General features: G+C 63.0%; 47 protein-coding genes, 1 other RNA gene and 2 pseudogenes. 26 read left to right on the top strand and 24 right to left on the bottom strand.

What is annotated here, in order from left to right; translation table 11 throughout:
• On the top strand, positions 1 to 2,944 hold a 2,944-nt coding region (locus GPA21_RS03505; protein ID WP_168986827.1), incomplete at its 5' end, for a hybrid sensor histidine kinase/response regulator.
• 33 nt (positions 2,945 to 2,977) lie between these two features.
• On the opposite strand, the gene GPA21_RS03500 is transcribed toward GPA21_RS03505, so the two are convergent.
• Positions 2,978 to 4,417, bottom strand: coding sequence for a cryptochrome/photolyase family protein (locus GPA21_RS03500; RefSeq protein ID WP_168986826.1), 1,440 nt, complete (start codon positions 4,415 to 4,417; stop codon positions 2,978 to 2,980).
• Positions 4,418 to 4,568: 151 nt separating this feature from the next.
• Between GPA21_RS03500 and GPA21_RS03495 the strand changes: the two genes are divergently transcribed.
• From GPA21_RS03495 to GPA21_RS03475, 5 genes are read left to right on the top strand one after another with little or no spacing between them, the layout of a single operon-like run.
• Entirely contained in the window at positions 4,569 to 5,135 is a 567-nt protein-coding gene (locus tag GPA21_RS03495) for a YqgE/AlgH family protein (protein ID WP_168986825.1), read from the top strand.
• Positions 5,128 to 5,598 (top strand): Holliday junction resolvase RuvX, encoded by a 471-nt coding sequence (ruvX, locus tag GPA21_RS03490; protein WP_168986824.1) that lies wholly within the window; start codon positions 5,128 to 5,130, stop codon positions 5,596 to 5,598. The genes GPA21_RS03495 and ruvX overlap by 8 nt, the downstream gene beginning before the upstream one ends.
• Positions 5,595 to 6,095 (top strand): bifunctional pyr operon transcriptional regulator/uracil phosphoribosyltransferase PyrR, encoded by a 501-nt coding sequence (gene pyrR / locus GPA21_RS03485; RefSeq protein WP_168986823.1) that lies wholly within the window; start codon positions 5,595 to 5,597, stop codon positions 6,093 to 6,095. Before ruvX ends, pyrR begins: the two co-directional genes overlap by 4 nt.
• Positions 6,088 to 7,044 (top strand): aspartate carbamoyltransferase catalytic subunit, encoded by a 957-nt coding sequence (locus tag GPA21_RS03480; RefSeq protein WP_168986822.1) that lies wholly within the window; start codon positions 6,088 to 6,090, stop codon positions 7,042 to 7,044. Before pyrR ends, GPA21_RS03480 begins: the two co-directional genes overlap by 8 nt.
• A gap of 23 nt (positions 7,045 to 7,067) precedes the next feature.
• Positions 7,068 to 8,360: a dihydroorotase gene (locus GPA21_RS03475; protein WP_168986821.1), complete on the top strand. Its 1,293-nt coding sequence runs from the start codon at positions 7,068 to 7,070 to the stop codon at positions 8,358 to 8,360.
• 14 nt (positions 8,361 to 8,374) lie between these two features.
• Here GPA21_RS03475 and GPA21_RS03470 read toward each other — a convergent pair whose 3' ends face one another.
• From GPA21_RS03470 to GPA21_RS03450, 5 genes are all read right to left on the bottom strand, one after another.
• On the bottom strand, positions 8,375 to 10,042 hold the full coding sequence (locus tag GPA21_RS03470; protein WP_168986820.1) for an acetate--CoA ligase: 1,668 nt from the start codon (positions 10,040 to 10,042) through the stop codon (positions 8,375 to 8,377).
• Positions 10,043 to 10,141: 99 nt separating this feature from the next.
• Positions 10,142 to 10,450 carry a DUF167 domain-containing protein gene (locus GPA21_RS03465; RefSeq protein WP_168986819.1) on the bottom strand — a complete coding sequence of 103 codons (309 nt, stop codon included), beginning with the start codon at positions 10,448 to 10,450 and terminating at the stop codon, positions 10,142 to 10,144.
• Complete coding sequence (locus GPA21_RS03460) at positions 10,450 to 11,034, bottom strand: YggT family protein (protein WP_168986818.1); 585 nt, start codon at positions 11,032 to 11,034, stop codon at positions 10,450 to 10,452. Before GPA21_RS03460 ends, GPA21_RS03465 begins: the two co-directional genes overlap by 1 nt.
• Before the next feature lie 20 nt (positions 11,035 to 11,054).
• Positions 11,055 to 11,867, bottom strand: a complete 813-nt coding sequence (gene proC / locus GPA21_RS03455; protein ID WP_168986831.1) for a pyrroline-5-carboxylate reductase — start codon at positions 11,865 to 11,867, stop codon at positions 11,055 to 11,057.
• Between the two features lie 5 nt (positions 11,868 to 11,872).
• The gene (locus GPA21_RS03450; RefSeq protein ID WP_168986817.1) at positions 11,873 to 12,577 is read right to left on the bottom strand and encodes a YggS family pyridoxal phosphate-dependent enzyme; all 705 of its coding nucleotides are present in this window, start codon (positions 12,575 to 12,577) and stop codon (positions 11,873 to 11,875) included.
• 102 nt (positions 12,578 to 12,679) lie between these two features.
• Here GPA21_RS03450 and GPA21_RS03445 point away from each other — a divergent pair, with 102 nt between their 5' ends.
• Entirely contained in the window at positions 12,680 to 13,723 is a 1,044-nt protein-coding gene (locus GPA21_RS03445) for a type IV pilus twitching motility protein PilT (RefSeq protein ID WP_168986816.1), read from the top strand.
• 89 nt (positions 13,724 to 13,812) lie between these two features.
• Complete coding sequence (locus tag GPA21_RS03440) at positions 13,813 to 14,946, top strand: PilT/PilU family type 4a pilus ATPase (RefSeq protein ID WP_168986815.1); 1,134 nt, start codon at positions 13,813 to 13,815, stop codon at positions 14,944 to 14,946.
• 41 nt (positions 14,947 to 14,987) lie between these two features.
• Here GPA21_RS03440 and GPA21_RS03435 read toward each other — a convergent pair whose 3' ends face one another.
• Genes GPA21_RS03435 through GPA21_RS03425 form a run of 3 tightly spaced genes read right to left on the bottom strand, consistent with a single transcriptional unit; the run spans position 14,988 to position 17,468 of the window.
• Positions 14,988 to 16,148 carry a THUMP domain-containing class I SAM-dependent RNA methyltransferase gene (locus GPA21_RS03435; RefSeq protein WP_168986814.1) on the bottom strand — a complete coding sequence of 387 codons (1,161 nt, stop codon included), beginning with the start codon at positions 16,146 to 16,148 and terminating at the stop codon, positions 14,988 to 14,990.
• A 16-nt stretch (positions 16,149 to 16,164) separates the two neighbouring features.
• On the bottom strand, positions 16,165 to 16,575 hold the full coding sequence (locus tag GPA21_RS03430; protein ID WP_168986813.1) for a CopD family protein: 411 nt from the start codon (positions 16,573 to 16,575) through the stop codon (positions 16,165 to 16,167).
• Positions 16,569 to 17,468 (bottom strand): NAD(P)H-binding protein, encoded by a 900-nt coding sequence (locus GPA21_RS03425; protein ID WP_168986812.1) that lies wholly within the window; start codon positions 17,466 to 17,468, stop codon positions 16,569 to 16,571. Before GPA21_RS03425 ends, GPA21_RS03430 begins: the two co-directional genes overlap by 7 nt.
• A 21-nt stretch (positions 17,469 to 17,489) precedes the next feature.
• Between GPA21_RS03425 and GPA21_RS03420 the strand changes: the two genes are divergently transcribed.
• From GPA21_RS03420 to GPA21_RS03405, 4 genes are all read left to right on the top strand, one after another.
• Entirely contained in the window at positions 17,490 to 18,503 is a 1,014-nt protein-coding gene (locus GPA21_RS03420; protein WP_168986811.1) for a CDP-6-deoxy-delta-3,4-glucoseen reductase, read from the top strand.
• A gap of 13 nt (positions 18,504 to 18,516) precedes the next feature.
• The gene (locus GPA21_RS03415; RefSeq protein ID WP_168986810.1) at positions 18,517 to 19,653 is read left to right on the top strand and encodes an EAL and HDOD domain-containing protein; all 1,137 of its coding nucleotides are present in this window, start codon (positions 18,517 to 18,519) and stop codon (positions 19,651 to 19,653) included.
• A gap of 175 nt (positions 19,654 to 19,828) precedes the next feature.
• Positions 19,829 to 21,808, top strand: coding sequence for a sensor histidine kinase (locus GPA21_RS03410; protein ID WP_168986809.1), 1,980 nt, complete (start codon positions 19,829 to 19,831; stop codon positions 21,806 to 21,808).
• A gap of 50 nt (positions 21,809 to 21,858) precedes the next feature.
• The gene (locus GPA21_RS03405) at positions 21,859 to 24,024 is read left to right on the top strand and encodes an EAL domain-containing response regulator (protein WP_168986808.1); all 2,166 of its coding nucleotides are present in this window, start codon (positions 21,859 to 21,861) and stop codon (positions 24,022 to 24,024) included.
• Positions 24,025 to 24,117: 93 nt separating this feature from the next.
• Here the strand turns inward: GPA21_RS03405 and GPA21_RS03400 are convergent, their stop codons facing one another.
• The 6 genes from GPA21_RS03400 to GPA21_RS03375 form a co-directional block, all read right to left on the bottom strand.
• Positions 24,118 to 24,426: a c-type cytochrome gene (locus GPA21_RS03400; RefSeq protein WP_168986807.1), complete on the bottom strand. Its 309-nt coding sequence runs from the start codon at positions 24,424 to 24,426 to the stop codon at positions 24,118 to 24,120.
• Positions 24,427 to 24,583: 157 nt separating this feature from the next.
• Complete coding sequence (queF, locus tag GPA21_RS03395) at positions 24,584 to 25,438, bottom strand: NADPH-dependent 7-cyano-7-deazaguanine reductase QueF (protein WP_168986806.1); 855 nt, start codon at positions 25,436 to 25,438, stop codon at positions 24,584 to 24,586.
• Positions 25,439 to 25,483: 45 nt separating this feature from the next.
• Positions 25,484 to 26,083 (bottom strand): DUF3299 domain-containing protein, encoded by a 600-nt coding sequence (locus GPA21_RS03390; protein WP_168986805.1) that lies wholly within the window; start codon positions 26,081 to 26,083, stop codon positions 25,484 to 25,486.
• Between the two features lies 1 nt (position 26,084).
• Positions 26,085 to 27,347 carry an ABC transporter permease gene (locus GPA21_RS03385; protein WP_168986804.1) on the bottom strand — a complete coding sequence of 421 codons (1,263 nt, stop codon included), beginning with the start codon at positions 27,345 to 27,347 and terminating at the stop codon, positions 26,085 to 26,087.
• A complete protein-coding gene (locus GPA21_RS03380; protein ID WP_168986803.1) occupies positions 27,344 to 28,066 on the bottom strand; it encodes an ABC transporter ATP-binding protein in 723 nt (240 codons plus the stop codon). The genes GPA21_RS03385 and GPA21_RS03380 overlap by 4 nt, the downstream gene beginning before the upstream one ends.
• On the bottom strand, positions 28,066 to 28,701 hold the full coding sequence (locus tag GPA21_RS03375; protein WP_246261735.1) for a DUF2796 domain-containing protein: 636 nt from the start codon (positions 28,699 to 28,701) through the stop codon (positions 28,066 to 28,068). The genes GPA21_RS03380 and GPA21_RS03375 overlap by 1 nt, the downstream gene beginning before the upstream one ends.
• Before the next feature lie 162 nt (positions 28,702 to 28,863).
• On the opposite strand from GPA21_RS03375, the gene GPA21_RS03370 reads away from it, so the two are divergent.
• The 4 genes and pseudogenes from GPA21_RS03370 to GPA21_RS03355 all read left to right on the top strand — a co-directional run bounded on the left by GPA21_RS03370 (position 28,864) and on the right by GPA21_RS03355 (position 31,646).
• Positions 28,864 to 29,049, top strand: coding sequence for a hypothetical protein (locus GPA21_RS03370; protein ID WP_168986801.1), 186 nt, complete (start codon positions 28,864 to 28,866; stop codon positions 29,047 to 29,049).
• A gap of 95 nt (positions 29,050 to 29,144) precedes the next feature.
• Positions 29,145 to 29,819: pseudogene (locus GPA21_RS03365) on the top strand (metal ABC transporter ATP-binding protein); the annotation flags it as partial.
• Entirely contained in the window at positions 29,819 to 30,685 is an 867-nt protein-coding gene (locus GPA21_RS03360) for a metal ABC transporter permease (protein WP_168986799.1), read from the top strand. The pseudogene GPA21_RS03365 and the gene GPA21_RS03360, both read left to right, overlap by 1 nt.
• 7 nt (positions 30,686 to 30,692) lie before the next feature.
• Positions 30,693 to 31,646: a metal ABC transporter substrate-binding protein gene (locus GPA21_RS03355; protein WP_339379790.1), complete on the top strand. Its 954-nt coding sequence runs from the start codon at positions 30,693 to 30,695 to the stop codon at positions 31,644 to 31,646.
• On the opposite strand, the gene rhtB is transcribed toward GPA21_RS03355, so the two are convergent.
• The 6 genes from rhtB to ilvD form a co-directional block, all read right to left on the bottom strand.
• Complete coding sequence (gene rhtB, locus GPA21_RS03350) at positions 31,635 to 32,252, bottom strand: homoserine/homoserine lactone efflux protein (protein ID WP_168986798.1); 618 nt, start codon at positions 32,250 to 32,252, stop codon at positions 31,635 to 31,637. The two genes, GPA21_RS03355 and rhtB, sit on opposite strands and share 12 nt — an antisense overlap.
• A gap of 19 nt (positions 32,253 to 32,271) precedes the next feature.
• Positions 32,272 to 33,078: a sulfite exporter TauE/SafE family protein gene (locus tag GPA21_RS03345; RefSeq protein ID WP_168986797.1), complete on the bottom strand. Its 807-nt coding sequence runs from the start codon at positions 33,076 to 33,078 to the stop codon at positions 32,272 to 32,274.
• 77 nt (positions 33,079 to 33,155) lie between these two features.
• A non-coding RNA gene (gene ssrS, locus GPA21_RS03340) (6S RNA) lies at positions 33,156 to 33,338 on the bottom strand.
• Positions 33,339 to 33,366: 28 nt separating this feature from the next.
• Positions 33,367 to 33,669, bottom strand: a complete 303-nt coding sequence (locus tag GPA21_RS03335; protein WP_168986796.1) for a cell division protein ZapA — start codon at positions 33,667 to 33,669, stop codon at positions 33,367 to 33,369.
• 1 nt (position 33,670) lies between these two features.
• Positions 33,671 to 33,865, bottom strand: a complete 195-nt coding sequence (locus tag GPA21_RS03330) for a hypothetical protein (protein ID WP_168986795.1) — start codon at positions 33,863 to 33,865, stop codon at positions 33,671 to 33,673.
• A gap of 87 nt (positions 33,866 to 33,952) precedes the next feature.
• Entirely contained in the window at positions 33,953 to 35,803 is a 1,851-nt protein-coding gene (gene ilvD, locus GPA21_RS03325; protein ID WP_168986794.1) for a dihydroxy-acid dehydratase, read from the bottom strand.
• Positions 35,804 to 35,953: 150 nt separating this feature from the next.
• Between ilvD and GPA21_RS03320 the strand changes: the two genes are divergently transcribed.
• Entirely contained in the window at positions 35,954 to 36,631 is a 678-nt protein-coding gene (locus tag GPA21_RS03320) for a YceH family protein (protein ID WP_168986793.1), read from the top strand.
• Between the two features lie 17 nt (positions 36,632 to 36,648).
• A complete protein-coding gene (gene lgt, locus GPA21_RS03315) occupies positions 36,649 to 37,452 on the top strand; it encodes a prolipoprotein diacylglyceryl transferase (RefSeq protein WP_168986792.1) in 804 nt (267 codons plus the stop codon).
• A gap of 19 nt (positions 37,453 to 37,471) precedes the next feature.
• Here lgt and GPA21_RS03310 read toward each other — a convergent pair whose 3' ends face one another.
• The 3 genes from GPA21_RS03310 to GPA21_RS03300 all read right to left on the bottom strand — a co-directional run bounded on the left by GPA21_RS03310 (position 37,472) and on the right by GPA21_RS03300 (position 39,677).
• A complete protein-coding gene (locus tag GPA21_RS03310) occupies positions 37,472 to 37,867 on the bottom strand; it encodes a response regulator transcription factor (protein ID WP_168986791.1) in 396 nt (131 codons plus the stop codon).
• 86 nt (positions 37,868 to 37,953) lie between these two features.
• Positions 37,954 to 38,607 (bottom strand): response regulator, encoded by a 654-nt coding sequence (locus GPA21_RS03305; RefSeq protein ID WP_168986790.1) that lies wholly within the window; start codon positions 38,605 to 38,607, stop codon positions 37,954 to 37,956.
• A complete protein-coding gene (locus GPA21_RS03300; protein ID WP_168986789.1) occupies positions 38,604 to 39,677 on the bottom strand; it encodes a sensor histidine kinase in 1,074 nt (357 codons plus the stop codon). Before GPA21_RS03300 ends, GPA21_RS03305 begins: the two co-directional genes overlap by 4 nt.
• A 182-nt stretch (positions 39,678 to 39,859) precedes the next feature.
• On the opposite strand from GPA21_RS03300, the gene GPA21_RS03295 reads away from it, so the two are divergent.
• The 8 genes and pseudogenes from GPA21_RS03295 to GPA21_RS20595 form a co-directional block, all read left to right on the top strand.
• Positions 39,860 to 41,239: a malonyl-CoA decarboxylase gene (locus GPA21_RS03295; protein ID WP_211163401.1), complete on the top strand. Its 1,380-nt coding sequence runs from the start codon at positions 39,860 to 39,862 to the stop codon at positions 41,237 to 41,239.
• A 264-nt stretch (positions 41,240 to 41,503) separates the two neighbouring features.
• Complete coding sequence (locus GPA21_RS20810; protein WP_246261733.1) at positions 41,504 to 42,337, top strand: HAMP domain-containing protein; 834 nt, start codon at positions 41,504 to 41,506, stop codon at positions 42,335 to 42,337.
• A 132-nt stretch (positions 42,338 to 42,469) separates the two neighbouring features.
• Positions 42,470 to 43,846 (top strand): putative bifunctional diguanylate cyclase/phosphodiesterase, encoded by a 1,377-nt coding sequence (locus GPA21_RS20805; protein ID WP_246261731.1) that lies wholly within the window; start codon positions 42,470 to 42,472, stop codon positions 43,844 to 43,846.
• Positions 43,843 to 45,027 carry a hypothetical protein gene (locus GPA21_RS03285; RefSeq protein ID WP_168986788.1) on the top strand — a complete coding sequence of 395 codons (1,185 nt, stop codon included), beginning with the start codon at positions 43,843 to 43,845 and terminating at the stop codon, positions 45,025 to 45,027. Before GPA21_RS20805 ends, GPA21_RS03285 begins: the two co-directional genes overlap by 4 nt.
• Positions 45,028 to 45,035: 8 nt before the next feature.
• The gene (locus GPA21_RS03280; protein ID WP_168986787.1) at positions 45,036 to 45,464 is read left to right on the top strand and encodes a hypothetical protein; all 429 of its coding nucleotides are present in this window, start codon (positions 45,036 to 45,038) and stop codon (positions 45,462 to 45,464) included.
• Between the two features lie 141 nt (positions 45,465 to 45,605).
• On the top strand, positions 45,606 to 45,809 hold the full coding sequence (locus GPA21_RS03275) for a hemin uptake protein HemP (protein ID WP_246261729.1): 204 nt from the start codon (positions 45,606 to 45,608) through the stop codon (positions 45,807 to 45,809).
• 10 nt (positions 45,810 to 45,819) lie between these two features.
• Positions 45,820 to 46,071, top strand: a complete 252-nt coding sequence (locus GPA21_RS03270) for a (2Fe-2S)-binding protein (RefSeq protein ID WP_168986786.1) — start codon at positions 45,820 to 45,822, stop codon at positions 46,069 to 46,071.
• 226 nt (positions 46,072 to 46,297) lie between these two features.
• Positions 46,298 to 46,758 (top strand): annotated as a pseudogene (locus GPA21_RS20595) (hypothetical protein); the annotation flags it as partial.

Genomic DNA, 46,758 nt, shown 5'->3' with positions numbered 1-46,758 from the left:
GCTCGACGGGCTCCGCGAGGACAACGTACCCACACCAGCGCCAACATCCGAAGAAGGTCTCGCAGCCGAGGCCGTCGCGCCCGAGGAGCCCTCGCCCGCACCAGGATCGGCAGCGCCGCTGCCCGCCACGACCACCCAGTCCTTGCGCATTGGCGATATCGAACTGTCCAGCGGGCTCTACGATCTGTTCCGCTCGGAAGCGAAGGTCCACCTCGCCTCGCTTGCCGAAGAATGCGACATACTGCTCCGCAATCCGTCCCACCTTCCGGGTGAGCATGCGCAGCGCTCCGCACACACGCTCGCCGGCATCTCGGGAACCGCTCGCATCGGTGCGATGCATACCCTGGCACGAGCGCTCGAACACGCGCTCGAGCGTCTGATCGAACGGCAGACGGTACCGACCATACCCGAAGCTCATCTGCTCGAGCAGAGCGTGGTCACGCTGGACACCATGCTCGGAGAGGCCGAACGCCTTTCGATGCCGCTTCGGGTCACTGAACTCGAGGAACAACTCGACAGTGTCGGCCGCGATGTTGCACCGGAGGAGCTCGAACCCGTTGCCGAGGAAGAGGCAGCATACGAAATCGACGCCGAGCCGGCAGCGGACGCCATAGGAGCAACGACAGCGGCAGCAGCACAGGAGCTTGCGAAACCCGAACCGCCAGCCGTCATCGAGGCGGCTCCAGCACCGGAAGCCGCGCTGGAACCTGCGGCGCCGGTTCACGACGATCTCGATGCTCAGCTGCTGCCAATATTCATCGAGGAAGGCAACGATCTGCTTGCGCAGCTGAACACGACGCTGCGCGAATGGCGCAGCGATCCGGCTCGACCGGAACCTGCCACCGCGACGGCGCGACTGCTTCATACGCTGAAGGGCAGCGCAAGGATGGCGGGCGCGATGCGCCTCGGCGAGCACGTGCACCAACTGGAGTCGCGCCTTGAGAGCGCGCTCAACGCAGGACGCGACACCGAGAGTCTCCTCGAAGAACTTGAATCCGGCCTTGATCTGGCCACCCAGTCCATCGAACGACTGGGCCGTCCCGAGCCCGAGGAGCAGAAACCTGAAACCGCCCAGCCCGCCACGGCAGCTATCGCAGCCGAGATGGAGGGTGCGGAGCCGGGTGGCGCCCTCTCCTCAACGCTCCGCGTACGCGCAGACACCATCGACAACTTCGTGAACCAGGCGGGCGAAATCGGTATTGCACGTACCCGGATCGACGGTGAGCTGCGCACGCTGCGCATGTCGCTGCTGGATCTGACCGAAAACGTCATTCGTCTGCGAAACCAGTTGCGCGAAGTCGAGATTCAGGCCGAGATGCAGATGCAGACGCGTATTGCGCAGGCCGAGTCGACTCATGCAGAGTTCGATCCGCTCGAGATGGACCGTTACACCCGCCTGCAGGAACTCACCCGGATGATGGCCGAGAGCGTCGGCGACGTTACGACGGTGCAGCAAAACCTGTTGCGCAACCTCGACGGTGCCGAGCTGGCACTCAACGGCCAGGCGCGAATGTCGCGGGAACTGCAGCAGGCGCTGATGCAGGTGCGCATGGTGCCGTTCGATAGCCTGGCCGACCGGCTTTACCGGATCGTACGGCAGAGCGCCAAGGAGCTGGGCAAGCGGGTCAACCTCGACTTGCGAGGCGGTCGCATCGAGCTCGACCGCGGCGTACTGGAAACCATTACCGCGCCGCTCGAGCATCTTTTGCGGAACGCGGTGGCACACGGAATCGAACTTCCTGAGCAACGCGTTGCTGCGGGCAAGGCGCCCATCGGCCAGATCACGCTCACGGTTCGCCAGGAAGGCAACGAGATCGCGATCTCGCTGTCGGACGATGGCGCAGGCCTCGACCTCCAGCGAATCGCCGAGAGAGGCAGGGCGCAAGGTTTGCTCGGCGACGACGAAGAGGCAGACGTCCGCCGACTGACCAACCTGATCTTCATGCCGGGCTTTACGACTTCGGCAAGTGTCTCAACCGTAGCAGGCCGCGGTGTCGGCATGGATGTTGTCAAGGCGGAAACCGCCTCGGTCGGGGGGCGAATAGACGTCAGCAGCACGGCTGGTGAAGGAACCGAGTTCCGCATCTTCCTGCCACTGACGCTCGCTGCGACGCAAGCCCTGCTCGTCAGGGTCGGCACCGCCACTTACGCGATACCGTCGGGCATGATTGCGCAGGTCATGGAGCTCAAACCCGACCCGCTCGATCAGGTCATCTCGGACGGTGGCGTGCACTGGCAAGATGCTTTCTACCCGCACACCTACCTGCCGTGGTTGCTCGGCGACCACGCTGCCCGACCCGAGCCACAGCGGTTCGCATGGGTTCTGTTGCTGCGCACCGGGGGCGAGACGCTAGCGGTGCAGGTAGACAGTCTGCGGGGAAACCAGGAAGTCGTCGTCAAGAACGCAGGCCCGCAGGTTGTGCGAATCGTTGGCATTACCGGGGTCACCGTGCTCGGCGATGGGGAAATCGTATTCATCATCAACCCGGTGGCACTGGCCAGCCAGCAGACCGGTCGCACCGAGACGACAGCTGTCGCCGAAGGGCTTCCGGCCCCTGAACCGGTTGCGCACCAGACGACGGTGATGATCGTCGACGATTCGCTGACCGTGCGGAAGATCACCGGCCGACTACTGGAGCGCGAGGGCTATCGGGTCCTTACGGCGAAGGACGGCACGGACGCCCTCGAACAGCTCGTCGAGACGGTACCCGACGTCATCCTGTCGGATATCGAGATGCCGCGCATGGACGGCTTCGACCTGCTGCGGAATCTGCGTGCCGACGACCATACGCGCGAAGTGCCGGTGATCATGATCACCTCACGCCTCGCGGACAAGCACCGCGAATACGCGATGAGCCTCGGCGCCAGCCACTACCTCGGCAAGCCCTACGACGAAGACGAGTTGCTAGGCATCATCGCCAGCCTGACCGGAACCGCGCACTAGCGCGCACGCCAGCAGGCTGCCGGACTCCAGTCTTCAGGCCTTCGTGATCTCGAAGCGCGCGAGCGTGCGTTCGCGCGCCCGCGCGTGATCGACAACCGGGGCGGGGTAATCCTTGCCGATCTCAACGCGACACGCCCTCTGGTCCGCCGGACTCATCTTCCATGGCGCGTGAATGAAACGATCCGGCACACGCGCCAGCTCCGGCAGGTAGCGACGAATGAAGCGTCCTGCCGGATCGAAGCGTTCGGATTGTGTCACCGGATTGAAGATGCGGAACCAGGGCTGGGCGTCACAACCGGTGGAGGCAGCCCATTGCCATCCGCCGTTGTTGGCGGCCAGATCATAATCGATCAGCCACTGCGCGAAATGCCGTTCCCCCAGGCGCCAGTCGATGCCGAGGTCCTTGGTCAGGAACGACGCGGTAACCATGCGCAGGCGGTTGTGCATGTAGCCCGCCGTGTGCAGCTGCCGCATCGCGGCATCGACCAGCGGGTAGCCGGTGCGCGCCTCAGTCCACGCGGCGAACAGTTCGGGCGCATCGTCCCAGCACACCGCATCGAACTCGCTGCGGAAGTTCTCGCTCACGACCTTCGGCTGGTGCCACAGAATCATGTGATAGAAGTCGCGCCAGACCAATTCGTTCAGCCAGCACTGCGCGCCGGCGCTACCCCGGGTCCAGGCCCAGGCGGCCAGTTCGCGCAGCGAAACCGTCCCGAAACGAAGGTGGGCCGATAGATAGGATACGCCACGCCGCGCCGGATAGTCGCGCGCCTCCTTATAGGCGTCGATTCGCATCTGGAAGTCTTCGAAGAGCACCCGCCCGCCGCGCATGCCCACTGCCAACCCGATCCGTTCAAGATCGGTGGGCTCGAAGCCGAGCTCCGCGAGATCGGGAATGCGCTCACCTGCAGGTTTTGGCGCGAGCGATCCCGCATGCGGCGCCACGTTGTACGACTGCAGCTCGCCCGGATCGAGGCGCTTCATCCAGGCATTGCGGTAGGGCGTGAACACGCTGAACGGTCTACCTGCCTGCGTCAGCACCTCGTCACGCTCGAAGATCACGACATCCTTGAAATCCTCGAACATAACCCCCTTCGCCTGCAGACGCTCGCTGACCAGCCGATCACGCGCGATTGCATAGGGTTCGTAGTCGCGGTTGGTCAGCACCGCATCGACGCCGAGCGACGAGGCCAGCCGTGGCACTTCCTCGTCCGCCCGTCCGTGGCGAACGATCACCCCACTACCCTCCCCGCCCGCGCCGCGCGCCAACGCGTCCAGCCCGGCATCCAGCTCGACCAAGGCGTGGCGGATGAAGTCGACCCGCCGGTCGTCACGCCGTGGAAGCGCATCGAGAATCTCCGTATCGAAGACGAAGGCACAGAAGACGCGATCGAAACGACGCAGTGCATGATGCAGGGCGGCGTGATCGAAACAGCGCAGGTCGCGCCGGAACCAGACCAGGGCAGCTGACATGAAGGACTTCCTCGAGTAACGCAGAGCTTGGGGTGAAATCACTATCGCAATGGCTGCGGCGCCGACGCGAGGGTGATTGCGCCCGGGATAGATGCAAGACTGGAGCACAGGTTCCTGCTCAACCCGTCCTGCGAAAGCGTAAAATACCCGCATGAGCGAAATCACGGCCAATCTCACGCATCACTTCCTGATCGCCATGCCTGCCATGGCAGATCCCAATTTCGCACGCACACTGACCTATATCGCTGAACACAATGATCAGGGCGCGCTCGGCGTCATCGTGAACCGGCCGATCGACATGACTCTCGCCAAACTCTACGAGCGTGTGGAACTACCGCTCGAGGTCGAGCACTTCGAAGCGCAGCCGGTCTATTTCGGTGGCCCCGTGCAGACCGACCGTGGCTTCGTGCTGCATCACCCGGTCGGCGACTGGCACTCCACGCTCAAGGTGAACGAGGACATCGGGCTGACCAGTTCGCGTGACGTGCTTCAGTCCATGGGTAGCGCGGGTACGCCGGCGCAAGTCATCGTCACACTGGGTTATGCCGGCTGGTCAGCCGGACAGCTCGAGCAGGAGTTGCTGGACAACGCCTGGCTCACCGTGCCGGCCGACCTCGGCATACTGTTCGACCTCCCGCCCGAGGCGCGCCTCGCAGCGGCCATGCAGAAGCTCGGCGTCGATCCGACCAACCTCAGTGAAGTCGCCGGTCATGCCTGACGCGGCGGCAATCGCCATGCCGACCGACGTCCTGACGCTTCCGCCACGCGGTTCGCTGCTCGGGTTCGATTTCGGTCTCGCCCGCACCGGCGTGGCGGTCGGCGAGCTCGAAACGGGACATGCGAGCTCGCTGACCACCATCCATGCCGATGCCAACGACGCCCGGTTCGCTGCCATCCAGAAACTGATCGACGAGTGGCACCCCGTCGCGCTGGTGGTTGGGGTGCCACAGTCGCTCGACGGCGTCGAGCAGGCGATGACCGCCCGCTGCCGCCGCTTCGCCAATCAATTGCGCGGACGCCACCGGCTGCCGGTATTCGAATGCGATGAACGACTCAGCTCGGCGGCTGCCGATGTCGAGCTGCAAAACGCCGGCCAGCGGGACTGGCGCAAGCGCAAACAGTCGGTCGATGCGGTTGCGGCACAACTCATACTCCAACACTTCCTGGACTCGAGGCCATGAAAGATCTTGACGCCGAAGCCCTGTTCCTGAATCTGGTCGAGCAAATGCGCGGCCATGTCGGGCCCGACACTGCACTGGTCGGCATACACACTGGTGGCGTCTGGTTGGCCGAGCGCCTGCACAAGGCGCTCGCGCTGACCCAGCCGCTGGGCAGCATCGATGTCTCCTATTACCGAGACGATTTCGGCACTCGCGCGAAACTCGGCAAAGCGCGGCGCAGTGACATTCCCTTCAACGTCGACGGTGCTCACGTAATCATCATCGACGATGTCCTCTATACGGGCCGAACCACAAGGGCTGCGTTGAACGAGCTGTTCGATTACGGCCGACCGGCGAAAGTCGAACTCGCGGTGCTGGTGGATCGGGGCAGCCGCGAGCTGCCAATTGCACCGCAATACTGCGCGCACTCGCTGCCCGCACCGATGCCCGCAAGCCAGATTCTCGAACTCGAAACCGACGACAACGGCCAACTCACGCTGAGACTGATCGATGCGTAACCCACAGCTCACCAAGAACGGCGAACTCCAGCACCTGCTCACACTCGACGGCTTGCCGCGTGAAATCCTCACCGCCATCCTCGATACCGCCGAGCCATTCACCGAGGTCGCCGAGCGGGAGGTCAAGAAGCTTCCGATCCTGCGCGGCAAGAGCATCTTCAACCTGTTCTTCGAAAACTCGACGCGCACACGCACCACCTTCGAGATCGCAGCCAAGCGTCTCTCGGCGGATGTCGTGAACCTCAACGTGTCGACCAGTTCCACCTCCAAGGGTGAGAGCCTGCTCGACACGGTCGACAACCTCTGCGCGATGCAGGCCGACATGTTTGTCGTCCGCCATGCAGCCAGCGGCGCGCCTTTCCTGATCACTCAACATCTTGCGGCCAACGGTCGCAACGACATTCACGTGATCAACGCCGGCGACGGCCGCCATGCGCACCCCACGCAGGGCCTGCTCGACATGTACACCATCCGTCACTACAAGCAGGACTTCACACAGCTCACGGTGGCGGTAGTCGGCGACGTGCTGCACTCCCGAGTGGCGCGCTCGCAGATCAGCGCCCTGACCACACTCGGCGTACCCGAGGTGCGCGTGATCGCACCCAAGACGCTTCTGCCGGCGGAGGTGGAGAAGCTCGGCGTGCGGGTGTTCCACGACATGCGCGAGGGATTGCGCGACGTCGACGTGGTCATGATGCTCCGCCTGCAGAATGAGCGCATGAGCGGTGCGCTGCTGCCAACGCCTCAGGAGTTCTACAAGGTCTGGGGCCTGACCGCCGAGAAGCTCGCGCTGGCCAAGTCCGACGCCATCGTCATGCACCCGGGGCCGATGAACCGGGGCGTGGAGATCGACTCCGCAGTCGCCGACGGCGCTCAGGCAGTCATCCTGCCGCAGGTCACTTTCGGCATTGCAGTGCGCATGGCAGTCATGAGCATGCTCGCGGCCTGACCAGAATCGAACGGATCGAACACATGAACATCACGATCAGCAACGGGCGCGTCATCGACCCGGCCAACGGCATCGACGCGGTACAGGACCTCTTCGTCAGCGGCGGCAAGATCGTCGCCCTCGGCACACCGCCCGAAGGCTTCGACGCCGACCGCATCATCGACGCGAGCGGCCTGGTGGTCAGCCCCGGTCTCATCGACCTGGCAGCGCGCCTGCGCGAGCCCGGCTTCGAATACCGCGCGACGCTCGAGTCCGAAATGGACGCAGCGATGGCCGGCGGCGTCACCAGCCTGGCAATCCCCCCCGACACCGATCCGGTGCTCGACGAACCCGGTCTCGTCGAGATGCTCTGCCACCGCGCCAAGAAGCTCAATCGCGCCCACGTCTACCCGGTTGGCGCACTGACCATCGGACTAAAGGGCGAGCGCCTGTCCGAAATGGCCGAGCTGGTCGACTCCGGCTGCGTGGCCTTCAGTCAGTCCAATGTTCCAATCGTCGACAACGCCGTCCTGTGGCGCGCAATGCAATACGCCGCGACCTTCGACTTCAGAGTCTGGCTGCAACCGATCGCACCGTTTCTGTCACGCGGCGGATTCGCTCACGATGGCGAGGTTGCGAGTCGTCTCGGCCTGGCCGGCATCCCGGTCGCCGCCGAAACCGTGGCCTTGTTCACCTATCTGCAGCTCGCCCGCCAGACCGGTGCCCGCCTGCACGTTACCCGCCTGTCCAGTGCCGAGGGTCTCAAGCTGATCGACCAGGCCCGCGCCGAAGGCATGGACGTCACCTGCGACGTCTCGATCAACCATCTGCACCTTTGCGATCTCGACATCGGTTACTTCAATTCGCACTGCCACCTGGTGCCGCCCCTGCGCAGCCAGCGCGACCGTGAGGCGCTGTGCCAGGGCCTGATCGACGGCCGCATCAACGCACTGTGTTCCGACCACACCCCGGTCGACGACGATGGCAAGCTCACCCCGTTCAGCGAGTCGGAACCCGGCGCCACCGGGCTCGAGCTTCTGCTGCCGCTGACGCTCAAGTGGGCCGAACTCTCGGGTGTCGGCCTATCCACAGCCCTTGCCAGGGTCACCTCGGATGCGGGGCGCATCGTCGGTATCACCAAGGCGGGCCACCTAAGCCCCGGGGCACGCGCGGACATCTGCATTTTCGACCCGGAAGCCGAACGGCGAATCACCCGAGACAGCCTGCGCAGCCAGGGAAAGAACACCCCGTTCCTCGGCATCGAACTGCCCGGTCGGGTGAATTACACCCTGGTGGAGGGCAAGGTCATGTACGAGGCGGTGCTGAGCGCGCCCTGAAGCACCGGCGCGCGTCAGCCAGAAACACCCCCCGCGCGCGCCCGCTCCTCTTCCTGCAGACGCAGCACACGGCGCTGAACCTTGCCGGTGGTAGTCATTGGCAAGGCGTCGATGAACTCGATCTCCTTGGGATACTCGTAAGGGGCCAGCTGACCACGAACATGCAGCTGCAAGGCCTCTACCAGCGCTGCGCCCGCCTCGTAGCCCGCGGCGAGCACTACGTAGGCCTTCACCACGGCACCCCGATCGGGATCGGGTTTGGGCACCACCGCAGCATTCGCCACCGCGGGATGCCCCACCAGGCAGTTCTCGACCTCTGAAGGGCCGATGCGGTATCCCGCGGCCTTGAACATGTCGTCCGAACGCCCCTTGTACCAGAGGTAGCCGCCCTCATCGCATATCGCGAGATCGCCGGTACGGCACCAGTCACCCGAGAACTTGCGTTCGGTGGCGGCCGGGTTGTTCCAGTAGCCGAGAAAGAACACCGGGTCGGGATCGCCGTGGCGGTCGCGCCTGTTCACCGCCACCTCACCGAGTTCACCCGGCGGCAGCGGTTCACCCCAGTCGTCGATGACCGCGACACGGTGCCCCGGGTAGGGTCGCCCCATCGACCCGGCACGTGCCGGCCAGTCCTCGCAACTGTTGCCGACGATGTAGTTGATCTCGGTCTGGCCGAACATCTCGTTCACCGTCACCCCCAGTGCCTTGTCACACCAGGCGAATACGGTATCGCCCACCGCTTCGCCGGCACTCATGATCGCCCGCAACCTGAGCTCGTATTGTCCTCTCGGCGATGGCACCGCCTTCATCATCGCCTTGAGCGCGGTTGGGAACAGGAAAGTATTGGTCACACCGTGGCGCGCCATCAGTTCGAACGCCTTTTCCGGCGAGAACCGGCCACGATAGCCCACCAGCACCTGTCCGAAATAAAGCGTCGGGAGCATCGCGTCCATCAGGCCGCCGGTCCACGCCCAGTCAGCCGGCGACCAGAACACGTCGCCCGGCCGGGGAAATCCGTTCTGGCTCGCGACGAAGCCGGGAATGTTGCCGAGCAGGGCTTGTTGAGGCATGAGCGCGCCTTTCGGCGGACCGGTGGTGCCGCTGGTGTAGATCAGCACCGCTGGATCGGTCGGAAGCGTGTCGGCGACCGGATTGCCGTCGCGCTCCGATGCCAGCAGATCCTGCCATGCGTGCTCGGCAGGCGCAGCCGCTCGTCCGCCGACGACAACCGTCGCGGCGAGCGCTGGGCACTGACTACTGACCGCAGCAAGCGCATCGCGCACCTCGGCATCCACGATGGCGACACGGGCGCCACTGTCGACAAGGCGATACACCAGCGCCTCCGGGCCGAAAAGCATCGAAAGAGGCATCGCCACCGCGCCAAGACGGTAGACAGCGAAATGTGCGACGACGGTCTCCAGACACTGAGGCAGTACGATTGCGACGCGATCGCCACGCTCGACGCCGAGCTGCCGCAAACCTGCTGCGAGACGTTCGACCGCGTCCGCGAGCTCGGCATAGGTATGCCGGCCGACGTTCCCGGCTTCGTCTTCGATCACGAGCGCAGGGCGCGAAGGATCCGCGGCCCAACGCTCGCAGCAAACCGTGTGAATATTGAAGCGCGGCGGCACTTCCCAGCGCCATGCAGCATGCAAGGTCTCGTAGCGATCGATCTCGTTCATGTCCCCTCCCCCGCCTCGTGGCGTTTGTGGAGCAGAGGCTAGCATGGCCAACCCACGCTGCGACATCGGGGCAAACTCGGATCTGACCGCGGTAAGCGCTCAGCCTTTTGCGAGCAAACGGGCCTCAACGTCCTCCGGAGCACCATCAAGGCTCAGGCGCTTCCGGCGTGAACTATGGCCAGCCACGATCTCGACGGCACGCAGCGACACCCCGAGGCGTTTGGCGACGAATGCGCACAGCGCTGCATTCGCCTTGCCATCGACCGGCGGCGCCGCAAGCCGGATGCGCAGGCAGCCGTCGTACTCGCCGACCACTTCGGTGCGTTTGGCGCCAGGTTGCACATGCACGGCAAGTCGGACAACACCGCCCCCGTCATCGACCAGCCACGGCGGCGGCTTGCCGCTCATCAGGCCCCGGCGAACAACAAGGGCATGAAACTGCCACGCAAGCCGCCAACCACGATGAGCAGGATCTGCAGAAACAACAGAAAGACCAGCGGGGAAAGGTCGATATTCGCAATCAGCGGCAGGACCCGTCGGATCGGGCGCAGGAACGGATCGGCCAACCCACGGAACAGGGGCGCCATAGGCGAATGCGGACTCACCCACGACAGGAGGGCCGACACCAGAATGATCGCAAACAGCAGATAGATCGCCATTCGCATCAGCTCGATCAGGCCAAGCCCCCACAACCCGAGCAGCAGACTGCCCGGGCCGGTATCGAAACTCGCGCCGCGCAGCGACAATTCGATGAAGACGTGCGCCGTCTGGAACGCCCACGCCGGCAACAGGCTCGCAAGATCGAGCCCGAACAGACCGGGTATCGCACGACGTAGCGGGCGCACGATCCAGTCGGTGGTCGTGACGACGAACTGCCCGATCTGGTTGCGAAAAGACACCCGCTGCCACTGCATGAAGAACCGCGCGAGAAGCAACAGCGTGATGAAGCCGAAAGCGAAATTGAGCAGCAGCAGAACGATATTGCCAAGCATGGCGAACTCCTCGTAGTCGGTCAGTCTCGCCCGAGGGCATCGCCGAGTTCGCGGCCACGTGCCTCGGCCGCCGCAATCGCGCGCACGATGGCTTCGAAGACCCCGGATTGCGCCATGCTCGCCAGCGCGGCCTCGGTAGTTCCCCCCTTCGACGTCACTCGCTCGCGCAACACGCCGGGCGGTTCATCGGAAGCAGCGGCGAGTCGGGCCGAGCCGAGCATCGTGTCGATCGCCAGTCGGCGTGCGGTAGCCTCGTCAAAGCCAAGCGAGCGACCACCCGCTTCGAGCGCCTCGATGAAGTGGAAAACATACGCCGGACCACTGCCCGAGACCGCAGTCACCGCATCGATCAACGGCTCATGCTCGACCCATACAACCGAGCCAACCGCCTTCATGATCGACTCCGCAGCGTCACGCCCGCGTGCATCCACCGACGGGTCGGCATACAGACCAGACACGCCCGCCCCAATCAGCGCCGGGGTGTTCGGCATGCAACGGACCAACCGACGGTAACCACCCAGCCAGCGGGCGAGATCATCCAGACGCAGTCCGGCAGCGATGCTCACCACCAGCTGGCCTGACAACTTTCCCGACAGTGGCGCGATCGCCTCCCTCATCTGCTGCGGCTTCACCGACAGCACAAGCAGGTCGCAGTCGACGAAAGCCTCGTCGATCGCGGTGACCGCGCGCACGCCGAAGCGCTCGGCCAGTCGCGCACAACTCTCCGGCAGCAAATCGACTGCCTGTATCGCCGACGCATCGGCACCTCGATCGATCAGGCCGCCAATCAGGGCGCTGGCCATGTTGCCACCGCCGAGGAAACTGATTCTCACCTTGTTCATTCGCCCTGTGCTCCGCTGTTGTTGCGTGCGCCGAAAATCGCACTACCCACTCTTATCATCGTACTGCCCTCGGCGATCGCTAGCTCCAGATCATCCGACATCCCCATCGACAAGGTATCCAGTGTCAGGCCACCGCGCACCAGTTCGTCGCGCAGCTCACGCAACATCGCAAAACGCGCCCGCTGGCGCACCGGGTCATCCACCGGCTCGGGGATGCACATCAGCCCGCGCAGTCGCAGCCCGGGCAGACGTGCCACCGCCTGCGCCAGCTCCAAGCAATGCGCCGGCTCGATGCCGCTCTTGCTCTGCTCGCCACTGACATTGACCTGCACGCACACCTGCAACGGCGGGCGGGCTTCGCCTCGCTGATCGGACAGGCGCTGGGCGATCTTCAACCGCTCGATCGAGTGCACCCAGTCGAAGTGTTCGGCAACCAGCCGTGTCTTGTTGCTCTGCAAGGGGCCGATGAAATGCCACTCGAGTTCCGGCAGTGCCACATCGGCGATCTTGGCCACGCCTTCCTGAACATAGTTTTCCCCGAAAACCCGCTGGCCCGCGGCCGCGGCCTCCCTCACGCACTGCGCTGGCCAGGTTTTGCTGACCGCCATGAGCACGGCATCGTCCGGCGCGCGTCCGGAATCATGCAGAGCACGTGCCAGGCGTGACTTTACGGCTTGCAAGTTGGCCTGTATTGATGTCATATAGTGTCAGACGGGGTGACGAACCAGACGGACCGGTATGGTAACGCGCCGGCACCCGCCATGGACAGCCACCCACCCTTTCCCAGAGTCTGGCGAGACCTCATGGACATTACCGAACTACTCGCGTTTTCCGTCAAGAACAAGGCCTCCGATCTTCATCTTTCTTCCGGCCTTCCACCCATGATCCGGGTCCACGGCGATGTCAGGCGCATCAACTTGCCGCCGATGGAGCACAAGGACGTACACGGCATGGTGTACGACATCATGAACGACTCGCAGCGCAAGCAGTTCGAGGAGGTTCTCGAATGCGATTTCTCGTTCGAGATTCCCAACCTTGCCCGCTTTCGCGTCAATGCGTTCAACCAGAACCGTGGCGCCTCGGCAGTGTTCCGGACCATTCCCTCAAAGGTGCTGACGCTCGAAGAGCTCAACGCACCGAAGATCTTCAAGGAGATCTCCGAGCAGCCACGCGGCATCGTTCTGGTCACCGGTCCGACCGGCTCGGGCAAGTCCACCACGCTTGCGGCGATGGTCGACTACATCAACGAGAACCAGTACTCGCACATCCTCACCATCGAGGATCCGATCGAATTCGTCCACACTTCAAAGCGCTGCCTGATCAACCAGCGAGAGGTGCATCGCGACACGTTGTCGTTCAACAATGCACTTCGCTCCGCCTTGCGCGAAGACCCGGACGTGATTCTGGTCGGCGAGATGCGCGACCTCGAGACCATTCGTCTCGCACTGACCGGTGCGGAAACCGGTCACCTCGTGTTCGGCACGCTTCACACCTCGTCAGCGGCCAAGACGATCGACCGTATCATCGACGTCTTCCCGGCCGAAGAGAAGGACATGGTACGAGCCATGTTGTCGGAGTCACTTCGTGCAGTCATCGCCCAGACACTGCTGAAGACCAAGGACGGTGCCGGACGGGTGGCAGCGCACGAGATCATGATCGGCACCCCGGCAATCCGCAACCTGATCCGTGAAAACAAGGTCGCGCAGATGTACTCGGCGATTCAGACCGGCCAGCAACTGGGGATGCAGACTCTCGACCAGTGCCTCGCCGACCTCGTCAGGCGCAACGTCGTCTCGGCGAGCGAGGCGCGCATGCGCGCGCAGAACAAGGACAATTTCATCGGTTGATACCGACGGCACCGACTCGGACGGATTCTGTGGTGAGCCACTCCACCGCCCGTTCCGTCGGCACACGACCGCTCCGCTGGAGATAGCAAATGGAACGCGACCAGGCTCTCAAGTTCATGCACGATCTGCTCAGGCTGATGGTGCAGAAGAACGGTTCGGACCTTTTCATCAGTTCGGGCTTCCCGCCCGCAATCAAGATCGACGGCAAGATCGTGCCGCAGTCCAACCAGGTGCTCACGCCAGCGCATACTGCCGATCTCGCGCGCGCGGTCATGAACGATCGCCAGGCCGCCGAGTTCGAGTCGACCAAGGAGTGCAACTTCGCCATCTCCCCTGCCGGCATCGGCCGCTTTCGCGCCAATGCCTACATTCAGCAGGGACGGGTGGGTCTCGTCCTGCGCACGATCCCGCAACGAATCCCCAGCTTCGACGAACTCGGCCTGCCTGCAGTGCTCAAGGACATTGCGATGACCAAGCGCGGCCTGGTGATCTTCGTCGGCGGCACTGGCACCGGCAAGACGACCTCGCTTGCTGCGATGGTCGACTTCCGCAATGAGCACTCGCACGGTCACATCATCACCGTCGAAGACCCGATCGAGTTCGTCCATCAACACAAGAACTGCATCGTCACCCAGCGCGAGATCGGCATCGACACCGACGGCTGGGAGATCGCGCTCAAGAACACCCTGCGACAAGCCCCCGACGTCATCCTGATGGGCGAAATCCGCGACCGCGAGACCATGGACTATGCAATCGCCTTCGCCGAAACCGGCCACCTCTGTCTTGCCACCTTGCACGCCAACAGCACCAACCAGGCGCTCGACCGGATCATCAACTTCTTCCCCGAAGAGCGACGTCAACAACTGCTGATGGACTTGTCGCTGAACGTGCGTGCGATGATCTCGCAGCGTCTCATGCCGCTCAAGGACCGCAAGGGGCGAGTACCGGCGGTCGAGGTCATGCTCAACTCGCCATTGATCTCCGACCTGATCTTCAAGGGCGAGGTCCCGGGCATCAAGGAAGTCATGAAACGCTCGACCGAGCTCGGCATGCAGACCTTCGACCAGAGTCTGTTCCAGCTCTACGAAGACGAGCTCATCAGCTACGAGGACGCCCTGCGCAACGCAGATTCAGTGAACGACCTGCGCCTGCAGATCAAGCTGCACAGCCGCCACGGCGAGAAGGACTTCGCCGCCGGCACCGAGAACCTGGACATCGTCTGATCGACATCCGGGCTGCGCGCGCGCAGCCCGGATCACATCGCTCAGTCCGACTCTCCTGCGGGCTTGCGCATGCTGCCTGCGAACATCCGGAACTCGTAAAGCCGGCACTCCAGCGCGCCATTGAAAAGCGGGGTGCGCCTGCTGGCCTTGAGCCCAATGCGCTTGGGCAACATGGTATCCGCTGTGAGGAGGTAGCAACGCCAGCCCGCCCAGTTGCGCTTGAGCGCGTCACCCCACCCGGGGTAGGCCTCGGCCAGCGCTTCCGCCTCGCCGATCCGCACACCGTATGGCGGGTTTGTCACCAGCACGCCCTCGCCTGCCGGCGCAGTGAGGTCGAGAAAATCGGAGCGCTGCAACTGCACGCACTCTGCAAGACCGGCAGCCTCCAGGTTCACCCTTGCCCGTCGCAACTGATCGCCGACAATGTCGGCACCGTGAATCGGCAGCTCGACCACCGGCTTGCGACGCTTTTCGGCCTGTGTTCGCAGCTTCGCCCAGACGGCACGGTCGAACAGGCGAAGGCGTTCGAAAGCAAAGCGCCGGCCAAGACCAGGCGCCACATCGAGGGCAATTTGCGCCGCCTCGATGAGAAAGGTCCCGCTACCGCACATCGGGTCAACCAGGGCTTCGTCCGGCTGCCATCCGGTCAGACGCAGAATGCCGGCTGCGAGGTTCTCCTTGAGCGGGGCCTCCACCGCAGCCTGCTTGAACCCGCGCTTGTAAAGCGGCTCTCCCGAGGTGTCTATGTATAGCGCAACCGAGTCGCGAGTCAGAAAGGCATGAATGCGCACCGCGGGATTCGCGGTATCGACGCTCGGGCGCTTTCCAATAACCGTCCGGAAGTGGTCGCACACCGCATCCTTGATGCGCAAGGTGATGAACTCGAGACTCTTCAGCGCAGACTGACGCGCAGTGACATGAATCCGGATCGTGTCGTCGGCAGTGAACCATTTGGCCCAGGTGACGCCGTAGGCAAGCCGATAAATATCTTCTTCGGCCCGGTAGCGCCCTTGCGCAACCCGCCACAACACCCGCGTCGCGATACGGCTTTCGAGATTGGCGCGATAGCAGTCAGTCCAGTCGCCGGAAAAGCCGACACCACCATGCGTCGGTTCCAGCTCGCGCACCCCGAGCGCCGTGAGCTCCTCGACCAGCGCGGGCTCGAGCCCCCGCGGACAGGGGGCGAAAAAAAACTCGCTCATCACGCTGGCCCCTTGTTCAGAAAGGCTTCAGCACGGTGAGGAATACCACCGCAATGAGCACCACGACCGGAACCTCGTTGAACACCCGGTACCACACATGGCTGCGGGTATTGCGGCCAGCGGCGAAGTCACGCATCAGCTTGCCACAGTAAAGGTGATAGGCGATCAGAAAGATCACCAGCGTGGTCTTGACGTGAAGCCAGCCCCCGGCGAAACCGTAGCCCAGCCAGAGCCACAGACCCAGACTTACCGCGAGAATGCCGATCGGCGTCACGAAACCGTAGAGCTTTCGTTCCATCATCGCCAACCGCTCCTTGGTTGCGGTGTCCTCGACCATCGCATGATTGACGAAAATGCGGGGCAGGTAGAACAGTCCAGCGAACCAGCTCACGACGAGGATGATGTGCAGGGCCTTGACGGTCAGCATCGGGTGAAATCTCCTTCTTGACTTGACTCGAGGGCAGCTGCAAGTCCCTCTTTGACGGTGGGGTAACGCAGTGTCACGCGGAACTCGCGCAGAATACGTTCGCCGCGCAGGCGGCGTGATTCGGACATGAAGGACAGCGCCATCGGCGACAAGGCGCTCTTGAGCTCCACGCGCGTCAGTCGGGGCGGCCGTTCCATGCCGAACAAGTCCGCAGCGAAATCAAAGTAGTCGCCCATCTTCATATCGCTCGCATCGACCGCATTATAGGCCCGGCACGGCCGTCCCCTGAACAGCGCGAGGCAGGCGAGCCTGGCGAGGTCGTCGGCATGGATATGGTTGGTATGGACATCCTCCTCCGGACGCAAGACCGGATCGCCCCGCTCAAGCCGTGCCACCGGGAGCCGGTTGCCGGCATATATGCCAGGGGCGCGCAGGATGCTGACCGTGGGACCGCCCGTACGATTCAAGCGACGCAACCTACGCTCGGCATCCACCCGACGACGCGCCCGCGCGGTACCTGCGCGACATGGCCAGGTTTCGTCCACCCAAGCCCCGCCGCAGTCGCCGTAAACCCCTGTCGTGCTTATGTATACGATGCGCTGTGGTAGACTCCGCCGAGTCGCGAGCGCGGCGGTGAGTGCGGCCGTGCGGCGGTCTGTGGCGCCATGCGCGGGGGGCGGGGCGAAATGAAGCACCAGGTCCGCGATGCCTGCCAACCGACGCAGGCTGCGGCGATCGTCGAGATCGCCTCGAATCGCTCGCGCCCCGAGCGCGCGAAGCGCCTGCGCCCGCTCGGGATCACGCACCAGGGCGACAACCCTGAACCGTTTAACCAGCCAGGGCAGCGCGCGCTCAGCCACATCGCCGCTTCCCACGATCAGAACGTTTTTCATCGACGGATTATCTCACGGCCCATGCAGTTCCAGATTTCCACCCAACCCGGCGGGCAGCACTTCGAAGCCGATGCCACCCAGACCGTGCTCGAGGCCGCGCTCGCCGCAGGCCTGCTCTTCCCCTACGGTTGTCGTGACGGCGCCTGCGGCGCGTGCAAGGCACAGGTTCTCAGCGGCTCGGTGGAACCCGGCAAGATTTCGGATGGCGCGCTGAGCGAGGACGAGCGAGCCCAGGGTTACGCGCTATTGTGTCAGGCGCACCCAAGATCCGACCTGGTGCTGAACGTGCGCACGCTCGGGCGGATCGGCGACATTGCTGCGCGCAAGATGCCAAGCCGCCTCATCTCGCTCGAGAAGGTCGCCTCCGACGTCATGGTGTTGCGACTCAAGCTGCCTGCCAGCGAACAGTTCAGGTTCCGTGCCGGCCAATACATCGATTTCCTGCTTGCAGACGGCAAGCGGCGCAGTTTCTCGATCGCGAATGCGCCTCATCAAGAGGGAGAACTGGAGTTGCATGTCCGCAGGGTTGGGGGTGGCCTTTTCACCGACCATGTGTTCGAATCGATGAAACCCCGCGACATCCTTCGCATCGAGGGACCGCTCGGTACCTTCTTCCTGCGGGAGGACAGCGGCCGGCCGATCGTGCTCGTCGCCGGCGGCACCGGCTTCGCGCCGATGAAAGGCATCATCGAGCACGCCATCGCAACCGGCCTTTCGCGCCCAATGACGCTTTACTGGGGGGCGCGCAACCGCGAAGGACTGTACATGGACGCGCTGGCCCAGAGCTGGACTGAAAAACTGGCCGGCTTCAAGTATGTTCCGGTGCTCTCCGAGCCCACCGAGGACGATGCCTGGACCGGTCGCTGCGGACTCGTTCACCACGCCGTGATGCAAGACCTGCCCGATCTTTCCGGTCACGAGGTCTATGCCTGCGGCGCACCGGCCATGATAGATGCGGCGCGATCGGACTTCGTCACACAATGCGGCCTGTCCGATGACGCCTTCTTCGCCGACGTCTTCACCTACTCGACATGAGCGCCCGACACCCATGAGCCAGCCGGTCATCTTCACCCGCGAACCCGTCGTCAACAAGAAGCGGGCAATCACCGCCAATCGCCTCATCGCACACGGCCCGAACATCGGCGCGGTGGTCGAAGCCCTGAACGGCTTGCACGAAGTCTGGCCCACTCATCATCCGGTCTTCATCTCCCTCGCACGGCTGGTGCCCACGGTCGAATTGCTAGATTGGCAAGTGGCCGACAACGCGATGATCGAGATTCCCGCACAGGCGTTGGCCCGGCCTCAAACGCTTGATTTACTGCCACTGCTGCGTGACAACGGCATCAGCACCTGCCTCAGCTGGTTCAAACCCGGCACCGAGTTGCCGCTGGACGCAGATTGGCGCTTCGTGCTGATGGACGCGCGCAAACTGCAGATACCTGCCGGCTCGCCCGGCATCCCGCTCGCCTGGGGCCTCGACAGTGTCGATGCTTTCCAGCGTGCAGTCGGCAACGGCTACGAAGGCGCCTCGGGCTGGTTCTTCCTGCAAGGCAACCCGGAACCCAAGGCTTTGTCGCCTGGGCACGCACAGCTGGTGCGACTGATCAGCCTGGTGCGCAACAATGCAGACATTTCCGACATCGAAGCACTGCTCAAGCAGGATGTCGCGATCTCCTACAAGCTGCTGCGCTACATCAACTCGGCTGGCTTTGGCCTGATGTGCGAGATCCAGTCATTCCGGCACGCGGTCACCATACTGGGCTACAGCAACCTCAACAAATGGCTGTCCTTGTTGCTGGTCACCGCAAGCCGTGATCCGGCTGCGCAGGCGATGATGCAGACTTCGATCGCTCGCGGTCGCTTCATGGAACAGCTCGGCGCAGCCTTCTTTCCCAAGTCCGAAATCGACAATCTTTTCATCACCGGCGCCTTCTCGCTGCTACCGAACCTGCTCGGCACATCGATGCAGACGGTGCTTGATGAAATGAGCCTTCCGGAGAGCGTCGCCGACGCCTTGCTCCACGAAGAAGGCGAGTTCTCGCCATTCCTGAGACTCGCTAAAGCGACGGAGAGCTTCGATCCCGGGGCTCTGCTCAAACAGATCGAAGAACTGCAGCTCGATGCCGCCAAGGTGAACCACGCATTGCTCGCTTCGCTTTCATTCGCCGACAGCCTCCAGGCCTGACGTCAAGCCCATGGACGCCTTCGACGGTCCTCGCGGGCGCGAATATTTCACACTCGGACCCAACTCGATCTTCGCAAACCCCTTGGTGCGCGCAATCGGTCACGCTCGCGCCGCATCCAGTCTGCCTAAAATCGGTCCTCGTATTCCGAACCGTGCAGCAATACTGGAGAGCGCCTTGTTCGACCCCCGGGGGCCGATTCGTTTCGCAACACCACCCGAACAGTTTCAGACACTGTTCGGGCTTCTCGACGCGCCGACGCCCGACTGGGACCGCATGGCCGCCGAGATCGTGCGCACACCCGGTTTGCTTCACAGGCTTCTCTGCGCCCTCCCCCTCGAGGGCGAGCGACTCGCTGCCAACCTGGCCGACGAGGCATCGGAACGCCTCCGCCGCCTCGGCCCTGAACTCATGCAGGTCTGGCTGCTCACCGAGATTGACCGTTGCTGCAGTCATGCCGATCAGGCGCGGGAATGCCACTCACGGGCGCTCGAGGTTGCCGAAAGGGCACGTCAGCTTGCCTACGAGCGAGCGTATGACTACCCGGATGAAGCCTATCTCTCGGGCCTCTGGCATGTATTGCCGGAACTGCTTCTGCCACCCGACCGTCCCTCGGGGCAAATGAGTCCGGCGCAACGAGCGGAAACATTGGCCGCGCTGGCTTCGGGTTGTGGCGTCGCCGCCCCTTTGGTCGACGCTTATCTGTTCTGCGAAGCGATGGCCGAGCAGCGCGAGGGCGCGCATCCGCTTGTCGGCCTGCTATGGGAGGCCCTGGCCGACCGTGGAGTGCCGAATGCGGCGGCAGATCGTCCCGATGCGACACCCGGGGGCGGAAGCGAGGCCATGCCTGCCGAATCCGGCATCGAATCATCGCAAACCACACCCACCTCCGACCTCCCGTCCGCACCGCAAGCCGGACCGCTCGCGAAGACAACCACCCGCAGCAACACCCTGCAATTCTCCGCGCTGCGCGGCTGGATCCGGGTCGCATTCCGCGGCTTATCGCACGGTGCTCTCGATGAACGATTCACGATTGCCTTGCGCCTGCTGTGTCACGCGGGCACTCCGCTCATCATCTACGCCGACGAGAACGATCACCTGCGCATGCTGGAACTCGGCGGTCGGCCGGCCCTGCGGGAATACTTCGACGAACTCGATCAGCACGTCGATCACGAAACAAGCATCATCGCGCTCGCGCTCCGCAACAGCACGCCAACCTCACGGTTCGAACTGCGCGGACGCCCCGGGCGCGCAGTCAGTGACTGGCACGTCGCCCGCTGGTTGCAGCGTGACGGTATCGTGTGTGTGCCTTTACGACTCGAGTCCCACCGGGCGGTCGCCGTCATCGGCAGCGACTCCCAGACCGACACCGGCTCCGACATCTGCCGCCTGTGCATCGAGCTTGCTTCGGAGGCCGCCAACGCCTGCCTTGAACTCCAGCATCAAGCTCGGCTTCAGGCCCGCATTCGCGCAGAACTCCAACAACGGTTCGAGCAGCATGCACGCAAGATCGTGCATGAAGCGAACAACCCGCTGACGGTGCTGAAAAGTTACCTATCTGTCATGCCTGAACGTCACCCCGAGGCTGGTACGCTCAATGATGAAGTCAGGCTACTGCAGGACGAACTCGATCGTCTGGGCGCCTTGCTGCGGCAGATCGGACAACCCGCACTGGAAGTCAACGAGGCACCTCGTTGCGACGTCACCCAACTCGTGCGCGACATGCAGGCACTGTACGCCGAATCCCTCTTCGGTCGACGAGGCATCCACTTCGAGCTCCGCTCCAGCGGTGCCGTGACGCTGGCCGCGATGCCCGAATCGGTGCTCAAACAGGTCATGATCAACCTGTGGCGCAATGCCGCCGAGGCGCTTCAACCAGGCAAACGGTTCTCGGTGGTTCTGCCCGGTTTCGTTCTGGTTAATGGCATTCGCTGCATCGAGATTCGCGTCATAGATAATGGCCCAGGGCTTCCGGCCGAACGGTTTGATCAGTTGCTCACTCCGGCCACCAGCGGCAAAGGCGGCACGCACCAAGGGCTGGGCCTGTCCATCGTCGGCGAGCTACTGGGCAAATGGAACGCCTCCATGCTTTGTCGTAGTCACCCCGGTTCGGGTACCAGCTTTCAATTACTTGTACCTGCGGTGGAATCAAGTTAAATTACGCGAGGTTTGCATTACCCCAGATCGGCATTGGGTCTCGAGGGAGCATGGTCATACCTGGCGAAAAGCCTTTCTACCAACCGCAGACCGACACGGAACCGAATCCGGAGACCATCTCCCGAATTCTAGTCGTCGACGACGACGTGGCGCTGCGAAGAAGTGTCCCGCACATCCTGGTCCAGGAAGGGCGCAGCTTCGACCTCTGCGGCAGTGTGGCAGAGGCTATCGAGTTTCTGAGCGTCAAACCCTACGACCTCATCCTGCTCGACTACAGACTACCTGACGGCACAGGTCTCGCCGTGCTTGACTGGCTGGGCAGCGCAGACCGGGAAGAAGCGGTCATCATGATCAGCGGCGAGGACGCAATCGACGCTGCAATCGGTGCGCTGCGCCGCGGCGCGGATGACTTCGTGCGCAAGCCCTACCATGTCGCGCAGCTCCAGCGCGCAGTCCAGAGTGCGCTTCACAAGACCGCGCTCGAGCGCGCGAACCGGGTCATGAGCGAGAAGCTGCGAGCCTCGGAACGTCTGCACCGGTATCTCGTCGAGAGCTCGCCCGATCTCATCTTCACGCTCGATGCCGAAGGTCGTTTCAGCTACATCAATCCCCGCATCGAAGACCTGCTCGGACATGAGCGCAGGCAGCTCATCCGCCGCCCCTTCGTCTCGCTCATCATGCCGGAAGACGTCGAGCGGGTGCACAATCTGCTGAAGACGCAGCAGAGCGGGCGTACGCCAGGCTTCAGCCAGGAGTTGCGGCTGCGCCGCGCGCAGTCAGGGAACATGCCCGGCCATATTACCGTCTCACTCCAGGGCATCCCGATGCGTAACCGGGATGATCCGGCTGGACGGTATGTAGGTCTCTACGGCGTCGCACGCGACATCTCCGAACGCAAACGTGCTGAAGAGATCATCAGCTTTCAGGCGTACCACGACCAGCTTACCCGCCTGCCGAACCGGATCCTGTTCAGGGACCGGCTAGAACTGGCGATTGCCCAGGCCCAACGCAAGAACGGCACGCTCGCAGTGATGTTCATCGATGTGGACCGCTTCAAGCTCGTCAACGACACCTATGGCCATGCGTCCGGAGACAGTCTGCTCCGCGGAATCGCATCGCGCCTTTCGTCGAGTCTGCGACGGGGCGACACGCTGGCACGACTCGGGGGCGACGAATTCACCGTATTGCTGCCAGATATTGCAGACGCGGAAGACGCCGAGATCATCGCGCGCAAGATTCTCTGGGCGCTGGAGGAGCCCTTCCAGCTCGACCATGGCGAGTTCCGGGCAACAGCAAGCGTCGGCATCGCGCTCTATCCACGGGACGGGGAGAGCGCCGAGGCTTTGACCCAGCACGCCGATCTGGCCATGTATCAGGTCAAGCGCTGCGGCAAGAACAACTTCCGCTTCTTCGCTCCGGAGCTCAACGCCCATCACCAGGAACGAATCGAGATAGAGAACGACCTCCGTAGCGCCCTCGACAGGAATCAGTTCGAGCTCTACTACCAACCGCAGATCAGCCTGTCGCGCCAGCGCGTGGTGGGGGTCGAGGCGCTGTTGCGCTGGAACCATCCGGACAAAGGCGTAGTGGGGCCGGACACCTTCATTCCGGTCGCCGAAGAGGTCGGCATGATCGGCGACATCAGCCGTTGGGTGCTGGAGACCGCGTGTCAGCAACTCGCCGACTGGCGAGCAGCCGGTTTCGACGAGCTCAAGATGTCCCTGAATCTGGCACCGCACGATTTCGATCGCGAGAACATCGTGGAGATGGTCACGAACTGCATCGGGCACTACCGCATACCCGCGAGCAAGCTCGAGCTTGAAATCACCGAAAGCATGATGATGCAGGACACTGTCGGCGTCGCAGCAAAAGTGAGGGAACTTCGTCAGGCCGGAATCGGTGTGGCAATCGACGACTTCGGCACCGGCTACTCTGCCCTAGCGTATCTGCAGAAACTACCGGTCAGCGTATTGAAAATCGATCGCAGCTTTGTTCGCGATCTTGACGGCTTGATGACCAACCCCATCATTTCCGCAATCACCGGCATCGCCAAGGGCTTCGGCATGCAGATCATCGCCGAGGGCGTGGAACATGCCCAACAAGCTCGAACACTGCGCGCCCTGGGATGCGACGTCATGCAGGGTTTCTTCTTCGGCTGCCCACTCAAAGCGGACGAAGCGCTGTCGTTGATCGGCTCGACGCCAAGAGCAGTCTGAGTGGCTACTCTGCCCCCGACAACTCGTCGCGGGTTTGAATCAAAGAAAAAGCCGGTGTCACCACCGGCTTTATCGTGCGAAACACCGCAACGATTACTTGAAGCTCAGCACCCATTCAGCGAGCGTGACTGCCTCTTCGTCGCTCACCTGCGGGTTGGGCGGCATCGGAACCGGGCCATACACACCGGAACCACCCTTCTGGATCTTCTCGGCCAGATAGGCGACCGCGTTTTCCTCACCGCCGCGCTTTTCGGCGACTGCCTGGTAGGACGGACCGACCAGCTGGCGGTCAACCGCATGACAGGCCATGCAGTTCTTGGCCGCAGCCAGTTCCTGCGACGCAAATGCGGGAGCGACGGTGAGTACGCCGAGAGCCACGGCGGCGGTGACGAATACTTTCATGTTCTTCCTCTCGATGGTGGTTGTGAAAAAGGAATACGAGGGTTCTCGCAGACACTGATACAAAGCGGAGCGTATTGTACAACGTCGCTCCGGCCTCACAGGGCTACACGAGGAAAACGCAGACCACAGCCTGCGAGTTGACACGAAACGCTGCGCGTCATTGTCGAACCTCGAAAATGTTGCCTGGCGCCTCGAAATACCCATCGCTTCGGAAAGGATTGATGTCCAATCCCCCTCTACGAGTATAGCGCGCCCAAACGGCAAGGTGACTCGGCCGGCAACGCTCGCGGATGTCGCAGAAGATACGCTCGACGCACTGCTCATGGAACTCGTCATGATTGCGAAACGAGACCACGTATCTCAATAGACCGGCCGGGTCGATGCGCGCCCCCTGGTAGCGCACGACAACCGTGCCCCAGTCCGGTTGTCCGGTAACGAGGCAGTTCGACTTCAGCAAGTGCGAGTAGAGGGTCTCCGTGACCTCGCCACCCCCATTCTCGAGTACGAGCAGGCCAGGCTCCGGTCGATACGAATCGATATCGATGTCCAGCGTGTCGAGCAGCACGCCCTCTGGCACACCGAAATGACGCTGCGGCTCATCCGACAACGAACGCAGTTCGACCCCCACCGTGCTTCCGGCAGCGACAGACAGGTCCCGTGCGATCAGTTCGCAAACCTCCGCGACACTCGCGAAGCGGCTCTGGTTGAAAGAGTTGAGATAGAGCTTGAGCGACTTGGACTCGATCAGGCACGGTGAGTCGGCCGGTACCGCAAACTCACCGAGGGCGACCACCGGTTTGCCACGAGGATTCAGCCACGAAATCTCGTAAGCGTTCCAGAGATCGACACCGACGAAAGGCAGCGTGTCGGCGCGCACGCCGAGTTCGTCGCGCTTGATCTGGCGGGAAATCGGAAACAGCAACTGCGGTGCGTACTCGTTGCGGTAACTGACCGGCTTGCCCAGCGGCGAAGCTTCCGGATGCAGGGCGTCGATGTTTTGCGTCTGGCTCATGGCGCGCATTCTAACCGCGCACGCCCTGACAGCGCGCTGCGGTGATCACTGTTCGTATTCCTCGACCTGCATGCCGCGCATCTGGTAGCCAGCCGAGCCCATGTCGGAATCGAAGCGCGACACCATGATCACGCCATTGACCCACACCGGCAACATGTTCCAGCGCGCCGGGATGGGCTTGTCGGGCATCACGTGGATCAACTGGTTGGCCGGCGGCGGCGGCACATGGATACAGGCCCCGAAGTATGGCACCAGCAGAAACTCGTAGATGTACTCGCCGTCGCCCTCGAGCGGCACGACAAAACCGGGAATACGCAGACGCTGGCCGTCGAGTCGCTCGACGACCGGCGCCTCGCTCCACAGCGCAAGAATCTTCTCCATGAGCTCGACGGCCCGAGGGTCGTAATCGTCCAGCTCGGCGAACTCGTCGTCGTCAAACAAATCGGAGAACAACTCCTCGGGCAACCAGTCCGGAGGAATGAGATCATCCCAGGTGACCGAGCGGAAGCCGTCGATCTCGCCGATCCCCTGGGTTTCGAGGCGATCACCGATCTCGAAGTCGCCACCTTGTTGCGCCCAGGCGGCAGCGGACAACAAGCCCAACACACACGCCCAGACCAGGGCACGCCATCTCTGCATAAGCATTTCAGATCCTGACCGACATTCCGTCGGCGAGAGAATACCGGTAAGCCCTGAAACCCGGAACCAGACTGGCAACGAAGGCCGCACTCATGACGGCTCCCAACAGCATCCATTCACCGTGACTGGGCCAGCCGGCGCTCAACAGCAAACCATGACGCGCCTCCAGCCAGGGCCCGACCAGCAACGCACCGGATTGCACCATCGCGAAGCCAACGCCACAACCGATCAGGCCGATCAACGCGCTCTCCAGTGCGAGGAGACCGAACACATGAGCGGGAGACGCCCCCATGGCTCTTAAGATGGCCAACTCCCGTCTGCGTTCCCCGAGACTGGCGATGACCACCGCGACCAGTCCGGCCAGGCCGACGAGCACGACGATCGCCGACACCGCGAGCAGTGCGCGCTCCACCACACCGATCACCGACCACAATTGCTGTAGCGTCGCGCCTGGCAAAATGGCCATGAGGGGTTCGTCAGGGTAGGTGTTGACGAAGCGCTGCACACGAAACACCGCAACCCGCGAATTCAGCCCCACGAGCGCCGCGGTCACTGCCTTCGGACGCAAATCGAAACGGTGGAGCTGCTCGGTCGGGATACTCACACCAGGAATACGCGCACCGCCCACCCAGTCGACATGAATCGCCTCGATCGCTTCGAGGCTGACGAAAACCGAGCGGTCCACCGGGGTGCCGGTACGCTCGAGAATGCCGACAATGGTGAAGGGTCGGTCATCATGGTCCGCAAAGGCCACCTCGCCCGCACCGTGGCTCACGACGATGGACTGCCCGACCCGGTAGCCGAACCGCGCGGCGACTTCGGCTCCGACTACGGTATCGAACAAGTCGGAGAAGGGACGACCCTCGGCGAACCCGATCTCGCGACCACGGCCGTAGCGATAGCGCTCGAAGAACTCGGCACTGGTACCGACGACACGGAACCCACGGTGGGAGTCGCCCAGCGAGATCGGCACCAGCCATTCGACCTGAGGATGCTCGGCAATCGCCTCGATGCTGTGCCAGGACACGTTATTGGTCGCATCCCCGATGTGGAACACCGAATACAGCAGCAGCTGTACCGCGCCACTGCGGGCCCCGACGATGAGATCGGTGCCGGAGATGGTTTGTGCAAAGCCCTCGCGCGCGTCATGGCGCAGACGCTCGACGCCCAGCAGCATCGCCACTGCCAACGCAATCGCGAGCGCCGTCAGCGAAACGGTCAGGCGCCGATTGGCGATGCTGCGCAGAGTGAGATGCAAGAGCACGCTCATCCGGGTGCCCTCCTCCCGACATGATTGATATCCCGCAACTCAACCAGACGTTCGAAGCGCCTGCTCAGGCGATGGTCATGACTGACGAACAGCAGCGTCGTACCGGCGGCATCGCATTCTGCGAGCAACAGATCGAGAAAGCGTTGCTGGCGGTCGGCATCCAGCGCCGAGGTCGGCTCATCCGCGATGACCAGACCAGGTCGCCCGATCAATGCCCTGGCCGCCGCTACCCGCTGCTGCTGACCGACCGAGAGTTCTGAAGCAGGCCGGTCGAGCAAGCCAGCTTCCAGGTCGAGCCGTTCGGCGAGACGACGCGCCTCGGCCGGGGCCGGCACCTCGAGCCGGGACACCCGCTCGCACGAGAAGCGACACGGCAACAGGATGTTGTCGAGCGCAGTGAGATACGGCACAAGATTGAACATCTGAAACACGAAGCCGATGTTGGCCGCGCGGTAGCGGTCCCGTGCCCGCGCGGAAAGAGCCGCAAGATCCTGGCCCAGTACGACAATGCGCCCAGCGCCGGGCTCGAGCACCCCGGCCACCAGCGACAGCAGCGTGGACTTGCCGCTGCCGCTCGGTCCGTGCATGAACACCCGTTCGCCCCGGCTCACCTTGAAATCGGGCACGTCCAGGCAAACTCCGCCAGCGCCCGGCCACGCGAAAGTCAGGTCCGCTATGGCGATCGCCGAAGCCTCACGGGTGTTCGTATCGTCATCCATCAAAGTGGAATCCGGCTCCCGCTGCGGTCGAGTCTTGTCGCACCCTGCCCGGACGGCGTCGCGGTCTCTACACGAATCGTGTGGATTCTGGGGAAGGCCTCGGACAGACCGACCTCGATGGCGTCGAGTGCCGAGGGGTTTGCACATTCGAGCTGATACACCACGTAGAGGTCGGCATGCGCGTGATCGTGATCGTGATCGTGATCGTGGTCGTGGTCGTGGTCGTGGTCGTGGTCGTGGTCGTGGTCGTGGTCGTGATCGTGGGTCTCGGAGTACGGCGATTCGAGCTGCACTTCCGCAATCACGCACCCGGCCGCACCGGGCACCGAAAACAGCGAAGCAAAGTCGCGCAAGCGGGCTTCTGCGTCGGCCAGGGCCTGCTTCTGGGCTTCGGTTCGCGGCGCGTGCTCGAAGCCGACGATGTTGTCCATGGGGCTGTCGAACTCCACCAGCAGGGTGCCATCGTCGAGTGCCACGCGCAAATCGGCCACGCCGTGTTCATGCGCGCCATGCTGATGGCTGCCATGATCGTGGCTGTGGCTATGGCCGTGGTCATGGGCGGCAAGCGGCGAGGCGAACGCGGCACACACCGCCAGGGCGGTCATACGGGGAAAGGGCAGGACAGGGCTTCTCATTGGCTTCTCCAGAATCGTCTTTGAGGTCGGCTCCCGTCGGAGCGCTCGAATCGATCGATCGACAACCGACCGGACAACGGCCCGCATCTTTCGCACAGGCCAAGCCGATCTGCTGCAAAGCAAAATGCTACAATGTTGCATTGGCGAACACAAACACGAAAAGTGAATCATTCCGTCTCGCACGAACACCCTGCCGATGAACAGGCAGCCGGGCACAGGCATGAACACACACACCCGCGGCATGGTGTCATCGGATTCACGCTGATGAGCAGCGGAGTGCTGCCCCGCCTCGCGGTCGCGGCGGTCGCCGCGGCCATTCTCTGGGCGTGCATCGCCTGGGCGCTCTGACTCCGCAAGCTGCCATGTCCGAACCCGTGATCCGCTTCCGAAACCTCACACTCGGCTACGACCGTCATCCTGCGGTGCATCACCTCAGCGGTGAAATCCGCCCCGGCGCCCTGCTCGCGGTGGTCGGCCCCAATGGCGCCGGCAAATCGACTCTGCTCAAGGGTCTGGTGGGCGAGACCCTCCCTCTGCAGGGCGGGTTCGAACTGGGCATACCCGCCGACGAGATTGCCTACCTGCCGCAGATCAGCGACATCGACCACAGCTTCCCGGTGAGCGTCTTCGACATGGTCGCGATGGGACTGTGGAGGCGCGTGGGCGGCTTTGGTGGGCTGCGCCGGCAGGACATCGAAAGGGTGCATCACACCCTGGCCAAGGTCGGCCTCGCCGGTTTCGAACAGAGACAGATCGGCAAGCTCTCCGGCGGGCAACTGCAGCGGGCCCGGTTTGCCCGGATGATGCTTCAGGACTGCCGTCTGCTGCTGCTCGACGAACCGTTCAACGCCATCGATTCACGCACCACCGACGACTTGCTTTCCCTCATCGCCAACTGGCATGCAGAGGGTCGTACGGTCCTGGCCGTGCTACACGATCTGGAGCGAGTCGGGCGTTATTTCCCGGAATGCCTGCTGATCGCGCGGGAGCTGATCGCCTTCGGTCCGACCGCCGAGGTGTTGACGTCAGCCAATCTCGCACGCGCCCGGGTACTGGCAGAGCAGTTCGAGGAAGACGCACCGGTTTGCCACCGGCACCCGGACGAGACGCCAGTCTGATGTTCGAGTTCTTCGTCGCGCCCTTTCTGGAATTCGAGTTCATGCGTCGCGCGCTCGCGGGCTCGCTCGCACTCGCGCTCGGTGCGACCCCGATCGGGCTTTTCCTCCTGCTCCGTCGCATGAGTCTCATGGGCGACGCGATGTCGCACGCGATCCTGCCCGGCGCCGCGCTCGGCTATCTCGCCTTCGGTTTATCGCTGGGGGCGATGACCATCGGCGGTATCGTCGCCGGCATCATTGTCGCGATGGCCGCCGGACTGGTCGCACGCGCCTCGATCCTCAAGGAAGACGCCAGCCTTGCCGCGTTCTACCTGATGTCACTCGCCGCCGGCGTGCTCATCGTGTCGCTGCGCGGACGCAACCTGGATCTGCTGCATGTGCTGTTCGGATCGGTACTCGCGCTCGACGATGCTTCCCTGCTTCTGATCGCCTCGATCACCACGCTGACCCTGTTCGCACTCGCCCTGCTCTACCGCCCGTTGGTGCTGGAATGCTTCGACCCCGGTTTTCTGCGCGGGGTAAGCCGGCTCAGCCCGGTCGCGCACTATGGGTTTCTGATCCTCGTGGTGCTCAATCTGGTCAGCGGATTTCACACCCTCGGCACCCTGATGGCGGTGGGTATCATGATCCTGCCGGCAGCCGCCGCGAGATTGTGGGCGACCCGCCTGCCGACCATGATTGCCTCGTCCGTAATCATCGCGCTGGCCAGCGGCGCGGCCGGTTTGCTGACCTCGTTTCACGCCGACGTGCCGGCCGGCCCGGCCATTGTGCTGGCCGCAGGCATCGCTTATGTGTTGTCGCTAATCCTCGCGCCCGGTGGCTTGATCGGGCCACGCCTATACCGTCGTCCGCACCTCGAGTACTAGTCCCAACATGAACATGACGCCCCACCTCACCCGCATCCGGCGCGCGCTGCTCGCCCTTCTCACAGCACTCCTGCCGATCTCGGCCCACGCCGCGACACTGCAAGTGGTCGCCAGTTTCAGCATTCTCGCCGACATCGTGCGCGAGGTCGGCGGCGAGCGGGTCGAGGTCACCAGCATCATCGGAGCGGACCAGGACGCACACGGCTTCCAGCCCCGCCCGTCGGACGCACGCGTGTTGCAGCGTGCGGATGTGGTGGTCGCCAATGGCCTGGGCTTCGACGCCTGGATTGAGCGGCTCGCGCGCTCTGCCGGCCACGCAGGTGAAATCGTCATCGCCAGCGATGGCATCGAGGCGCTGGAGGACAGCGGGCATCACGGACATCACCATGGCCATGAGCACGACCACGGCCCACTCGACCCTCACGCCTGGCAGAACGTCTCGAACGTGCGGATCTACGCGCGCAACATTGCCGAAGCCCTTCAGACGGCGGATCCTGATGGCGCACCCGATTATCAGGCCCGGCTCGCGCGCTACGACGTGGCACTGGCTGCGCTCGACGCCGAGATCCGCAGCACGTTGTCTACCCTTCCTGCCAATCGGCGCAAACTGGTCACCTCTCACGACGCCTTTGGCTACTTCGGCCAGGCCTACGGCCTGAAGGTGATTGCCGCAGCCGGCATCAGTTACGAATCCGAACCGTCGGCCGCTGGAATCGCTCGGCTCATCCGGCAGCTTCGCCGCGAGAACGTACCGGTGGTATTCGTCGAGAACATCGCTGATCCGCGCCTGATCGATCGCATCGCCCGCGAAGGTGGTGCGCGGGTCGGCGCCACCCTCCACTCCGACGCGCTTTCAGGTCCCGACGGCGACGCGCCGACCTACATTGAGATGATGCGCGCCAATCTCGCCGCGATCATGGACGGACTCGGCAGCATGCCCGCCGCCGAATCAGCGCGATGAGGCCGCCAGCAGCGCCCCGGCCGAAACGAACAGACCGCCGAACACGCGGTTCTGCATCCCGATCATGTTCGGGCTGTGAAACCACGCGCTGCAGCGCCCGGCCAGCAGCGCATAGCCGGACATCACGATCAGATCGACCCCGACCATAGTCAGGCCGATGATCAGGAACTGAGGCAGCTGTGGCTGCGACGGCATGACGAACTGCGGCACGAAGGCGACGATGAAGACCAGCCCCTTGGGGTTGGTGAGGTTCACCAGCACACCTTGCAGATAAAAGCCTCGGCCCTTTCGCGACGGCAGGGCATTCTCGTCAATCTCCTCGACCGGCGCCCGCCATTTCTGAATCCCCAACCATACGAGATAGAGCGCGCCGGCAATCTTCAGCGCGAGAAACGCCATGTCGGAGGCGGCGAGCACCGCGCCGAGACCGAGCGCGACGATGCTCAGATGGATGAGCAGGGCGGTCTGCAGGCCCGAGATCGCTCGCAGCGCATTCGAATAGCCGTGCCGCATTCCGGTGGCGATGCTCAGCACCGCACCGGGCCCCGGCGTTACCGAAATCACCACCGAAGCCACCAGAAAGGCCAGCCACATGTTCCAGGTCATTGGGAAGGCTCTCGTTCGTTCAGAAGAAGACCGTGTGGAGCATTTTCAGGCACAGTGCGACAAGCAGGCCTGCGAACACTTTTTTCAGGGTCGTCACCGGCAGCTTGTGCGCGAGCCGGGCGCCGAGTGGCGCAGTGTAGACACTCGCAACGCTGAGCAGCACGAAGGCCGGCAGGTTGACGAAACCGAAACTGAAGTCCGGCATGCCTTCGGCCGACCAGCCGTTCACCAGATAGCCCACGGTTCCAGCAATCGCGATCGGCAGCCCGATCGCCGCCGAGGTACCAATGGCGTTGTGCACCTTGACGTTGCACCAGGTCATGAAAGGCACCGACAGCGAACCGCCGCCAATCGCCACCAGCGCCGATACGCCGCCGATACCGGAGCCGACCGCAGTCATACCCACCGGACCGGGCAGGTCGCGACTGGGCTTGGGCTTGACGTTGAGCAGCATCTGGACCGAGACGTAGGCCATGAAGCACGCGAAAAACACCGCCAGCGGCTCGGACGGCACCCGCGAGGCGATGAAGGTCGCGCCGAAGGTGCCCACCAGGATGCCGGGGGTGATCGTACGCACTATGTCCCAGCGCACCGCGCCATGACGATGGTGGGCACGCAGGCTGGCGAAGGAGGTCAGCACAATGGCGGCCATGGAGGTGCCGAGCGCGAGGTGAACCACCTTGTCCATCGGAAAACCCTGCATCACGAACAGGGTGGTGAGCACCGGCACCATGATGCCGCCGCCGCCCACGCCGAGGAGGCCGGCGAAGAATCCGACGAAAGCACCCAGAAACAGGTAGCTGAACCACCAGGGATCGAAGAACATCTGCGGACCGTGAGAAAAGACGTCATACGGGATGACGAAAAAAAGAGAGGCGCGAATCCACGCGCCTCACTTTCTGTTGGCCCCCCGCCTGTGCCGTTTCCGCCGGGCATCCTGAACCGGTGGTTCAGGGTGGTCGCTTTCCTTCCGCATCAGGCTCACCCGGCTTGGGGCGTGCACACCAGCGGTTTCAAGGGTCCGCAACCATGTCTCTCGACATTGGTTCAAGGAATCTACGGCTTCAACGAACACTGCAGGGGATTGACCCTTGCACACACCCCGAACAATGGCTCAGAAGAGTTTTTCCTGCTGAGCCAGAACACCGTCGAGGCGCGTATTCATGAGTTCGATTCTACGCTTCAACCCCGGCATGTCAAACCCTCCGGCGCGCTGAAACTGCAGGAACTCGTGGGCGATATTGAGCGCGGTCATGACCGCGAGCTTCTCGCCAGCAGCGCTGGTGCGTGAGGCTGCTTCGCGCAGTTTTCCGTCAAGAAAGGAAACCGCTTCGAGCAGCCTCTCGCGCTCGTCGGGCTTGCACGCCACCCGATATTCCTTGCCGAACAGCTTGATGTCCAGGGTCTGGTTATCCATGTCAGGCCTCCGGCAGACGTTCGAGGATGGTCTCGAGCTTTTCGGTCGCGAGTGCGACCTTTTCCGAGAGACGCCGGTTGTGCGCCTCGAGCGCCACCACCCGCTCGGCAAGTTCGCGCCGTTCGCGCTTGCCCGCCTCGTAGAGGCCGATGAGCTGTTCCAGCTGCGCCTCGAGTCTGCTGAGTTCGTTATCCATGGCGTCCGATAGTAGTTGGCTGGTTTCGGGCGGTCAATATGACTGGGTAATGGACGACCCGGACCAGGCCGGATCGTCCGGTCCGAGTCACCGCTGCACTTGGGTCACGTCGCGCACCGCCCCGGTGTCAGCGCTGGTGGTGAGCGCCGCATAGGCCTGCAGGGCGGCACTGACGAAACGCTCTCGATTGGCCGGTTTCCAGGCCGCAGCACCACGCGCTTCCATGGCCGCACGACGCACGGCAAGCACATCGTCCGCCACTGCGAGCCGAATGCTTCGCGCGGGAATGTCGATCTCGATGACGTCACCCTCCTCGACGAGCGCAATGGCACCGCCACAGGCGGCTTCGGGAGAGGCATGGCCGATCGACAAACCGGATGTACCCCCGGAGAAACGACCGTCGGTCAGCAACGCGCAGGCTTTGCCCAACCCCTTGGACTTCAGGTAGCTGGTCGGGTAGAGCATCTCCTGCATGCCCGGCCCGCCCTTGGGCCCTTCGTAGCGGATGACGACTACGTCGCCCGCTACGATCTGGTCGTCGAGAATCGCCTCAACCGCTGAATCCTGGCTCTCGAAGACCCGCGCCCGCCCCTTGAACACCCAGATCGACTCGTCGACCCCGGCGGTCTTCACGATGCAGCCCTTCTCAGCGATGTTGCCGTAAAGCACCGCCAGCCCACCATCGGCGCTGAAGGCATTGGCCTTGTCACGGATCACGCCGCCGGTGCGATCGAGATCGAGCTCCTTCCAGCGCCTGTCCTGGGAGAACGCCTGCTGCGTCGGCACACCACCGGGTGCGGCACGGTAGAAGTCGAACACGGCGGTGTCGTGCGCATGCATTACGTCCCATTGATGCAGGGCTTCGCCAAGCGTGCGCGAGTGCACCGTCGGCACATCGGTGTGGAGCAGCCCCGCGCGGTCGAGTTCGCCGAGAATGCCCATGATGCCGCCAGCCCGGTGAACATCCTCGATATGGACATCCGGCACCGCGGGCGCGACCTTGCACAGGCAAGGCACCGTGCGCGAGATGCGATCGATGTCCTTCATCGTGAAATCGACCTGGGCTTCACGCGCCGCCGCGAGCAGATGCAACACGGTGTTGGTCGAGCCGCCCATGGCCACGTCCAGGGTGACCGCGTTCTCGAAGGCCTTGAAACTGCCGATCGAGCGCGGCAGTACACTCTCGTCGTCCTGCTCGTAATAGCGGCGGGCCATGCCGACGATGCGACGACCCGCGTTGCGGAACAGCTGCTCGCGATCGGCGTGCGTTGCCAGCACCGTGCCATTTCCGGGGAGCGACAGCCCGAGCGCTTCGGTGAGGCAGTTCATCGAATTGGCGGTGAACATGCCCGAGCATGAGCCGCAGGTGGGGCAGGCCGAGCGTTCAATCTCAGCCACTTCCTCGTCCGAGCAGCTGTCATCGGCGGCCTTGACCATGGCGTCCACCAGGTCAATTGCGAAGACCTTGTTCTCCCACTTGACCTTTCCAGCCTCCATCGGGCCGCCCGAGACGAAAATCGTCGGGATGTTGAGCCGCATCGCGGCCATCAGCATGCCCGGGGTGATCTTGTCGCAGTTCGAGATGCACACCAGCGCATCAGCGGTGTGGGCATTGACCATGTACTCGACGCTGTCCGCGATCAGTTCGCGCGAGGGCAGGGAGTACAGCATGCCGCCATGCCCCATCGCGATCCCGTCATCGACCGCGATGGTGTTGAACTCCTTGGCGACGCCGCCCGCCGCCTCGATCTCTCGAGCGACCAGCTGACCCAGGTCCTTGAGGTGAACATGGCCGGGCACGAACTGGGTGAAGCTGTTGGAGATGGCGATGATCGGTTTCTCGAAGTCGCCGTCCTTCATCCCGGTGGCACGCCACAGGGCGCGGGCGCCGGCCATGTTGCGGCCTGCGGTCGATGTGCGTGAGCGATATTGGGGCATGGTGTCCTCGACTTGTGCGCAGCGTGGTTTGTTTAACCGCTCAATTCTAGCAGGCTGTCGGGCATGGCCGGGAAGCGCGCGGGCGCAGATCCCGCTCCGGGTCAGCTATCATCTGCTCCGACAGCGACTCACTTGGACCCTGAGAACCCCATGGACAACGACCGACAGAACGAAGGCTTCGATCTCGACGAAACCGAGATCCGCGTATTGGGCGTACTCATAGAGAAGGCTTTTCTGACTCCAGACAACTATCCGATGTCGATCAATGCGATCACCACCGGGTGCAATCAGCAGACGGCCCGTGACCCGGTGATGCGTCTGGCCGATGCCGAGGTGCAGGATGCCATCGACCGCCTGAGCGCGCGCCGGCTGGTGTCACAGCGCGATTCGGCAAGTGCCCGGGTACCGAAGTACGAGCACCTGGTGCGACTGCGCTTCTCACTGCCACCCGCGGAACAGGCCTTGCTCGCCCTGCTGATGTTGCGCGGCCCGCAAACCGCAGGCGAGCTGCGCCAGCGCGCGGAGCGCATGCACAACTTCGCCGACATCGCCGCTGTCGAGGCTGCGCTCGAACACCTTGCCGACAAGTTTCCACCGATGGTCACGACGTTGCCACGCGCGCCCGGAACGAAGGAGCCCCGTATCGCCCACCTGCTCGGCGGCGAACTTTCCGAGGATGAGCTTGCCGAAGCCGCACAGCGCGCCGCTACCGACCGCAGCCGTGCCTTCTCCGGCAGCGCCGAACTGGCCGCCGAGGTGGCGCGCCTGCGCGAGGAAGTCGCCGAGCTGCGCGAAGCCTTCGCCCAGTTCAAGGCGCAGTTCGAATAATCCCTACGGAAAACCGCATGCTGATGCACCCGCAGTTCGACCCGGTCGCCATCGCGATCGGCCCGGTCTCCATTCACTGGTACGGGCTGATGTATCTGCTGGCCTTCGTGCTTTTCATCGTGCTTGGCCGCACTCACGCAAAGCGCAGGCCAGAGCTTGGCTGGGATGCGCGGGCGATCGACGACTTGCTGCTCTATGGCGTGCTCGGCGTGATCATCGGCGGCCGGCTTGGCGAGGTGTTGTTCTTCAATCCGGGTTATTACCTGTCGAACCCACTTGAGATCTTCGCCATCTGGCGCGGCGGAATGAGCTTTCACGGCGGTTTTCTCGGCGTGCTGGTGGCAATGGCGCTATACGCCCACAAACACGGCCGGAGCTTCTGGGCGGTCACCGACTTCATCGCGCCGCTGGTTCCGACCGGCCTCGCCGCCGGACGCATCGGCAACTTCATCAATGGCGAGTTGTGGGGGCGCCCGGTGACCAGCGAACTCCCCTGGGCGATGGTGTTTCCGTGGGTCGACGCGCTACCAAGGCATCCATCGCAGCTCTACCAGGCACTGGGCGAGGGTTTGCTGCTATTCGTGATCCTGTGGCTCTACGCAGCGAAACCCCGCCCGCTCAAGGCGGTGTCTGCGGTGTTTCTGGTGGGCTATGGTAGCTTGCGCTTCATCGCCGAGTTCTTCAGAACGCCGGATCCTGGCATTTTCGGCACGCTGAGCCTCGGTTTGAGCACCGCTCAGTGGCTGTGTGTCCCGATGATTGTGGTCGGGATCTGGCTGTGGCTGAGGGTTCGCGGAGAGGCGCCATTTTCACGCGTCTGACGCTCGCCTTTTTGTAGCTTCAGGCGAGTGCGGCGAGCGTTGCGCCCAACGCCGAAGGCGTGGCGACGCGGTCGGCCCCGACCGCCCTGACCGCCAAGGCCTGCATCGAATCGAGCGACGGCACGAGAGAAACGATGAGCGCATTCGGTGCGATGCGCTTGAGCATGCCCAGCAGGCGCGCAGGTTCGTCGGGAATCAGGCGCGAATCGAGCACCATGACTTCCGGCCGGGAGTGAAAGTAGAGTCTCACTGCCTCGGTCTCCGTGTCCGCGTGCCCCACCAGCTCGATCTCTGCGCAAGCCGATGCAAGGCGTGCAACCACTTCGCCATGCGCCGCAGCCGACGTCACAAGCGCAACCCGCAAACGTGGCCGTCGGTTGTTGTCGTTGGGCAGAGAGGAAAGCTCCTGATGCATTCTCGATATCCTGATGCGATATGCGCAATGATGCTACAAACCACAACAGAATGACATCAGGGATTTGACAGAGAGTGTTAACTTGGTCACTCGAGATCGGCGGAAACCAGGCCGGTGCGAATCGCGTAGCGGGTCAAGCCCGCGACATCGTAGATCTCGAGACGCTGCATCAACTGCGCACGATGGGTTTCGACGGTCTTGACGCTGATGTGCAGGCGCTCGGCGATTTCGCGGCTGCTGCGCCCCTCCGCGATGAGCTGAAGAATTTCGCGCTGACGTCCCGTCAAGATGCGATCACCTTCGTCCTGTCGCATCAGGTCGGCGGCCAGCAGGTTCGATGAAAGCGGTGGTGACAGGTAGCGCTGTCCGGCCGCCACGCTGTTCAAGGCGTGCTCGAGCGTCTCGGGTGCGACGTCCTTGATCACGTAACCAGCAACGCCTCGTGCCAGCGCCTGGCGCACATGGTGCTCGGTGGCATGCATCGACAACACCAGCACCTTGCTCTCCGGGAGCATCCGCGTGATACGTTCGGCAGCCTCGAGGCCATCGAGTTCGGGCATGCTGATGTCGAGAAGCACGACGTCAGGCGCAAGCTGCCGGGCCATAGCGACCGCCTGACGCCCATCGGCGGCCTCGCCAATGACCTCGAATCCGGCAAAGCTGTTGACCAGGGAACGAATTCCGCTTCGTACCAATGCATGGTCGTCGACAACCAGTACGGTTCGTCTCAGCCCGCTCATGGCTGCATACCCGGCTCGATCGGCAGCGCGGCGGTAATCCGCGTACCCTGGCCGACGACACTGCCCAGGGAAAAACGTCCGCCGACCAGTGCGACCCGTTCGCGCATTGCCATCAGGCCGAAGCCAGCGCTGCCATCAGGAGCCGGATCGAAACCCTGACCGTCGTCAGTCACGACGATTTGAAGGCAATCCGGCTGACACTCCAGACTGACACAGATCGTCGAGCACCCCGAGTGGCGCAACGCATTCGAGACCGACTCCTGCACCAATCTGTACGCGTTGGTCACAAGCTCGTCGGGCAAGGCGCCGAGCCGGTCGACACCATCGAGCAGAATGCACACGTCGGCACGCTCCTCCTGACGGCGGCAATACCACTCAAGCGCAGCGCCCAGGCCCATGTCGTCCAGCAGCGTCGGGCGCAGATCCAGCGCCCGCTCCCGCACCCGTGCGAGGGTGTCATCCAGCAGCGTCAGGCAATCCGCTACCCTTCGCGAGACGTCCGCAGCCTGCGGATCGCGGCCGATCGCATGAACATTGAACTTGATTGCGGTGAGCCGCTGTCCGAGCTCGTCGTGCAGTTCGCGCGCCAGCCTGCCACGCTCATCCTCCTGAACGGACAGCAGACGCGCCGACAGCTCCTCGAGCCGCGCCATTGCCCTGACCTGTTCGTCGATGTCGAGATAGGTGCCGATCACACGGCTCGCATTGCCGCCGGGGTCACGCTCGACGATTTGTCCGACCGAACGGAACCAGCGGTAATGGCCGTCGCGGGTACGCATGCGGAACTCGATCGCGTAGTCATCTCGCCTGCCGTCAAGATAGTCGCGAAAGCAACGTCGCACCCGCTCCCGATCGTCGGGATGAAGACGCGCGACGAAGGCGGCGCGGGTCTCAGCGAACTCCTCAGGGCGGTAGCCAAGCAGCCGCGCGACTTCATCATTGCTCCCGACGATTTCCTCGCCTCGACGGAAGTCCCACAAACCCAGCCCGGTCGCCTTCATGGCGAGGCGCAGGCGCGTCTCGCTGTCCTCGAGGGCCTTACGCGCCTGGTTTTCTTGAGTCGTTTCCATATCGGTTGCGCACGTGCGCGCGGGTTTTGTTTCCATGCCGAATGACGCACAAGTAGTATGAGCAAGAATGAACGATGAACCGACTGCGCGCTTATCGCTCTCAAGGGTCGACAGTACAACGCCTGGTCAATCGGAAGCGAGACGACGCACCGATCGGACCGGCCAACCGAACAGGAGTCATCATGGCAAGCAGTCTCGTCGCGCGCGGCCTCTCCAAGGTCCGGGAAATAGTCGCCAGCGCCACCAGTCTGGTCGGCGAGTCACCCGAGCGAATGCTCGAGCGCGTCCGGCAGCAATTGCAGGAATGCGCCGAAAATCGCGGTGGCGAGGTGTCGACGCGGCAACGCGCCGCACGCCTGGCCCAGACTTACCTTGAGCTGGATGACGCAGGTCGCCTTGCCTTTCTGCGCATGATTGCGCTCGAGTTCGGCCCCGACCCTGCACGTATCGCCGAAGCTCACGCCGATTATCAGGCCGCGCTCGGCACCGACGCTCAATGGGAAGCCGAGGGCCGTCTGCGCGAGGCGACCGCATCGGCGCGCCTGCGGATTCTCACGCAATTCAATGCCATCGCCCAGGGTGTGAAGTTCCTTGTCGACATGCGCGCCGACCTGTTGCGCCATCTGCGCAAAGCGCCGGAGCTTGCGGTGCTCGATCATGAACTTGAAGCCGCGCTCACGACATGGTTCGACGTCGGCTTCCTGGAGCTTACCCGGCTCACCTGGCATTCACCGGCCGCGCTGCTGGAGAAAATCGTCGAATATGAAGCGGTCCACGAAATCTCGTCATGGCGCGACCTCAAGAACCGACTCGACGCCGACCGCCGCTGTTACGCCTTCTTCCATCCACGCATGCCGATGGAGCCTTTGATCTTCGTCGAGGTCGCACTGCTCGAGGATCTCGCCGACAACGTTCAGAGTCTGCTCGACGAGCATGCACCGGTATTCGATTCGTCCCGCGCGACCACTGCGATCTTCTACTCGATCAGCAATACGCAACCGGGGCTGCGCGGGGTCTCGTTCGGCAACTTCCTGCTGAAGCGAGTGGTGGACGATCTCAAGCGCGACTTTCCAAAACTCAAGACCTTCGCCACGCTGTCGCCGATACCGGGCCTGACAAGCTGGGCCCGTGGCAACCGCGACAAGGTGCTCGCGGCATTCAGCACAAGCGACTGGAAGCGCCTGGCCGAAGCGGGCATCGACGGACCCCAGGCGCCATTGCTTGAGTCGGTACTCGCAGGCGAACACCTGCCAGAGCACGACACGGCCCTCTCCCGTGCGCTGCGCCCGCCATTGACCCGGGTCGCCGCCCGTTACCTGCTGGGCGAGAAGAAGGGCGTTCGCCCGCTCGACCCGGTCGCCCGCTTTCATCTGGGCAACGGCGCACGAGTCGAAAGACTGAACTGGATGGCTGACCGTTCGGACAAGGGCATCGCGCAGTCCTGGGGCATGATGGTGAACTATCTTTACGACCCGGACCGCATAGAGGAAAACCTCGAGGCACATGCTGAAGACGGTCGAATCGATGCCACCGCTTCACTGCGCAGGCTGCTTGATCACTAGTATTTCCGACGCGGCCATGGCTGCGGTCGCCGACGCACATAATTTTTTATGCATATCTTATGCCGTGGGCGATAAGCTAAACTCGTGTTCATTTCTGTGGGCGTTTTCACGAACCCGCTCGTGTCAGGGCGAGGGTACGCCTGCCTGGGGCCCGCCTTGCGCTTGTCGTCCACTCGATCATCGATACGATTTCGGCTTCTGCTTGCCAGCACGCTGGTGCAGGTCGCGTTATTGTCCCTGTTGATATTCAATAGTGTCCGGTTGATGCAGGAGGCAACCGAGGCAAGCCTCGAGGTCATGGTCGAGCAGAATGCCTCCATGCTTCACGCGCTCGCCACGGCGTACGGTGAGCAACGTCGCTTCGAGGCGATGCAGGATGTGCTCGGGGAACTGTTGCTCGACGCCAACGAGGGCCTTGTCTATGTTCGGGTCGTCGACGCCGACGGTGTCGCTCTCGTGACTGCCGGCATGCCGCAGATGCAGGAGCTGCCCGAAGCACAACGCAGCCCGACCCTGCAGCGCGGCAACGGGTCTCAACACCTGATCCACATCCGCACCCCCCTGCTCCTTGAAGGCAACACGGTCGGCTTTCTGCAGTTCGGCGTTTCGGCTTCGGTCCTGGCGATCGCGCAGCAGGCGATCTTCCGCCAGGGCGCAATGATTGCGCTCGCAGAGATCATTCTCACCCTTCTACTGTTGTCGAGCATCGGCTACCTCCTCACCCGCAACCTTCGCCGCCTCCTCGATGGCAGCCTTGCACTGGCCGAGGGCCGACTGGCGCACCGGATTCCCGAGAAGGGCAACGACGAATTGTCGGACCTTGCCAAGCGCTTCAACCTCATGGCCGACAGCCTGCAGGCACGGATAGACGAACTCGACCAGACCGCGAGCAAGCTGCGAGGCAGTGAAGAGCGCTACGCGCTTGCGATGAAAGGCGCAAACGACGGATTGTGGGACTGGGACATCCCCGCAAAGACCCTTTACGTTTCGCAACGTTTCAGCGACATCTTCGGCCTTCCGCAGGGCGCCTCCAAGATCTCCCAGGACGAGATCCCGAAGCGGATGAACCCGGCCGAACTCGACTCGCGGCGCGAGTAGCTCATCGCTCACCTCAAGGGCTATTCCAATCAGTTCAAGACCGAGCTGCAAGTCACCTTGCCGGACGGTCAGACCCGCTGGGCGCTTGTGCGTGGCGTGGCCCTGAGAGGCGAAAACGGCCGTGCCTATCGAATGGCAGGCTCCATAAGCGACATCCACCTGCAGAAGCTGGCCGAAGAACAACTCGTTCACGATGCCTTCCACGACAAGCTCACCTCACTCCCGAACCGAGCGCTCTTCATGGAGCACCTTGGCGGTGCGCTCGGGCGTCGGGCGACCAATCGCAGATTCGTCTTCGCGGTGCTTACGATCAACCTCGAAAGATTCCACCTCGTCAACGACAGCTTCGGACACGCCGCGGGTGACGAACTGCTGCGTGAAGTTGGCGACCGAATCTCACGCACGGTTCGGCGGGGCGACATCGTCGCGCGCATTGGTGGAGACCAGTTTGCGGTGCTGGCCAACGATATCGGATCCGAGGAAGAGGGCTTGCGAATTGCGGAACTACTGCGCGAGGCCATTTCCGCCCCGGCTCGCATCGGCAATGACGCACACGCGTTTTTCCCCAAGGTGCATATCGGTGTAGCTCTGGTTGAGGATCACGACTCAAAACCGGAAAGCCTGCTGAGAGACTCCGACAACGCCCTGCATGAGGCAAAGCGCAGCGGCGATTCCGCAGTCGCCGTGTTTCATGCGTCAATGCATTCGAAAGCACTGCGCACGCTGAAACTCGAAGCCGATCTGAGAAACGCGATGCTCACGCGAGGCATCGACATCCACCTGCAGCCCATCGTATCGCTCGCCGACCAGCGGCTCAGCAGTTTCGAGGCATTGGCCCGGTGGGTTCACCCGGAGCTCGGGATTCTTCTGCCCGAGGATTTCATCCCGATCGCAGAAACACGGGGACTGATTCAGCAAGTCAGTCTGCGCACAGTGCAGCAGGCATGCAAGGTGCTCAAGAAATGGCGGGAGGCACAACCTGAGCGACCACTTGTGCCGATCAGCATCAACCTCTCGGCCGTGCAACTGGCCAATCCGGCATTGGTGCACGCATTGATCGAACGTGCCCAGGACACCGGCTTGCCACCCGATTGCCTCCGTTTCGAGATAACCGAGAGCGTGCTTGCGGACCTGACGGGGTCGGCCCAGCAATCCGTCGACGAGCTCCGCAACGCGGGCTTCCAGATCATGATCGACGACTTCGGCACCGGATACTCCGCACTGAGCTACCTGCACTCGATCCCCTGCGACCTGATCAAGTTCGACGGTGCATTCATCCGACGCATCGCGGACGACGAGCGATTGCGCACGATCGTGCAACACAGCATCGAGCTCGCGCATGACCTGGGCATGAAAGTCATCGCCGAATGGATCGAGGACGAGCGGCAGTTGGTCATCCTGCGCGACCTTGGCTGCGACTATGGACAGGGCTACCTGTTCGGCAAGCCCATGCAGACCGGACAAGCTCACGAAATGTGGTTGGCGCGCGGCGAAGGAGATCGAGATTGAAACACTCACTGCTGAAGATCACGGCGCTTGGCCTGATGCTTGGCGCCACCCCGATCACGGGCGTCTCGGCCAGCGACTGGCATTTTTCGGGCTTCGGCACGCTGGGCGCGGTGAAGACAGACGATGACAAGGTCTATTTCAATCATCCGGCAAGAACACGCACCCGACCATCTCGCATCGACGTTGGCGCTGATTCGTCTCTCAATGTCCAGGTGATTCGGCGTTTCACCACCAACACGTCGGCGACAGTGCAGGTGAGCATTGCCGATCGCCACGGACGTGAGTACCGACCACGCGTCAACTGGGCCTTCATCAGCCACGATCTCACACCGGGACTCACGCTGCGCGGCGGACGCTTGCGGGCACCATTCTTCATGCTCTCCGACAGCATGGACGTCAACTATGCGCACATCTGGATGCGGCCACCGGTTGAGGTCTACGGGCTGAACCCCTTCAACGAGGTTGTCGGACTCGACATGTTGTACCGGAGGCGCGTTGGCCCGGGCGGACTTCACCTCGAAGTCCAGCCCTTTCTTGGTGCAGAGAGCACGATACGCTTTCCGCAAGGCAGCGGCCGACTCAACAGGATGGCCGGATTGTCGCTCGGCCTGGAAGGCAGCGGCCTGCAATTCCGGATCGGCCATGCCCAGGGGCGCCTGGCGATTCGTTACGGAGATCCGCTCCATAGCATGGTTGAACTGGCCGCACCTTCGGTCGCTCCGCAACTGAGCGGCCGCGACGCGACGGCGCGCTTCACCTCCATCGGCGCACAATGGGAGGGTGACCGCCTCCACCTCAGCGGAGAGATTGCGCGACGGCAGGTCGACCGATTCGTGACATCCTCCACCGGCTGGCATGTGACCGCAGGGTATCGGTCAGGAAACATCACGCCCTTCGTCACCTACGCGGAGAACAAACGGGATCGATCCGTAGCGCCCCGTTATCCATCCAGCCCGCTACTCGAGGCCTACCGCGCATCACGGAGCAATGCCCAGCGCAGCCTGAGCGTCGGCGCCAGATGGGATGTCGGCCCCGACATCGCCGTGAAAGCGCAGTGGACCCGAACCAAGGTTCGGCGAAAAGCATGGGGCGCTTTCTTCCCAGCCAACGATCGCAGCGGGATAACACCGAGTGGCCGCAGGCTGGACACCCTAGGCCTTTCGATGGATATCGTATTCTGAGCCGAGCCATGCGGTGTCTCCTGCTATCGATCCTGATCGGTCTGGTGTCGATACTGAACGTCCATGCCCGCGCGGACGAACAGATTGCATTGGTATCCGGCATGGATGGCGCGGTAGCCATGATCAGTCGCGAAGAGGCTGAGGAACTCTATTCCGGGCGTACGAGCTCACTGCGCGACGGCACACCGGTGCGCCTCCTGGACCAACCCCCCGGGCAGCTTCGCGATAGCTTCTATGAGGCACTCATCCGCAAGAACGCACTTCAAACCAGAGCACATTGGTCGCGCATGGTCTTTTCCGGTCGAGCCCGCCCGCCTCAACAACTTACGGGCACCGCCAGTGTCAGCGCCGTCGTGAAGGCCGACCCCAACGCCATTGGCTACCTGCCCGCGAACGAGGTTGCGGAAGGCATCCGGATCCTGCTTTTGCTGCCTTGAGCACGCGGGGAGACTTGGTCGTTCCTCCGACTGGCACGAGTTCCGTGCCCTTCGTCACACAGCGCATCGAAATTTCTGCTTGACCTGACCCCGCTCCTGTATTTAAATGCCAATCATTCTTATTTGTGTTTGGACAACCGAATGCATTCCAGTCAACCGGTAACGCCTGACCCCTCAAGCTCGGATCCACTGACCGCGATGCGCGACGGAGACGAGCATATCGAGGCGACCCCGCTTCACAGCGAGGTGATCCTGAAGGGCCGTACCAGCGTCACCATCGATCATGAAGGCACGCGCTACACCCTGCGAACCACGCGTGCCGGAAAGCTGATTCTCACGAAATAGGGCGACCACCATGTACATCTGCGTCTGCAACGCCGTCACCGAGCGCCACATCGAGCACGCCGTGAAACAGGGTGCCCGCCGCATGCGAGACCTCAGGCAGAACCTGGGCGTGACAACCGAGTGCAATCGTTGCGCAACCTGCGCCAAGCAGTGTCTGAACAGCGCGCTGGAGCGATCCGACGCCGCGCAGGACAGCCTCGCAGTCCGCGCATTACAGGCCCTGACCGGCGGCGCCCCCGGGTTCGAACCCCAAGCATCGTGAAACTTTTGGCATGACCATGAACCCGGCCCGAAACGCACACCCTCCATCAGGCTGCACATCCTCATCGGTGTTCGCGATGCTTCGACAGTCGATCGTTCGTGCCCATCCGGCGCACTCGCCACGAGCTTTCGCCCCAGTGCGTACCACGGTCCTGCTGCTGGTGATGGGTTTGGTAGCCGAACTCATCCTCCGCTGACCGGCCCACGTCGGGATACGCAGTAACACGATGCAATCGACCCTGAGTCTTTCACCTTCGCCCACGCTTTACGCAGACCTGACCAACGCCGCCGAGACGCCACGCGGGGTCAAGTTCGCCCTCCCCCCGAGGTCGACGGGGCGAGACCACGTCGCGGTGACCTGCAGCAGCAAGCGCGAGCGCAGGCTCGTGCTCCTGCTCGTCTGTACGCTCCACATCGCCGGGGCTTTCGCACTCACACATCTCGCTGTCAGCCAGCCCGTCGTCATCGCAGCGCCCATTTCGATTGCGCTCATTGCGGGCCCCGACGCTGCCGGTGAGACATCCGACCCAGTAAGCGACAGCTTCCCGGTCGCAGAAAGCCATGACCTCGCCTCGCCTCCCACGCCGGTTTTGACGCCACCACCGCCCGCGCCTGAGCCAGTCGTGCAGCCGACGCCAGAGCCCGTCATCGAAACGCCCCCGCCCAAACCCGAACCAAAGCCTGAGCC

The sequence above is a fragment of the Azoarcus taiwanensis genome (genome assembly GCF_012910885.1).
Classification (GTDB): domain Bacteria; phylum Pseudomonadota; class Gammaproteobacteria; order Burkholderiales; family Rhodocyclaceae; genus Azoarcus_F; species Azoarcus_F taiwanensis.
Note: the sequence above shows the minus strand (reverse complement) of the source record. Positions and strands in the feature narration are given on the sequence as shown.

Coding starts and splice junctions, on each gene's coding strand:
- GPA21_RS03500 (WP_168986826.1), bottom strand. CDS start 4,417: ATGTCAGCTGCCCTGGTCTGGTTCCGGCGCGACCTGCGCTGTTTCGAT.
- GPA21_RS03495 (WP_168986825.1), top strand. CDS start 4,569: ATGAGCGAAATCACGGCCAATCTCACGCATCACTTCCTGATCGCCATG.
- ruvX (WP_168986824.1), top strand. CDS start 5,128: ATGCCTGACGCGGCGGCAATCGCCATGCCGACCGACGTCCTGACGCTT.
- pyrR (WP_168986823.1), top strand. CDS start 5,595: ATGAAAGATCTTGACGCCGAAGCCCTGTTCCTGAATCTGGTCGAGCAA.
- GPA21_RS03480 (WP_168986822.1), top strand. CDS start 6,088: ATGCGTAACCCACAGCTCACCAAGAACGGCGAACTCCAGCACCTGCTC.
- GPA21_RS03475 (WP_168986821.1), top strand. CDS start 7,068: ATGAACATCACGATCAGCAACGGGCGCGTCATCGACCCGGCCAACGGC.
- GPA21_RS03470 (WP_168986820.1), bottom strand. CDS start 10,042: ATGAACGAGATCGATCGCTACGAGACCTTGCATGCTGCATGGCGCTGG.
- GPA21_RS03465 (WP_168986819.1), bottom strand. CDS start 10,450: ATGAGCGGCAAGCCGCCGCCGTGGCTGGTCGATGACGGGGGCGGTGTT.
- GPA21_RS03460 (WP_168986818.1), bottom strand. CDS start 11,034: ATGCTTGGCAATATCGTTCTGCTGCTGCTCAATTTCGCTTTCGGCTTC.
- GPA21_RS03450 (WP_168986817.1), bottom strand. CDS start 12,577: ATGACATCAATACAGGCCAACTTGCAAGCCGTAAAGTCACGCCTGGCA.
- GPA21_RS03445 (WP_168986816.1), top strand. CDS start 12,680: ATGGACATTACCGAACTACTCGCGTTTTCCGTCAAGAACAAGGCCTCC.
- GPA21_RS03440 (WP_168986815.1), top strand. CDS start 13,813: ATGGAACGCGACCAGGCTCTCAAGTTCATGCACGATCTGCTCAGGCTG.
- GPA21_RS03435 (WP_168986814.1), bottom strand. CDS start 16,148: ATGAGCGAGTTTTTTTTCGCCCCCTGTCCGCGGGGGCTCGAGCCCGCG.
- GPA21_RS03430 (WP_168986813.1), bottom strand. CDS start 16,575: ATGCTGACCGTCAAGGCCCTGCACATCATCCTCGTCGTGAGCTGGTTC.
- GPA21_RS03425 (WP_168986812.1), bottom strand. CDS start 17,468: ATGAAAAACGTTCTGATCGTGGGAAGCGGCGATGTGGCTGAGCGCGCG.
- GPA21_RS03420 (WP_168986811.1), top strand. CDS start 17,490: ATGCAGTTCCAGATTTCCACCCAACCCGGCGGGCAGCACTTCGAAGCC.
- GPA21_RS03415 (WP_168986810.1), top strand. CDS start 18,517: ATGAGCCAGCCGGTCATCTTCACCCGCGAACCCGTCGTCAACAAGAAG.
- GPA21_RS03405 (WP_168986808.1), top strand. CDS start 21,859: ATGGTCATACCTGGCGAAAAGCCTTTCTACCAACCGCAGACCGACACG.
- GPA21_RS03400 (WP_168986807.1), bottom strand. CDS start 24,426: ATGAAAGTATTCGTCACCGCCGCCGTGGCTCTCGGCGTACTCACCGTC.
- queF (WP_168986806.1), bottom strand. CDS start 25,438: ATGAGCCAGACGCAAAACATCGACGCCCTGCATCCGGAAGCTTCGCCG.
- GPA21_RS03390 (WP_168986805.1), bottom strand. CDS start 26,083: ATGCTTATGCAGAGATGGCGTGCCCTGGTCTGGGCGTGTGTGTTGGGC.
- GPA21_RS03385 (WP_168986804.1), bottom strand. CDS start 27,347: ATGAGCGTGCTCTTGCATCTCACTCTGCGCAGCATCGCCAATCGGCGC.
- GPA21_RS03380 (WP_168986803.1), bottom strand. CDS start 28,066: ATGGATGACGATACGAACACCCGTGAGGCTTCGGCGATCGCCATAGCG.
- GPA21_RS03375 (WP_246261735.1), bottom strand. CDS start 28,701: ATGAGAAGCCCTGTCCTGCCCTTTCCCCGTATGACCGCCCTGGCGGTG.
- GPA21_RS03360 (WP_168986799.1), top strand. CDS start 29,819: ATGTTCGAGTTCTTCGTCGCGCCCTTTCTGGAATTCGAGTTCATGCGT.
- GPA21_RS03355 (WP_339379790.1), top strand. CDS start 30,693: ATGAACATGACGCCCCACCTCACCCGCATCCGGCGCGCGCTGCTCGCC.
- rhtB (WP_168986798.1), bottom strand. CDS start 32,252: ATGACCTGGAACATGTGGCTGGCCTTTCTGGTGGCTTCGGTGGTGATT.
- GPA21_RS03345 (WP_168986797.1), bottom strand. CDS start 33,078: ATGTTCTTCGATCCCTGGTGGTTCAGCTACCTGTTTCTGGGTGCTTTC.
- GPA21_RS03335 (WP_168986796.1), bottom strand. CDS start 33,669: ATGGATAACCAGACCCTGGACATCAAGCTGTTCGGCAAGGAATATCGG.
- GPA21_RS03330 (WP_168986795.1), bottom strand. CDS start 33,865: ATGGATAACGAACTCAGCAGACTCGAGGCGCAGCTGGAACAGCTCATC.
- ilvD (WP_168986794.1), bottom strand. CDS start 35,803: ATGCCCCAATATCGCTCACGCACATCGACCGCAGGCCGCAACATGGCC.
- GPA21_RS03320 (WP_168986793.1), top strand. CDS start 35,954: ATGGACAACGACCGACAGAACGAAGGCTTCGATCTCGACGAAACCGAG.
- lgt (WP_168986792.1), top strand. CDS start 36,649: ATGCTGATGCACCCGCAGTTCGACCCGGTCGCCATCGCGATCGGCCCG.
- GPA21_RS03310 (WP_168986791.1), bottom strand. CDS start 37,867: ATGCATCAGGAGCTTTCCTCTCTGCCCAACGACAACAACCGACGGCCA.
- GPA21_RS03305 (WP_168986790.1), bottom strand. CDS start 38,607: ATGAGCGGGCTGAGACGAACCGTACTGGTTGTCGACGACCATGCATTG.
- GPA21_RS03300 (WP_168986789.1), bottom strand. CDS start 39,677: ATGGAAACGACTCAAGAAAACCAGGCGCGTAAGGCCCTCGAGGACAGC.
- GPA21_RS03295 (WP_211163401.1), top strand. CDS start 39,860: ATGGCAAGCAGTCTCGTCGCGCGCGGCCTCTCCAAGGTCCGGGAAATA.
- GPA21_RS20810 (WP_246261733.1), top strand. CDS start 41,504: ATGCAGGAGGCAACCGAGGCAAGCCTCGAGGTCATGGTCGAGCAGAAT.
- GPA21_RS20805 (WP_246261731.1), top strand. CDS start 42,470: ATGGCAGGCTCCATAAGCGACATCCACCTGCAGAAGCTGGCCGAAGAA.
- GPA21_RS03280 (WP_168986787.1), top strand. CDS start 45,036: ATGCGGTGTCTCCTGCTATCGATCCTGATCGGTCTGGTGTCGATACTG.
- GPA21_RS03275 (WP_246261729.1), top strand. CDS start 45,606: ATGCATTCCAGTCAACCGGTAACGCCTGACCCCTCAAGCTCGGATCCA.
- GPA21_RS03270 (WP_168986786.1), top strand. CDS start 45,820: ATGTACATCTGCGTCTGCAACGCCGTCACCGAGCGCCACATCGAGCAC.